Annotated in this window: 58 protein-coding genes and 1 tRNA gene (1 of these 59 running past the window's edge); 20 read left to right on the top strand and 39 right to left on the bottom strand. The window is 37.8% G+C overall.

The features are described 5' to 3' along the window. The 3 genes in view from ACLCDL_RS11860 to ACLCDL_RS11850 are tightly spaced (at most 50 nt apart) and all read left to right on the top strand, a layout consistent with a single transcriptional unit that may run on beyond the window. Window positions 1-360 carry the end of a family 43 glycosylhydrolase gene (locus ACLCDL_RS11860; protein WP_423148517.1) on the top strand. Its footprint begins 1,440 nt before the window's first position, so only the last 360 of its 1,800 coding nucleotides appear in the window; its start codon lies off the left edge, out of view; the stop codon is at window positions 358-360. Window positions 361-363: 3 nt separating this feature from the next. Beyond that, complete coding sequence (locus ACLCDL_RS11855) at window positions 364-1,035, top strand: GDSL-type esterase/lipase family protein (RefSeq protein ID WP_423148516.1); 672 nt, start codon at window positions 364-366, stop codon at window positions 1,033-1,035. Between the two features lie 50 nt (window positions 1,036-1,085). Further along, a complete protein-coding gene (locus tag ACLCDL_RS11850; protein WP_423148515.1) occupies window positions 1,086-1,868 on the top strand; it encodes a carboxylesterase family protein in 783 nt (260 codons plus the stop codon). Between the two features lies 1 nt (window position 1,869). Here ACLCDL_RS11850 and ACLCDL_RS11845 read toward each other — a convergent pair whose 3' ends face one another. The 8 genes from ACLCDL_RS11845 to ACLCDL_RS11810 all read right to left on the bottom strand — a co-directional run bounded on the left by ACLCDL_RS11845 (window position 1,870) and on the right by ACLCDL_RS11810 (window position 10,808). After that, entirely contained in the window at window positions 1,870-2,832 is a 963-nt protein-coding gene (locus ACLCDL_RS11845; RefSeq protein WP_423148514.1) for a hypothetical protein, read from the bottom strand. Continuing rightward, window positions 2,832-3,065, bottom strand: a complete 234-nt coding sequence (locus ACLCDL_RS11840) for a DUF2442 domain-containing protein (protein ID WP_423148513.1) — start codon at window positions 3,063-3,065, stop codon at window positions 2,832-2,834. The genes ACLCDL_RS11845 and ACLCDL_RS11840 overlap by 1 nt, the downstream gene beginning before the upstream one ends. Next, window positions 3,046-3,282 (bottom strand): DUF4160 domain-containing protein, encoded by a 237-nt coding sequence (locus tag ACLCDL_RS11835; RefSeq protein ID WP_423148512.1) that lies wholly within the window; start codon window positions 3,280-3,282, stop codon window positions 3,046-3,048. Before ACLCDL_RS11835 ends, ACLCDL_RS11840 begins: the two co-directional genes overlap by 20 nt. Window positions 3,283-3,326: 44 nt before the next feature. Then, window positions 3,327-4,049, bottom strand: a complete 723-nt coding sequence (locus tag ACLCDL_RS11830) for a YebC/PmpR family DNA-binding transcriptional regulator (protein WP_423148511.1) — start codon at window positions 4,047-4,049, stop codon at window positions 3,327-3,329. Between the two features lie 308 nt (window positions 4,050-4,357). Beyond that, the gene (locus tag ACLCDL_RS11825; RefSeq protein ID WP_423148510.1) at window positions 4,358-4,756 is read right to left on the bottom strand and encodes a helix-turn-helix domain-containing protein; all 399 of its coding nucleotides are present in this window, start codon (window positions 4,754-4,756) and stop codon (window positions 4,358-4,360) included. Between the two features lie 35 nt (window positions 4,757-4,791). Further along, on the bottom strand, window positions 4,792-5,085 hold the full coding sequence (locus ACLCDL_RS11820) for a type II toxin-antitoxin system HigB family toxin (RefSeq protein WP_423148509.1): 294 nt from the start codon (window positions 5,083-5,085) through the stop codon (window positions 4,792-4,794). A 119-nt stretch (window positions 5,086-5,204) separates the two neighbouring features. Further along, window positions 5,205-5,723, bottom strand: coding sequence for a GNAT family N-acetyltransferase (locus tag ACLCDL_RS11815; RefSeq protein WP_423148508.1), 519 nt, complete (start codon window positions 5,721-5,723; stop codon window positions 5,205-5,207). 63 nt (window positions 5,724-5,786) lie between these two features. Beyond that, a complete protein-coding gene (locus ACLCDL_RS11810) occupies window positions 5,787-10,808 on the bottom strand; it encodes a lamin tail domain-containing protein (protein WP_423148507.1) in 5,022 nt (1,673 codons plus the stop codon). A gap of 65 nt (window positions 10,809-10,873) precedes the next feature. Here ACLCDL_RS11810 and ACLCDL_RS11805 point away from each other — a divergent pair, with 65 nt between their 5' ends. The 5 genes from ACLCDL_RS11805 to ACLCDL_RS11785 all read left to right on the top strand — a co-directional run bounded on the left by ACLCDL_RS11805 (window position 10,874) and on the right by ACLCDL_RS11785 (window position 17,416). After that, the gene (locus tag ACLCDL_RS11805) at window positions 10,874-11,887 is read left to right on the top strand and encodes an aspartate-semialdehyde dehydrogenase (protein ID WP_423148506.1); all 1,014 of its coding nucleotides are present in this window, start codon (window positions 10,874-10,876) and stop codon (window positions 11,885-11,887) included. Between the two features lie 107 nt (window positions 11,888-11,994). Then, window positions 11,995-12,891, top strand: coding sequence for a LysR substrate-binding domain-containing protein (locus ACLCDL_RS11800; protein ID WP_423148505.1), 897 nt, complete (start codon window positions 11,995-11,997; stop codon window positions 12,889-12,891). 142 nt (window positions 12,892-13,033) lie between these two features. Next, window positions 13,034-14,452: a D-alanyl-D-alanine carboxypeptidase/D-alanyl-D-alanine endopeptidase gene (gene dacB, locus ACLCDL_RS11795; protein ID WP_423148504.1), complete on the top strand. Its 1,419-nt coding sequence runs from the start codon at window positions 13,034-13,036 to the stop codon at window positions 14,450-14,452. Window positions 14,453-14,536: 84 nt separating this feature from the next. Beyond that, on the top strand, window positions 14,537-15,280 hold the full coding sequence (fabG, locus tag ACLCDL_RS11790; RefSeq protein ID WP_423148503.1) for a 3-oxoacyl-[acyl-carrier-protein] reductase: 744 nt from the start codon (window positions 14,537-14,539) through the stop codon (window positions 15,278-15,280). Window positions 15,281-15,316: 36 nt separating this feature from the next. Continuing rightward, a complete protein-coding gene (locus ACLCDL_RS11785) occupies window positions 15,317-17,416 on the top strand; it encodes a hypothetical protein (RefSeq protein WP_423148502.1) in 2,100 nt (699 codons plus the stop codon). Window positions 17,417-17,421: 5 nt separating this feature from the next. Here the strand turns inward: ACLCDL_RS11785 and ACLCDL_RS11780 are convergent, their stop codons facing one another. The 5 genes from ACLCDL_RS11780 to carA all read right to left on the bottom strand — a co-directional run bounded on the left by ACLCDL_RS11780 (window position 17,422) and on the right by carA (window position 22,341). Then, window positions 17,422-17,724, bottom strand: a complete 303-nt coding sequence (locus tag ACLCDL_RS11780; protein ID WP_423148501.1) for an FtsB family cell division protein — start codon at window positions 17,722-17,724, stop codon at window positions 17,422-17,424. Window positions 17,725-17,862: 138 nt separating this feature from the next. Next, window positions 17,863-19,158, bottom strand: a complete 1,296-nt coding sequence (gene eno / locus ACLCDL_RS11775) for a phosphopyruvate hydratase (RefSeq protein WP_423148500.1) — start codon at window positions 19,156-19,158, stop codon at window positions 17,863-17,865. 120 nt (window positions 19,159-19,278) lie between these two features. Beyond that, window positions 19,279-20,382 (bottom strand): ABC transporter permease, encoded by a 1,104-nt coding sequence (locus ACLCDL_RS11770; RefSeq protein WP_423148499.1) that lies wholly within the window; start codon window positions 20,380-20,382, stop codon window positions 19,279-19,281. A gap of 1 nt (window position 20,383) precedes the next feature. Next, window positions 20,384-21,145 (bottom strand): ABC transporter ATP-binding protein, encoded by a 762-nt coding sequence (locus tag ACLCDL_RS11765; RefSeq protein WP_423148498.1) that lies wholly within the window; start codon window positions 21,143-21,145, stop codon window positions 20,384-20,386. A gap of 86 nt (window positions 21,146-21,231) precedes the next feature. Then, complete coding sequence (carA, locus tag ACLCDL_RS11760; protein ID WP_423148497.1) at window positions 21,232-22,341, bottom strand: glutamine-hydrolyzing carbamoyl-phosphate synthase small subunit; 1,110 nt, start codon at window positions 22,339-22,341, stop codon at window positions 21,232-21,234. Window positions 22,342-22,717: 376 nt separating this feature from the next. Between carA and panB the strand changes: the two genes are divergently transcribed. After that, window positions 22,718-23,533, top strand: a complete 816-nt coding sequence (gene panB / locus ACLCDL_RS11755) for a 3-methyl-2-oxobutanoate hydroxymethyltransferase (protein WP_423148496.1) — start codon at window positions 22,718-22,720, stop codon at window positions 23,531-23,533. Between the two features lie 82 nt (window positions 23,534-23,615). Further along, window positions 23,616-24,332, top strand: coding sequence for an RluA family pseudouridine synthase (locus ACLCDL_RS11750; protein ID WP_423148495.1), 717 nt, complete (start codon window positions 23,616-23,618; stop codon window positions 24,330-24,332). Here the strand turns inward: ACLCDL_RS11750 and ACLCDL_RS11745 are convergent. The 9 genes from ACLCDL_RS11745 to ACLCDL_RS11705 form a co-directional block, all read right to left on the bottom strand. Next, window positions 24,276-24,497: a hypothetical protein gene (locus tag ACLCDL_RS11745; RefSeq protein ID WP_423148638.1), complete on the bottom strand. Its 222-nt coding sequence runs from the start codon at window positions 24,495-24,497 to the stop codon at window positions 24,276-24,278. The genes ACLCDL_RS11750 and ACLCDL_RS11745 overlap by 57 nt on opposite strands. A gap of 26 nt (window positions 24,498-24,523) precedes the next feature. After that, window positions 24,524-24,694, bottom strand: coding sequence for a hypothetical protein (locus ACLCDL_RS11740; RefSeq protein WP_423148494.1), 171 nt, complete (start codon window positions 24,692-24,694; stop codon window positions 24,524-24,526). A 114-nt stretch (window positions 24,695-24,808) separates the two neighbouring features. Next, window positions 24,809-26,275, bottom strand: a complete 1,467-nt coding sequence (locus ACLCDL_RS11735; protein ID WP_423148493.1) for a glycoside hydrolase family 30 protein — start codon at window positions 26,273-26,275, stop codon at window positions 24,809-24,811. 84 nt (window positions 26,276-26,359) lie between these two features. Continuing rightward, the gene (locus ACLCDL_RS11730; RefSeq protein WP_423148492.1) at window positions 26,360-27,187 is read right to left on the bottom strand and encodes a PKD domain-containing protein; all 828 of its coding nucleotides are present in this window, start codon (window positions 27,185-27,187) and stop codon (window positions 26,360-26,362) included. 114 nt (window positions 27,188-27,301) lie between these two features. Beyond that, complete coding sequence (locus ACLCDL_RS11725) at window positions 27,302-28,786, bottom strand: RagB/SusD family nutrient uptake outer membrane protein (RefSeq protein WP_423148491.1); 1,485 nt, start codon at window positions 28,784-28,786, stop codon at window positions 27,302-27,304. Between the two features lie 30 nt (window positions 28,787-28,816). Continuing rightward, the gene (locus ACLCDL_RS11720; protein ID WP_423148490.1) at window positions 28,817-31,750 is read right to left on the bottom strand and encodes a SusC/RagA family TonB-linked outer membrane protein; all 2,934 of its coding nucleotides are present in this window, start codon (window positions 31,748-31,750) and stop codon (window positions 28,817-28,819) included. A 281-nt stretch (window positions 31,751-32,031) separates the two neighbouring features. Then, window positions 32,032-33,912, bottom strand: a complete 1,881-nt coding sequence (locus tag ACLCDL_RS11715; protein ID WP_423148489.1) for a 7TM diverse intracellular signaling domain-containing protein — start codon at window positions 33,910-33,912, stop codon at window positions 32,032-32,034. A gap of 120 nt (window positions 33,913-34,032) precedes the next feature. Next, window positions 34,033-34,869: an oxidoreductase gene (locus ACLCDL_RS11710; RefSeq protein ID WP_423148488.1), complete on the bottom strand. Its 837-nt coding sequence runs from the start codon at window positions 34,867-34,869 to the stop codon at window positions 34,033-34,035. 83 nt (window positions 34,870-34,952) lie between these two features. Continuing rightward, window positions 34,953-36,188 (bottom strand): NADP-dependent isocitrate dehydrogenase, encoded by a 1,236-nt coding sequence (locus tag ACLCDL_RS11705; protein ID WP_423148487.1) that lies wholly within the window; start codon window positions 36,186-36,188, stop codon window positions 34,953-34,955. 139 nt (window positions 36,189-36,327) lie between these two features. Between ACLCDL_RS11705 and ACLCDL_RS11700 the strand changes: the two genes are divergently transcribed. Next, window positions 36,328-36,762 carry a hypothetical protein gene (locus ACLCDL_RS11700; RefSeq protein ID WP_423148486.1) on the top strand — a complete coding sequence of 145 codons (435 nt, stop codon included), beginning with the start codon at window positions 36,328-36,330 and terminating at the stop codon, window positions 36,760-36,762. A gap of 38 nt (window positions 36,763-36,800) precedes the next feature. Here ACLCDL_RS11700 and ACLCDL_RS11695 read toward each other — a convergent pair whose 3' ends face one another. After that, the gene (locus ACLCDL_RS11695) at window positions 36,801-38,606 is read right to left on the bottom strand and encodes a DNA polymerase III subunit gamma/tau (RefSeq protein ID WP_423148485.1); all 1,806 of its coding nucleotides are present in this window, start codon (window positions 38,604-38,606) and stop codon (window positions 36,801-36,803) included. 96 nt (window positions 38,607-38,702) lie between these two features. Between ACLCDL_RS11695 and ACLCDL_RS11690 the strand changes: the two genes are divergently transcribed. The 5 genes from ACLCDL_RS11690 to mtgA all read left to right on the top strand — a co-directional run bounded on the left by ACLCDL_RS11690 (window position 38,703) and on the right by mtgA (window position 41,424). Further along, window positions 38,703-39,290 (top strand): Uma2 family endonuclease, encoded by a 588-nt coding sequence (locus tag ACLCDL_RS11690; RefSeq protein WP_423148484.1) that lies wholly within the window; start codon window positions 38,703-38,705, stop codon window positions 39,288-39,290. A gap of 281 nt (window positions 39,291-39,571) precedes the next feature. Beyond that, window positions 39,572-39,937, top strand: coding sequence for a 30S ribosomal protein S6 (gene rpsF, locus ACLCDL_RS11685; protein WP_423148483.1), 366 nt, complete (start codon window positions 39,572-39,574; stop codon window positions 39,935-39,937). Continuing rightward, complete coding sequence (gene rpsR / locus ACLCDL_RS11680) at window positions 39,937-40,200, top strand: 30S ribosomal protein S18 (RefSeq protein WP_423148482.1); 264 nt, start codon at window positions 39,937-39,939, stop codon at window positions 40,198-40,200. The genes rpsF and rpsR overlap by 1 nt, the downstream gene beginning before the upstream one ends. A 12-nt stretch (window positions 40,201-40,212) precedes the next feature. After that, complete coding sequence (gene rplI, locus ACLCDL_RS11675; RefSeq protein ID WP_423148481.1) at window positions 40,213-40,656, top strand: 50S ribosomal protein L9; 444 nt, start codon at window positions 40,213-40,215, stop codon at window positions 40,654-40,656. 57 nt (window positions 40,657-40,713) lie between these two features. Further along, window positions 40,714-41,424 (top strand): monofunctional biosynthetic peptidoglycan transglycosylase, encoded by a 711-nt coding sequence (gene mtgA, locus ACLCDL_RS11670; RefSeq protein WP_423148480.1) that lies wholly within the window; start codon window positions 40,714-40,716, stop codon window positions 41,422-41,424. A 53-nt stretch (window positions 41,425-41,477) separates the two neighbouring features. On the opposite strand, the gene ACLCDL_RS11665 is transcribed toward mtgA, so the two are convergent. Continuing rightward, window positions 41,478-41,963 (bottom strand): ABC transporter ATPase, encoded by a 486-nt coding sequence (locus ACLCDL_RS11665; RefSeq protein ID WP_423148479.1) that lies wholly within the window; start codon window positions 41,961-41,963, stop codon window positions 41,478-41,480. Between the two features lie 75 nt (window positions 41,964-42,038). On the opposite strand from ACLCDL_RS11665, the gene ACLCDL_RS11660 reads away from it, so the two are divergent. Then, window positions 42,039-42,485 (top strand): hypothetical protein, encoded by a 447-nt coding sequence (locus ACLCDL_RS11660; protein WP_423148478.1) that lies wholly within the window; start codon window positions 42,039-42,041, stop codon window positions 42,483-42,485. 2 nt (window positions 42,486-42,487) lie between these two features. Here ACLCDL_RS11660 and ACLCDL_RS11655 read toward each other — a convergent pair whose 3' ends face one another. Both ACLCDL_RS11655 and ACLCDL_RS11650 read right to left on the bottom strand, forming a co-directional pair. Next, complete coding sequence (locus tag ACLCDL_RS11655; RefSeq protein WP_423148477.1) at window positions 42,488-43,285, bottom strand: (Fe-S)-binding protein; 798 nt, start codon at window positions 43,283-43,285, stop codon at window positions 42,488-42,490. A 34-nt stretch (window positions 43,286-43,319) separates the two neighbouring features. Then, window positions 43,320-44,612, bottom strand: coding sequence for a 4Fe-4S dicluster domain-containing protein (locus ACLCDL_RS11650; RefSeq protein WP_423148476.1), 1,293 nt, complete (start codon window positions 44,610-44,612; stop codon window positions 43,320-43,322). Between the two features lie 155 nt (window positions 44,613-44,767). Between ACLCDL_RS11650 and ACLCDL_RS11645 the strand changes: the two genes are divergently transcribed. Further along, window positions 44,768-44,840 (top strand) — tRNA-Phe (locus tag ACLCDL_RS11645). 187 nt (window positions 44,841-45,027) lie between these two features. On the opposite strand, the gene ACLCDL_RS11640 is transcribed toward ACLCDL_RS11645, so the two are convergent. The 13 genes from ACLCDL_RS11640 to ACLCDL_RS11580 all read right to left on the bottom strand — a co-directional run bounded on the left by ACLCDL_RS11640 (window position 45,028) and on the right by ACLCDL_RS11580 (window position 55,027). Beyond that, complete coding sequence (locus ACLCDL_RS11640) at window positions 45,028-45,483, bottom strand: JAB domain-containing protein (RefSeq protein WP_423148475.1); 456 nt, start codon at window positions 45,481-45,483, stop codon at window positions 45,028-45,030. A gap of 145 nt (window positions 45,484-45,628) precedes the next feature. Then, a complete protein-coding gene (locus ACLCDL_RS11635) occupies window positions 45,629-46,561 on the bottom strand; it encodes a hypothetical protein (protein ID WP_423148474.1) in 933 nt (310 codons plus the stop codon). A gap of 87 nt (window positions 46,562-46,648) precedes the next feature. Continuing rightward, complete coding sequence (locus tag ACLCDL_RS11630; RefSeq protein WP_423148473.1) at window positions 46,649-47,314, bottom strand: hypothetical protein; 666 nt, start codon at window positions 47,312-47,314, stop codon at window positions 46,649-46,651. Further along, window positions 47,311-48,039: a hypothetical protein gene (locus ACLCDL_RS11625; RefSeq protein ID WP_423148472.1), complete on the bottom strand. Its 729-nt coding sequence runs from the start codon at window positions 48,037-48,039 to the stop codon at window positions 47,311-47,313. The genes ACLCDL_RS11630 and ACLCDL_RS11625 overlap by 4 nt, the downstream gene beginning before the upstream one ends. 23 nt (window positions 48,040-48,062) lie before the next feature. After that, complete coding sequence (locus ACLCDL_RS11620; RefSeq protein WP_423148471.1) at window positions 48,063-48,782, bottom strand: hypothetical protein; 720 nt, start codon at window positions 48,780-48,782, stop codon at window positions 48,063-48,065. Between the two features lie 2 nt (window positions 48,783-48,784). Then, window positions 48,785-48,997 (bottom strand): hypothetical protein, encoded by a 213-nt coding sequence (locus ACLCDL_RS11615; RefSeq protein ID WP_423148470.1) that lies wholly within the window; start codon window positions 48,995-48,997, stop codon window positions 48,785-48,787. Window positions 48,998-50,117: 1,120 nt separating this feature from the next. Continuing rightward, a complete protein-coding gene (locus ACLCDL_RS11610) occupies window positions 50,118-50,717 on the bottom strand; it encodes a coiled-coil domain-containing protein (RefSeq protein ID WP_423148469.1) in 600 nt (199 codons plus the stop codon). A 294-nt stretch (window positions 50,718-51,011) separates the two neighbouring features. Beyond that, window positions 51,012-51,686, bottom strand: a complete 675-nt coding sequence (locus ACLCDL_RS11605) for an FISUMP domain-containing protein (protein WP_423148468.1) — start codon at window positions 51,684-51,686, stop codon at window positions 51,012-51,014. Window positions 51,687-51,725: 39 nt separating this feature from the next. After that, window positions 51,726-52,214, bottom strand: a complete 489-nt coding sequence (locus tag ACLCDL_RS11600; RefSeq protein ID WP_423148467.1) for a hypothetical protein — start codon at window positions 52,212-52,214, stop codon at window positions 51,726-51,728. A gap of 296 nt (window positions 52,215-52,510) precedes the next feature. Next, the gene (locus ACLCDL_RS11595) at window positions 52,511-52,945 is read right to left on the bottom strand and encodes a hypothetical protein (RefSeq protein ID WP_423148466.1); all 435 of its coding nucleotides are present in this window, start codon (window positions 52,943-52,945) and stop codon (window positions 52,511-52,513) included. Between the two features lie 50 nt (window positions 52,946-52,995). After that, window positions 52,996-53,307, bottom strand: coding sequence for a hypothetical protein (locus ACLCDL_RS11590; protein WP_423148465.1), 312 nt, complete (start codon window positions 53,305-53,307; stop codon window positions 52,996-52,998). A gap of 2 nt (window positions 53,308-53,309) precedes the next feature. Then, entirely contained in the window at window positions 53,310-53,795 is a 486-nt protein-coding gene (locus ACLCDL_RS11585; RefSeq protein WP_423148464.1) for a hypothetical protein, read from the bottom strand. A gap of 401 nt (window positions 53,796-54,196) precedes the next feature. Beyond that, window positions 54,197-55,027, bottom strand: coding sequence for an AbiJ-NTD4 domain-containing protein (locus ACLCDL_RS11580; protein WP_423148463.1), 831 nt, complete (start codon window positions 55,025-55,027; stop codon window positions 54,197-54,199). Between the two features lie 482 nt (window positions 55,028-55,509). On the opposite strand from ACLCDL_RS11580, the gene ACLCDL_RS11575 reads away from it, so the two are divergent. Next, window positions 55,510-55,842, top strand: a complete 333-nt coding sequence (locus tag ACLCDL_RS11575) for a hypothetical protein (protein ID WP_423148462.1) — start codon at window positions 55,510-55,512, stop codon at window positions 55,840-55,842. A 9-nt stretch (window positions 55,843-55,851) separates the two neighbouring features. After that, entirely contained in the window at window positions 55,852-57,186 is a 1,335-nt protein-coding gene (locus ACLCDL_RS11570; RefSeq protein ID WP_423148461.1) for a hypothetical protein, read from the top strand. The last annotated feature ends 485 nt before the right edge of the window (window positions 57,187-57,671 follow it).

Raw genomic sequence — 57,671 nt, 5'->3', positions numbered from 1 at the left:
ACCGGGAAGTTTGCGATCAGCGGTTTGCGGGTTTTTGGAAACGGTAAGGGAAGCAAACCCGATACCGTAAAGAATTTTATTGTATTACGCACCGAAAAAGATCCACGAAGTGCATGGATCAAATGGTCTCCGGTAACTAACGCCTATGCTTATAATATTTATATCGGAGTTGCGCCCGATAAGTTATACAATACCATTATGGTGCACAGTAGCAATGAATATTATTTTAAAGGGATGGATAATCAATTACCTTATTACTTTTGTATTGAAGCTATCAACGAAAATGGCGTTTCCCGGAAAACTGAAGTAATTAAAGTGGTAAACGCTCCGTTAAAACCAGAAACCAATAAAAAGGATTAAATAATGAATAAAAAGTCTCCGTTAATAATAGTCTTTGGACTGCTGTTTTTCTTTATTTCAGAAAATGTTTTTGCGCAGAAAGTTCCTTTCTGGAATGATATTCAAGCGTTTAAGAAACAGGACTCCCTTCGTTTTCCGCCAAAGGATGCAATTCTCTTTATCGGCAGTTCTTCTTTTACTAAATGGAAGGATGTCCAATCCTATTTTCCTGAGTATAAAATTATTAATAGAGGCTTTGGCGGATCTACACTAAAAGATCTGATACGTTATGCAGATGATATTATTACTCCCTATCATGCTAAACAAATAGTTATTTATTGCGGTGATAATGATCTTGCTGAATCAGATACGGTAACTCCTCAGCTTGTTTTTTCCCGGTTTAAGAAACTCTTTAACATGATTCGCGATAAGCAGGATAATGTTAATGTTACTTATGTCTCTATAAAACCGAGCCCCAGCAGAAAGCATTTGATGCCTAAAATGGCCGAAACTAACAAACTGATTAAAGATTATTTAAAATCTCAAAAAGCGACAGCATTTGTGGATGTATATAGTAAAATGCTGAATGAAAAAGGAAACCCCACGGGTGAAATTTTTCTGGGAGATAGCTTGCACATGAATTCAAAGGGATATAAAATCTGGAAGAAAGAAATCGGCCCGTATTTGATCAGGTAATTTAACCGCATTTCAATTTTCTTTTCCGAAGAAATTATACTTTAGCTTGTATGAAAATAAAATTTGTTATTCTTACTGTATTCGCCCTGTTTTCTGTAAGTGTAAATGCACAGGATTTAAATAAGTATGAAAAAAGTACTTATATTGAAGGAAAGGATAGTTTACCATATCGTATCCTTTTTCCGAAGAATTTCGATCCGATGAAAAAATACCCCTTGATACTTGTACTTCACGGTGCAGGCGAACGGGGTAACGACAATGAAGCGCAATTGGTTCATGGCGGCAACTTGTTTTTAAGTTCCAAAGCCCGAGATACGTATCCAGCGATCGTGGTTTTCCCTCAATGTCCTAAAGATAGTTACTGGAGCAATGTGAAGTTTAAAACTGACAGCGGTAAACGTGAATTTATATTTCAGAAAGGCGGCAAACCAACAATGGCAATGAAAGCCTTGCTTGGGCTTGCTGAACGCTTAATTGATAAACCATACATAAATAAAGAACAATTGTATGTAGGAGGCCTTTCTATGGGAGGAATGGGAACTTTTGAATTACTCAGAAGAATGCCCAAAACCTTTGCCGCAGCTTTCCCAATTTGCGGCGGCGATAATCCCCAAAACGTTAAGAAATATAAGAAGACTCCATTATGGATCTTTCATGGCGCAGATGATGATGTGGTACCTGTTTCTCATTCTGAAATAGTTGCGAAGGCATTGCAGGAAAAAGGTGCTCAGGATATAAAACTTACTATTTATCCGGGAGTTAAACATAACAGTTGGGATAATGCGTTTGCAGAGCCGCAATTGCTGCCCTGGTTGTTCGCACATAAAAAATAATTTACTCTTCCGTTTTCGGCTTGATGTTTTTCATATTGAAACGGGGCTTGTATGCAGGCTTCGTTTCTTCTTTTTGTTCCGGAGCATTCTCTTTGATTTCTTCAGGAGTATCTTCCGGCGTTGTAGTTTTAACAGGAATATTCTTCATGTTAAAACGAGGTTTGTAAGCCGGTTTTGCTTCTTCTGCAAGTGTTTCATCCTTCGCAGCAGGCTCTTCATTCTTTTCTTCAGCCGTTTGTGTAGGTTCAGTTTTAGAAACAACATTCTTCATCTGAAACCGGGGTTTGTAAGCGGGTTTTACTTCAGATTCCTTTTTCTCGGGTGTTTCTTCTGATGCAATATTGTTGATTTCTTCAGAAGCAGGATCAGGCAGATCTTTATTTGAAGCAATATTTTTCATGTTGAACCTCGGCTTAAAAGCAGGCTTGGGTTGTTCAGCCTGTTCAGAGCTGTTTTCCGGCTGCAGTTCTTCTTTTGGCTTAATGTTTTTCGCATTGAACCGAGGTTTAAATGCAACAGGTTTCGTTGCTTCTTCTTTGTTTACTTCTTCTGTAGTACCTTCTCCTTCTGCCGGAGCTTTTGGTTTTGCAGTGATATTGCGTGGAGTGAATTTAGGTTTGATGCTTGCTTTTACACCTTCTGTTTGCTTCCTCGATTCTTCAGAAAGTGTAGCTGGAGTTACAACCGGAGTTTCTGATGGTTTCTGATCAATTGTGGGAGAAGAAAGAGGTTCTGCCTGAGAGGCAATTTTTGTTTTAACAATAACTTCCTTTTCAGGTTTGGGCGCTTCTTTTAAATGATAGGTACGACGGAGTTTATTGAACCAGAATTTTTTGGTATGGTCAAAACTTTTCTCACCCATTTTTTCAAAATGAGTTTTGAACTCGGAATACAGGGCCGGTTCAGCTTTTCTCAGCTCTGCCAGATCAATTTTCTTTTTTATAAAAAAATCTTCAAAAGTCATTACAGTAATCCGGCTATTGAAAGGTCTTCATCAAGATCGGGCCAGTGAATGCCTATTCCTTGCCCTATTAAACGCCAGTTTTTACGTTCTTTTTCTGATGCATGAAATAAGGTTGGAAACCATGCAAGCGGAGTTCCTATTTCCCTTCCATCGGCGAGTAAAACATATAGCAAGCTATCTGTGAACCACACATCTATAGCTTTTTCTTCTTTCTTAGCGATTAAAGTACTCATTCCACTTTGTTAAAAATAGGTTTCTGTTTTCCATTACTAATTTACTAAGTTTATTTAGATCAACTGCTCTAAATCCAAAGTTTGAAGCTAATGAAACGTCAGTCAGCCAAAACTTACAGACAAAGTTTTCTTTCTCAATATGAATATGATGAGGTTCATAACCTTCATTGCTAAAGAAGAAAAATCTGAAACCTTCAATATAACAAATAGTAGGCATAATGTTGTTTAATTCATCTCTGAGTAGATAGAGATATAATACACTTACGCCATGTTATGGTAAACAGCCTGTACGTCATCGTCTTCTTCCAGCTTATCAATCAATTTTAAAACATCGGCAGCCTGTTCTTCACTAACTTCCGTAGTTGATAAAGATATTCGTTCCAGTTTAGCGCTTTTTACTTCAATCCCCTTTTCTTCAAGCGCTTTTTGCATTTTACCGAAATCCTCAAAAGAAGTTTGAATTACACCAATATCATTTCCTTCTTCGTCGGTTTCTACATATAACTCTTCAAGCCCGGCATCTATTAATTCAAGTTCGAGTTCTTCCAGATCCATATTGCCCGGTTCAAAACGGAAAACGGATTTCCTGTTAAATATAAAATCCAGCGATCCCGTTTTTCCCAGCGTTCCTCCAACTTTTGTAAAGTAGCTGCGCACGTTAGCAACCGTACGATTGGTATTGTCTGTAGCAGTTTCAATCAGCACTGCTACTCCGTGTGGGGCATAGCCTTCGTAAACTATTTCTTCATAATCTTTTTCATCCTTGCTTGAAGCTCTTTTTATAGCGGCATCAACACGATCTTTGGGCATGTTAACCGCCTTTGCATTTTGTATTGCAGTACGCAGTCGTGAATTTGAATCAGGATTAGGGCCTCCCGCTTTTACGGCCATGGCAATTTCCTTTCCCAGGCGGGTAAACTGAACAGCCATTTTTGCCCAGCGTTTAAATTTTCTTTCTTTGCGGAATTCAAATGCTCTTCCCATATATTTTTATACTTCTGTTAAATCTAAAATGGAGTGGATGCTATCATTTTCTGATGATGCAGATTGCAAATCTAAGAAAATACAGCAGGTGTTGAAAAGGGAGGGGACAAAAAAAGAACATCTCCAGACGGGGAGAATGGAGATGTTCAACTAACCAATTATAAACCTGCTGCAAAGGTAGTGTACTTTGTACACTATTGCAACTATTTTTTAAAAATTTCTTTAGGGAATAGCTGATAAATAAACTTAAGTACCTTTACTAAGCGTAGTTTTGTAATTTATTTTTGAAGCAGATTTAGAATCGTTATTTAAACTGCATGAGTACGGTTTCCTCTAAGTTCGTATTCTTTAATTAATGCCTCTGCTGGAATGCGAAGCAGTTCGCTGAACTTGCGTATCATTGTCAGAGAAAGGGCTTGCTTATAATTTAACACTTTACTCACAGTTCCTTTATCTCCATACTCTTTAGCCAGGTCGGCAGATTTATAACCAAAATCTTCCATCCTGATTTTGATTAACTCGACAGGATCTGCCTCCGGTAAATCCCATTTGCTGTTTTCATAGTCCGAAATAAGGTGCACTAATAAAAGTTTTTCCTTGTGTTCTTCAGAGCCTTTTGGTGAACGTTTGATTTCTTCGTATCGGGCAATCGCTTTTTCATAATCTTGCTCTGATTCTATTAAAAACCATTGTGGCTTTGTTGTCATATTTGTTTTCTCGTTGACTTTAAACTAAAATTTGATCAGATAGTTGCAGCGTCAATTTTATCATATTCAGTATGGGTACCAATAAATCTTATTTCTACTGTTTCATCATCATAATCAACCTCGACAATTAGGCGATATTTATTTCCTACAATTTTAAATCTGGCTCGGTCGCTTTTTATAATTTTGGCTGTAGGGAAACTTTCTAGTATGTCTGCCCCTTTTTTCCATTTAGCTTTCTCTGTTACAGTTTTCCAAACAGTCAAGCTTTTTCCTGAATCAGCATGTTTACGGGAGTAGCTCAGAATTTTGGTTAAATAAATTATTTTCATATGAAAATATCTTTTTGCTGAACAGTCCCATAGTTCAATTTTTTTAAAATTTAAAAATTAGTAATCAAGCAAATATAGTTTATATGTTGGCATTTTTCCAACTTTTTCTGAATATTCTTTTAACGTTTTTTTATAGGCAAATAGAGCAGCTTTTCCATTACATAATCTTCCATTAAAAAGCCGTTTCCTATCGGGATATTTTCTTCAGCCACTATTTTAAATCCATATTTCCGGTAAAAGTCTATTGCAGCATTTTGCCTGTTTACATTTAATGAAAGTGCAGAATTACTGTTTTTTAATGCAATTTCACTTACTTTATCCAGCAAGCTTTTGCCAATACCTTTTCCCTGTTGTCCCGGTAGAATATATATTTTGTGAATTTTCGTTGCCTTACTCCCTTTGTAATTTAATTCGTAAGAGGTAAAGCCTTTAAACTCATTACTATTCATTGCAAGAAGAAAAACATGTTGTTTGTCCTGTACCTGTGTTGTAAGCGAATTTGTACTATACATCATTTCGAGCATGTATTCTATTTGTTCGTCTGATAAAATATTTTTAAAAGTTACAGGCCACGTTTGGTATGCGATAGTTTGAATTTGGTGCAGGTCAGAAAGTTCTGCCCGGATAATTTGCAGCATAAAACAATTGTTAATAATGCAAAAATCAGTATTTCCGCTTTGGCAAAAAAAATGAAAAAGAAACTAATTTAATTTACCTGCCAACACAAAATTTTTTCTGTACCTTTTAACATTGCCATTTAAATCAAAAACTTCCATAAAAAGTACATAAACTCCAATTTGCGCTTTTTGATTCCATTCATTCAGCCCGTCCCATATCAGGCTTCCTTCCGCAGCAAGTGAAAGGTTTTTGTAAAGCCGCCTTACAAGGCTTCCCTTGTCGGTATAGATCGTAACATTCGCAATTCTTCCCTGTCCTGGAAAATGATAATTAATGGTTAAGATATCTTCAAATCCGTCATTATCAGGTGAAAAAGTTTTTGATTGAAGCGCAACATCGCTTTTGCTTTCAGATAGCTGATTAAATTGTGAGTTTTTATAGCCGGGTGTAGCAAAACCTACTGTAGCCGCAGCCGAACGGAAGTTACCAGGCTCGTTTGTCGGTGTTTTATAACTTGACCTTTCAAGCGAAACACCTTCCGGATCTTTGATGAGTGCAAAGTGCATTTTTTCTGAATAGATTAACAGGTCAATCCTTTCATTTTCGCTTAACAAAACTACCGTTCCCGCATCATCGTTAAACCCCGGCATTTTTTCCATTTTTAGAAATGCATCCGGTCTTTCCGTATAATATTCTTTTTTAATATTTTCAGGATCAATGGATAAAGCCAAAATGTCGTGAGGGTTAAAAAGAGTGGGTTTATTACTTATCTGAGCAGTTGAAATTGATCCGTCTTTTTCTTTTATCGACCCTATAGAAAGCTGCTGTAAGTCCAGAACTTTATCAGAGGCATTGTAAATCTCGACAAAGTCAGCCCCATCGGGTTTTGGATTGAACAGGATTTCATTTATTAAAATATCGCCTTTGATTATCTTGTCCGGATATAAAAACTCTTTAGAGCCAGCATTCTCAGAAATAACGGAGCCAGAACAATCAGTGACATTACTCAAGATAATCCGATAGATTTTTCCTCTTGCCAGGGCGCTTTGGAACGTTAATTTAACAGTTTTAAAATCAGGGCCAATAGGAAAAGTTTTTAACGGATTTCCTATGCCATTATTTACAGTAAAGTTGTTTGGGGAGCTTAAGGAAATACTGTCGGCGAGGCTGTTGAAACTTACCAGTAAAGTGGTATCGTTTAGCAGTTCGCAGCTAGTTATCCTCAATGGATCGTTCGACTTTGAATTGTCGTAAACGGAATTTTCCATCCCCGGAGTTCCGCCGATTGAGGCATTACTGGCTGCCCAGTTTTGAATTCCTGAACATATTGCTTCCGGATTTATTAGTTCGAGTGAATAGCCGCCCGCTTGTTTTTCTTTGTTTTTATACCAACTCGCAGAATAACTTACGCGTTGGATTTCTTTTCCTTTATTGTTTTTAAGGAGTATAATATCTCCGTCATTGTTCAAACTGGCCCAGGGCGCTAATCCCTGTACTTTTCCATATGAAGTAAAATTTAATGTGTCTTTAAGCGGACAAAGGATTAAAAACTCTCCCGCTTTAAGTTCACCTCCCTGAAATGTGTAACCTGTTCCTTTTATATCCTCATATCGGAGTCCACTTAACACAATTTTTTCTTTTGTGGGATTAAAGAGTTCAACATATTCAGCTTCAGGTAGTCCGATTACAGGAGAAGTATCGGCAAAAATTTCATTAATAACTAACGGATAAGTTCTTTCGGGAATTACAGGAATGGAGAAATGTATCCTATTATCGGGCCTTTCAATTTGTAAACCTGAACAAGTTGCAAGTGAGTCTATAGTTAAATTATATGTTTCCCCTTCAATAAATTTTGTTGTAAATTTTAAGTTAATTTTTCTGTAATCGGTTTCGGTAAAAAATGAAGCTTTTGACGGTTCTTTTCCAGTATCGAGAGTAAAGAACCTGGGATTTATGCTAAGTGTATCCGGGATAATATTGAATGTAAGTGTAAGTGTTGAATCTGAAGTGACCAGTATGTCGTCAATCTTTAATTTATCAATTTCCTGATTTATACTGTTGATTTTACCCGGAGTTCCTCCTGATTTGTTTACAGAGGCAGACCAATTGTAAAAGCCCGAGCAGGTGCTATAAGTATTTATTCGTTCCAAAGTCCATCCTCCCTGCTTTTTCAGATTGTCTTTATACCAGGAATCAGCATAAGCAACGGAATCAACAGATCTTCCGGTGAGGCTGCGCAGCACAATCTGATCAGCGACATTATTTAAAGAAGGCCAGGGAGAAAGTCCGATTGCTTTACCAGAGTCTTTGTAATAAACAGTATCCGCAGCAGGGCATAGAATCAGGTACTGGTCAGGAAGGATTTTTACACTTTTTAATGTTGCTTTGGTTGAAGGATCGTTCAGTGTCCATTTATCAAGATCAACGGTATCCTTTCCGGGATTATAAATTTCAACAAATTCAGTTAAAGGCAAACCAATTTCAGGAGAAGGATCAGCGAAAATTTCTGTGATATAAATCTGGGCAGTATCAGGAATTACGGGAGGCCCTGCAGGTACAGCCGGAGTTGTAAAATGTAGAGTAGTTGAAAGTGTATTTCCGGCACAATCAGAAACGCCTGAAATGTCAAGGTTGTAAGCTGTCGCGGGAGCAAACTTTTGACTAAAGTTTAAAACAGCCTGCTTCAACGACGAGCTAAAAGAAATGTTGTTTATACTGCCGGAAGTCGGACTTAAACTGGACTTATTACTATTTACAAAGGCAGTGTCAACAGGTTTATTGAAGAAAAGCGTAATGGAGTTGGAGGCTGACTGTAGACTATCTACAACTAATAAAAGTTTATCAAAATTTACAACGGCAATAGAATTAGTTCTTCCCGGAGTACCACCGGTTGAATCCTGAGAAGAATTCCAGTTGAAAGGACCAGAGCATAAGGATAAAGGATCAATTCGTTCCAAAGTCCATCCTCCATGCTTTTTCTGGGTGTCTTTATACCAGGAATCAGCATAAGCAACGGAATCCACAGTTCTTCCGGTAAGGCTTCTCAGCACAATCTGATCAGCGGCATTATTTAAAGAAGGCCAGGGGGAAAGCCCGATTGCTTTGCCGAAATCTTTGTAATAAACAGTATCAGCAGCAGGGCAGAGGATCAGGTACTGATCAGGAAGAATTTTTACACTTTTTAATGTTGTTTTGGTTGAAGGATCATTCAGTGTCCATTTATCAAGATTAACGGTATCTTTTCCGGGATTATAAATTTCAACAAATTCAGCTAAAGGCAAACCAATTTCAGGAGAAGGGTCAGCGAAGATTTCTGTAATATAAATTTTGGCAGTATCAGGGATTACGGGAGGCGCTGCAGGTACAGCGAGAGTTGTAAAATGTAAAGTAGTTGATAAGATGTTCCCGGCACAATCAGAAACATCGGAAATGCCAAGGTTGTAAGTGGTATTTACTGCTAATTTATCAGCCAAAGTAATTTCCACCTGGTCTGCATAATTGTTAACGTGCAGGTTGTTAATAGCAGCTAAGGGATTAAATGAAAATTTATCTGGTGATACAGTTGCTATATCCAGATGTTTGTTGAAAAAGATGGATATTACAGAATCAGAAGAAATTGTAACAGAATCAGCTTTTAGTCCGATCAAATCATAATCTTCGATATAACTCGAATTTTGTTTTCCAGGAGTACCTCCTGTAACATCCATGGAAGCTTTCCAGTTAAATAAGCCCTGGCATTTTGATTCCGGATCAATTCGTTCCAGGCTCCAGCCGCCGGATTTTTTAGTATTATCTCCATACCATGCCTCGGAGTAATTGACTCCGTCAATAACTTCGCCCTGCGGACTTGTTAGTTTTATTCTGTCTCCCGAATTATTTAAAGAAGGCCAGGGCGAAAGTCCGATAACTTTTCCGTAAGTTTTGAAATTACTGGTATCTGCTTTCGCACATAAAATAATATATTCTCCCGGATTAATGCTATCGTCAGAAAATACCGTGTTGACAGATTCGTCGCTGTATTTCCATTTGTCAAGTTTTATGGTTTCTGAAGCTTGATTGAATATTTCAATAAACTCTACGCTGGGTAAATCAATTTGTGGGACAGGATCGGCAAAAATCTCCGTTATTATCAAATCGCCTTTTTTCGCAATAAACGGTCGTTTATAATTGAAATTTATTGTGTTGACTGTATTTGTATTTCCGCTTAGATCCTTAAGCCCAGAAACAGATAGTACATAATTTCCGGTGGGGAGGTTTTGGGGATATTTAAGAAGATAAGTTTTCGGGTTTGTGGTAGTAAAGACCTGGGAAGGGGAGCTGTAACCGTTGCTTAAGGAATAGTTTGAACTTGCTTTAGCAGAAATGGTGTCGAGTGCTTCGCTGAAAGCAGCTTCAATTGTAAGCGAGTCCAGAATTGTGGCAGAAATAAGTTCAGGCGGTTCGGTATCCGCAGGAGCGGTAGACTCAATTATGAAATCATCAAAAATAAATTTTCCGGAATTGGTTGTAGTGTATTTGCAATAAATTCCAAAATAGGCAGATGTACTAAATGTGTTATCTGTTACTGTTCCCTCGGTACTAAAATCAGCAGAATCATCAATGGCTGTTTTTAATTCCCATAATCCGTTTCCATCTCGTAAAATAATAATCTTTGCCTTAAGTACATTGTTTACTGACCTGGTTTTTGCCGTTCCGTCAATTATTTTTGAAACGGTGTTGCCAGATTGTTTATACAAATCATAAGAGTCGGTACTGCCTGATTCTCCGATCTGGATAAAATAGCCATTTAAACTTCCTTTCAGATCTGCATTGTCTGCAGTTAGATAAATTCTTACCTGGTTTTGAGTTGATGGGTCAAAGTTAAGCTGAATGGAAAATTCCCATTTTGTATTTAATGCAAGTGTGTTTGCTGCGCTTAACGATACGGTTGATGCTGCGGCATTCGGTACTGTTTGCAGTTGCTTAGAGACGTTAACTGTATATGCTGTGAGGTCGCCTCGCCAGGCAGGAGAGTCACTGATATCCCCGTCCTCAAAGCTGTCATTTAATTGTGAAAAGGCGGAATTAAAACATAAAAGCAAGGAAAAGAGCAATATAATTCTCATATTTGCAGACAGATAAAAGAATTAAATTAAAAAAAAATTAATCGAAAAGAAAATTTTTAATTAAAATGAAAGTTGCAGTTGTAGGCGCTACAGGCCTTGTAGGCTCCGTGATGTTAAAAGTTTTAGCAGAGCGCAATTTCCCGGTTACAGAATTAATTCCCGTTGCTTCAGCAAAAAGTGCTGGTAAGGAAATTGAATTCAAGGGAAAGAAGTATAAGGTTGTAACCGTAGACGAAGCAATTGCACAAAAACCTGATGTAGCTCTTTTTTCAGCTGGTGGGGGCACTTCTTTGGAACAGGCTCCGCGTTTTGCAGAGGCAGGAACAACTGTTATTGATAATTCTTCTGCATGGAGAATGGATCCTTCAAAAAAACTGGTAGTTCCGGAAGTGAATGCACAGGCAATAACTGCTGATGATAAAATTATTGCAAATCCCAATTGCTCAACTATACAAATGGTAGTTGTTTTAAAACCGCTTCACGAGAAATACAGAATTAAACGTGTGGTAGTTTCAACGTATCAGTCAGTTACAGGAACCGGTGTAAAAGCGGTAGATCAGTTAATGAATGAGCGTAATGGAATTGAAGGTCCTATGGCATATGCTTACCCTATTGATTTGAATGTTATCCCTCAAATTGATGTATTTCAGGATAACGGGTACACAAAAGAGGAGATGAAAATGATTTTGGAGACGAAAAAGATTATGGGTGACGATTCAATCAGGGTAACAGCCACAACTGTTCGTATTCCGGTAATGGGAGGACATTCAGAATCTGTGAATATAGAATTTGAAAATGATTTTGATTTGGATGAAGTACGGTCTTTGTTAGAGCAACAGGAAGGTGTTATCGTAGTAGATGACCCTCAAAATTTAAAATATCCTATGCCGAAAGACGCACATGAAAAAGACGAAGTTTTGGTTGGGCGTATCCGCCGGGATGAATCGCAGCCCAATACATTAAATCTTTGGGTTGTAGCTGATAATCTTCGTAAAGGAGCTGCTACTAATGCCGTTCAGATTGCAGAGTATCTTCTTGAAAAAGGTTTGCTGAAGTCACAGGTGAGCGTTGAAGCTTAAAATAAGGTAATAATTAATGATAGAAGCGGAAGAAATTCCGCTTTTGTTATTTATAAATAAATCGTAAATAGTATTGATTAGTTATTGGTGCAAAATCATAATAAATAGTGTTATCTGTAAGTCACGAGGTTTTTTTTGAAGTCGCTTCTCACTTAAGCTTTTCTAAAGCAGCCCAGGTTTTATATATCAGTCAGCCTGCTATCAGCAAGCATATAAAGATGCTGGAAAGCATGTATAAATCATCTTTGTTTGAGCGTAAGGGAAACAGTATTCAGTTAACTCCAACAGGCGAAATTTTATTTAAACATTTGAAAGAAGCAAAACAGATTCAAAGGAATCTTGAATTCGATATAAGCACATTTCAAAAGGAAGCCAATGCAGTAGGAGCTTTACATCTTGGCTCGAGTACAATTATTACATTGTATATTCTGCCACAGATTTTGTCTGGATTTCATAAACAGTACCCCAATATTGATATTCAGGTTGTAAACCGGAATTCAGAAAGTATTCTGGATGCTTTGCTGGATCATCAGATCGACCTTGGAATAGTGGAGGTTGAAAAAAAACTTACATCCGTTACTTATCAGCATTTTACTTCTGATGAAATAATTCCTGTCTGCTCTGTAAATAGCCCTATTGCCAGGAAACCGGTTATTACGCTGGATGAACTTCTACGTTTACCTGTGGCTTTACGCGAACGCGGTTCTGGAACATTATCAGCATTAGCACGCGAACTGCAGAAAGAGAATATCCGTTTGTCGGACCTGAATGCCAAGGTAAAACTGCACGGAACAGAGGCTTTGAAAAACTTTGTCTTGGTTGATACCTGTATAGGTTTTTTATCTAAAAGATCTGTATTAAAGCAACTCGAATTAAAAGAACTGGTAGAATTAACTGTAGAAGGCCTGAATATTAAGCGTGAATTTTTCTTTATACGAAGGCATGGAACCGAAGATTTTGGATTGACAAAGCAATTCATCCGCTATGCGCTTAGCTCATTATAACTGTTGGTTATAGTTTATTTAAAAAAGTGATGACAAGGTTATACTGATTTCTATATATTTGTTAAACTCAAACTAAACCAATTATGACCTACAAAAGCGACATCAGAAATGTCGCTTTTTTTGTTTTAATACCTGAGTGTTTATGAAACGTACTATCTTCTTAATTCTTATTTTTTTTTATACTTCTTCAGTTTTTGCTCAATCTCTTAAAAACGATCTTCAGAAAACATGGCAGCAGTTTGAGGCCGATTCACAACTGCAGTATGCTTCGGCTTCTTTAACTGTTCTGGATGCTGAAAACGGTAATGTTATCTTTTCAAAAAATGAGAATACAGGTTTAGCTCCGGCTTCTACTCTTAAAACTGTCACAGCTGCAACGGCTTATTATCTTTTAGGTAAAGAGTATAAATGGGAAACTGTTTTGGGTTACAATGGAACGGTAAATGCCATAGGAGAATTAAAAGGCGACCTTATTCTCAAAGGTACAGGCGACCCCACCTTGGGGAGTCACCGATTTGAAAGAGCAACCAAGGAAACTCTGTTGAAAAGGTGGGTACAGGCAGTAAAGAAAGCAGGAATAAAAACAATTTCAGGTCGTGTGATTGCGGATGACGCCTTATTTGGTAGTCAGTCACTTCCGCAAGGATGGATATGGCAGGATATCGGAAATTATTATGGAGCTGGAAGTACTGCAGTAACCTGGGGCGAGAACCAGTTTGACTTAGTATTCAAACCCGGAAAGAAAGCAGGTGAACCGGTAACATTAGTCAGAACCGAACCTCAAATGCCTGATCTCGAAATTATTAATGAAGTATTAACTGGGGAAGCAGGAACTGGCGACCAAGTTTATGCTTTTTCAGCACCTTTTTCAACTGTTGTTTATTTAAGGGGAACATATGCAATTGATTTAAAAAAAGAGGTATCAGCTTCAGTACCTGATCCTGCAAAAGAAACTGCGTTGAGACTTGCAACCGCTTTAAAAAGCGCCGGGATTGACACCGATCCTGCCGATGCTGTTACCAATCGGATACTAAAAGCAAATGATAAGTCGCCAGCCAGGATATCAAAGTCAATTGATGTTTATACTTCCCCATCGTTTGATTCAGTTATTTACTGGCTGAATAAAAAGAGCATCAACCTGTATGCTGAAAATATTTTAAAAACACTTGCTGTTAAAGCAGGGGAAGATGGCACAACAATTAAAGGGACTGAGGTGGTAAAAGATTTCTGGAATAAAAAACTTGGAATTGATAAAAATTCAATGAACATTTTAGATGGAAGCGGCTTGTCGCCTGAAAACAGGATTACTACTTTAACAATGGCTAAAATTCTGCAATCCATTCAAAGCGAGGATTGGTTTGAGGGTTTTTATGAAAGCTTACCGCTTTATAATAATATGAAAATGAAGAGCGGAACCATTCACAACGGATTGGCTTATTGCGGGTATCAAACTTCTTCGTCAGGTAAGCGACTGGTGTTTTCCCTTATCGTAAATAATTACAACGGAAAAACAGCTCTTATGCGCCAAAAAATGTTCCGCTTGCTTGACGAACTGAAATAAGCTTCTGCGCTAAGGGATATTTTTTTAATTTTTCCTGCTGAAAGTCCTATTTTCACATTTTTATTTGAAAACTTTCAATCCATTATGAAATTACTTGAAGGAAAAACCGCACTGATTACGGGTGCATCAAAGGGTATAGGCAGAAAGATTGCTGAGAAATTTGTTGAGCATGGCGCTAACGTTGCTTTTACATATCTTTCTTCGGTAGAAAAAGGGCAGGCTTTGGAGCAGGAGTTGCAACAGGCCGGAACTAAAGTGAAAGGTTATCGTTCAGATGCATCAAAATTTGATGAGGCTGAGCAACTAATCGCTAATATAATTGCAGATTTTGGAAACCTGGATATTGTAGTAAATAATGCCGGAATTACCAAAGATGGTTTATTGATGCGAATGACAGAGGAACAATGGGACGAAGTGCTTGACGTGAATTTAAAATCAATTTTTAATGTTACAAAAGCAGCTTCAAAAATCATGATGAAAAATCGTAAAGGTGTTTTTGTTAACATGAGTTCTGTTGTTGGGGTTCAGGGAAACGCCGGACAGGGTAACTATGCAGCTTCAAAAGCCGGGATAATTGGTTTTTCCAAATCCATAGCGAAAGAATTAGGTTCACGTAACATTCGTACAAATGTTGTTGCTCCGGGATTTATTAAGACAGAGATGACCGAGGTGCTCGATCCGAAAGTTGTTGAGGGATGGGCCCAAAACATTCCTCTAAAAAGAGCCGGCGAAACAGAAGATGTAGCTAACGCCTGTGTTTTTCTTGCCTCTGATATGAGTGCTTATATAAACGGCCAGGTACTGCCCGTTTGCGGCGGAATGTTATAAGATCTGAGTACAGCTATTAGCTGTATTAAATAAAAAATGGCATATTTACGTTCTGTAGATATGCCGTTTTTGTTGAGTATTCTTTTATCAGTTAATACCATTTTTTGGATTCTTGCATGTTTGGCTTTTGGTGCAGGATTCGCCTGGTTATTATATCCCGGTCAGAAGAAAAAACGGTTATTACTTTTTATTTTACGTACCCTGCTTGTCGCTTCTGTTGCATTTCTGCTTGTAGGGCCGCTGTTTAGAATTACAAGCCGAAACCTGGAAAAACCTTTGATTATTCTTGCCCAGGATAACTCTTCATCGATAGGAACTTCTAAAAGCAGTAATTTTAATAATCAGCGATACGAAAGAGAATTCCGGGCCCTTGAGCAAGAGTTACTCAATAAGTATGAGGTAAAATCCTATAGTTTTAGTACGAATGTAAAAACAGGCTTAAATTTTAACTATAGCGGGAAGGCCACGAACATCTCTGAGTTTTTAAAGCATGTGTACGACCAGTATTCGGGAAGGAATATTGGAGCAGTGATTTTAGCTTCCGACGGCATTTACAACAAGGGCGGAAATCCGGAGGCGGAAGCTGCAAAAATTAAGTCGCCGATTTTTACAATTGCTCTGGGAGACACAGTTCCTAAAAAAGATGTTTTTATCAGCAATGTTAATTATAATAACATCGTTTACCAGGGCAATCAGTTTCAAATTGAAGTGAATGCAGAAGCTTACCAATGTAAAGGATTAAGCAGTACTTTAACTGTATCAGAAGAAGGGAAAACGGTTTCATCAAAGCAGGTAGAGATTACTTCCAATGATTTTCAGGTACGGGTTCCGGTAGTTTTAGCCGCTGGAAAAAAAGGAATAAGAAAATATACTGTCAGGCTTTCGCCGGTATCCAATGAGCTTTCAAAGCTGAACAACGAACAGCATTTTTTTATTGAAGTAATTGATGGAAAATTAAAAGTGCTTATAGCCGCAGCATCTCCTAATCCAGATATTACTGCAATTAAGCAAGCCATAGAAAACAATAAGAATTATGAGGTTAGAACTGTTTTACAACAGGAAATAAAGCCTGCTGATATTGCCGCTGCAGAAATATTAATCCTGCACCAGGTTCCTTCGGTTTTTTCTTCTTCATCTTTAGTTACGCAATCTATTGCAGCTAAACCAGTCTTTTTTATTTTAGGAACTCAAAGTGATCTGGCTGCCTTTTCTTCTGCTCAGAATGTTCTTAAAGTAAATCCGACAGGCGCTTTTACGGAAGTTCTTCCGGCCATAAAAACAGGATTTAATGCTTTTACTTTGTCTGCGAAAGCTGAAAATGTAATTCACGGCTTCCCTCCGTTATTGTCCCCTGTTGCTAATTACCAGCTTACGGCGCCTGCCCAGGTGTTACTAACTCAACGGGCAGGAAAATCATCTTCTGAAAAACCATTATTGCTGTTATCTGAAGATGTAAAAAAACGGATTGCTGTATTAGCAGGAGAAGGGTTCTGGCGCTGGCGGTTGGATGAGTTTGAGAAGAACCAGAATCACGAAGTTACAGACGAGATATTAAGTAAAATACTTCAGTACCTGGGTTCAAAAAATAATAAGCAAAAGTTTCGGGTGTATCCGGCAAAAACAACTTTTGATGAAAATGAGTCTGTGTTTTTTAACGCGGAACTGTATAATGATGCGTTTGAATTAATCAATTCTCCCGATGTGTCTTTAAATATAAAGAGTGAGAAAAATAAAAATTATACATTTCTCTTTTCCAAAACTGATAAAAGTTACGAACTGGATGCCGGATTTTTACCTGCAGGCGAATATACTTATACCGGTAATACTGCGCTTGGTAGTAAAAAATATACAGCTACAGGCAAATTTATTGTAATGCAGCAAACTTCCGAACTTCAGCAAACAACGGCAAATCATCAATTGCTATACTCGCTTGCACATGCTACTAACGGTAAAATGATTTATCCGGAGGATTTAAGTAAGCTTCCGGAGTTAATTAAAGAAAATGAATTGATAAAGACGATCTCGGTTGAAGAAAAAACTTATAAGGAACTTATTGAGCTGAAATTCCTGTTTTTTATTCTGATTGCTCTTTTAAGTCTTGAATGGTTTAGCAGGAAGAGGAACGGAGAAATATAATTAATTTAATCTTCCTCGGCTTTTTTAGGGATAATCACAAAAATATCTTCATTGTCTTTCTTCATGAGATATTTCTCTCGGGCAAATTTTTCTAACCTTTCCCTGTTGGTAGTCAGCTCTTCAAGATCTTTTTTTACCCGATCTGTTTCTTTGGTATAAAACTCTTTTTCTTCTTCAAGTTTGCTCACCTGAGATTTATATTCATACTGCGACATCAGATCATTTCTGTCAAAAAACAGCATCCAGACAACGAAGAAAGACGTTACCAGAAAATATTTATTGCTTAGTAAACTGAAGAAGCGGTTCATGCTGCAAACTTAAGTAAAATTCCTTCGTTAAAATTCTACAAAAAGATAGGAATTTTATTTGAGATAAAAATAAAATAAAAAACATCCAAAGTTACTAGCTTCGGATGTTTCATTTATAGCTTTCTACTCTCGGCTTTCTTACTTTTTAAGAAATTTAAAGCTTTTGCCGATGAACCGTGCAGAATCTCCTAACTCTTCTTCTATACGGATAAGCTGATTGTATTTTGCAATCCTGTCTGAGCGGGAAGCAGAGCCGGTTTTAATCTGTCCGCAATTTAATGCAACTGCTAAATCGGCAATGGTAGTATCTTCAGTTTCGCCAGAACGGTGAGACATTACGGAAGTATAGCCATTGGTTTGCGCTAACGATACGGCATTGATGGTTTCGGTTAAAGAACCAATCTGGTTTACTTTTACAAGAATAGAGTTACCGGTATTAGTATCAATACCTTGTTGCAGGCGTTTAACATTTGTAACAAACAGGTCATCACCAACCAACTGAACTTTAGACCCGATTTTCTCGGTTAATAATTTCCAGCCCTCCCAGTCGTCTTCTGCCATACCATCTTCAATCGAAATAACCGGATATTTTTGAGTTAACTGTGCAAGGTATTCTGCCTGCTCTGCACTTGTTCTTACAGCGCCTTTATCACCTTCGAATTTCGTATAGTCGTATTTTCCGTCTTTATAGAATTCAGAAGAAGCACAGTCAAATGCTAAATAGATATCTTCGCCTGGTTTGTATCCTGCTTTCTCAATAGCCTGTAAAATGGTTTCAACTGCGTCTTCTGTACCGGCAAATGTTGGAGCAAAACCTCCTTCATCACCAACTGCAGTAGAAAGGCCTCTGTCGTGTAAAATCTTTTTAAGATTATGGAACACTTCTGTACCCCAGCGTAAAGCTTCAGAGAAGGAAGGAGCGCCTGCTGGCATAATCATAAATTCCTGGAAAGCAATAGGAGCATCTGAGTGAGATCCACCGTTAACGATGTTCATCATCGGGATAGGAAGTGTATTTGCGTTAACACCGCCGATGTAACGGTAAAGAGGTTGACGGCTCTCCTGAGCTGCAGCTTTTGCAACCGCTAACGAAACACCTAAAATAGCGTTAGCCCCTAATTTTCCTTTGTTTTCCGTGCCATCCAGCTTAATCATTAAAGCATCAATTGTATTTTGTTCAAATACATCCAATCCTTTCAGTTCTTTAGCTATGATTTCATTTACATTTTTAACAGCATTTAAAACACCTTTTCCAAGGTAGGTAGCCTTGTCATTATCGCGTAGTTCAACAGCTTCGTGTACTCCGGTTGAGGCACCAGAAGGTACTGCTGCACGACCTAATATGCCGTTTTCTGTAATTACATCTACTTCAATTGTAGGATTGCCACGGGAATCAAGAATCTGGCGGGCATGTACATCTAAAATTAAGCTCATTTTATTATATTCTATTGTTCAAGGTTGTCTTAGTGTATTTATAACACTATGAGTGCTAACTCGTCAAAAATAAGGTTTTTAAACAGAAAGAAAAACTATTATCCCTTAATTTTTAGCATTTTACTCCTCCCATTTAAAAACTTTTACTGCCAAAGCGTAAATAGCAAAGCCCCACAGCAGCATAATGAATACTTGCTGTTTTACATCGATCAGGCTTGCCCCTTCAAAAGCTACCTTTCGCATGGCATCGTTCAGGTAAGTGAGCGGCAACGCTTTACTTACAGGCTGCAACCATGAGGGAAATGCTTCTATTGAGAAAAAGGTTCCTGATAAAAGAAACTGTGGCAGGGTAATAATATTGGCAATTGGAGGTATCGAACTTTCGTTTTTAGCAATTCCTGAAACAGTGAAACCAAATCCCATAAAAACAATTAAGCCGATAGCTGAAAGCACCAGCATGTCCATAACGGTGCGAATACCGTTTACCAGCGTAAATCCGAAAAGGAAGTGCCCTATAAGAATAATAATGAACGCTCCTATCAGTGAAAAGGCCAGGCGGCTTATTGCCTCACCTAAAACTATGCTCGAACGTTTAACCGGTGTAGCAAAAAAACGCTTAATTACCAGTGTTATTCGCAAGCTGAGAAAAACGAAGGCTGTTCCAAAAACACCGGAGCTTAATAAGGAGAATCCCAACTGGCCGGGGAGAATAAAATCAATCGTTTTATATTCCCTGCCATGTGTAGTTGTTTCTTTTAGTTCGGCAACAGGTGGCGGTCCTTGCCTGTAACGATCGTTAACCGAACTTAATATGTTAGTTAAAATAGATTTAAGAATATTGCCTTTATCTTTAGATGCCTCGCTGTATTGAACATTCACATAGTAGGCCGGAATTTTCTCAGGATTCTTATGGATATTAATGATCGCATCAATACGGCCTTTTACAAGATCTGCCGTCATTTCCTTCTGCGATTCGTGTACCAGATTAATTATCTGAATGTTTTTCAAGGCCTGATAAACAGCATTTGCAGAATCGTTTTGCGGAGCAACACCTACACTTAGTTTTATTCCCCCACCTCCGATAAAGCCGAAAACAACGATGAAGATCAGTGGAAATGCGAGGCTGAAAACAACAGCCGAAGGACTGCGAAGAATGGAGCGGAAACTGGCTTTTGCCATTGCCAGCGTTGCCCGGAAGTTGCTGTATGATTGGTTATTCTTCATCTTATTCTCTCCACTCTTTGCCTGTCAGGTTTATAAAAACGTCTTCCAGGTTTGCCTTTTTTACTTCCTTTTTGCGTTCAAAGCCCGAAGCTACCAGGGTATCTATAAACCTGTCTGGTGTATCTATTCCAACTATTCGTCCGCTATCAACAAATGCCACCCGGTCGCAAAGGACTTCTGCTTCGTCCATGTAATGAGTGGTAATCACTATGGTAGTTCCTGCCTGCCGGATTTGCTGGATCAAATCCCATAAATTTCTTCTTGCCTGCGGATCAAGGCCGGTAGTAGGCTCATCCAAAAAAATAATCTTTGGCTTATTGATAAGCGTGGTCGCGATAGAAAACCGTTGTTTTTGCCCTCCCGAAAGCGCCTTGTACCTCGCTTTTGCCTTATCAACCAATGCTACCTTTTCAAGTAACTCTAAAGGTTTAACATCAATTCCATATAGGCCCGAAAATAGTTCAATCAGTTCAGAAAGATTCAGGTTTGGGTAATATCCTGCAGCTTGTAACTGAACGCCAATTATCCTTTTTATCTGATTGGGATCTTTATCAATAGATAATCCATCAACTTCAATTTCACCCGAAGTTTTTTCACGCAAGGTTTCAATAATTTCGAGTGTTGTAGTTTTTCCTGCACCGTTCGGGCCCAGCAGGCCAAATATCTCTCCTTCAAAAACTTCAAAGCTGATATTGTTTACAGCTGTAAAATTGCCGTATTTTTTTACCAGGTTTTTTACTTTGATAATCGGTGCTTGAATCATAAGGTAAAAATCTGACTATTAATTTAAAAAGAGCAAATTTTTAGACAAAGGATTGATTTTATGGATGAATAAAAAAACCGGTAGAGTTAATCTCTGCCGGTTTTTATTAAATCAACAAACTGGTCGAAAAGATATCTGGAATCGTGTGGGCCGGGAGAAGACTCCGGATGGTATTGCACCGAGAATGCTTTTTTTCCTTTTACCCTGATCCCTTCAATAGAATCATCATTTAAATTAATATGTGTTATTTCTACTTTGTCTGAATTTCTTACGTCATCAGGCACAACACCAAAACCGTGGTTTTGAGAAGTAACCTCACAATGGTCGTTTATAATGTTCTTTACAGGATGATTTAAGCCGCGGTGCCCGTTGAACATTTTCATGGTGCGTATGTCGTTTGCCAGGGCAAGTAACTGGTGGCCAAGACAGATACCAAACATGGGTTTATCCGCGTTTAAAACTTTTTTTACAGTTTCTATGGCATATGGCATAGCGGCAGGATCGCCAGGGCCGTTGGAGATAAAATATCCATCAGGAGCCCATTGCTCCATTTCTTCAAATGTAGTGGTGGCCGGAAATACTTTAGCATACACATCCCGGTTGTCAAAGTTCCTTAAAATATTCTTCTTTACGCCTAAGTCCAGAACCGCTACCCGGTTTTTACTTGACTCGTCTCCGTAAAAATAAGGTTCCTTGGTAGAAACTTGTGATGAAAGCTCAAGGCCATCCATAGAAGGGACAAGTGCCAGTTTTTCTTTAAGTTCATCTATGTCCAGAATTTCAGAAGAAATAATAGCATTCATTGCTCCTTTATCCCGAATATGACGTACAAGTGAACGAGTATCCACGTCAGAAATTCCTACAATATTCTCTTCCTGGAAATAATCCTGAATTGATTTTTCGGATAATTTTCTACTGTAAGCAATGTTGAAATTCTTGCATACCAAACCGGCAATTTTAATATCTCCCGATTCAATTTCCTCATCATGTATCCCGTAATTACCGATGTGTGCATTGGTAGTCACCATGATTTGTCCGAAATAAGAAGGGTCTGTAAAAATTTCCTGATAGCCGGTCATTCCGGTATTGAAACAGATTTCGCCGGTTGTTGTACCAATTTTTCCTGCAGCTTTACCATGATAAACAGTTCCATCTTCAAGAAGCAATACAGCGGGTAATTTGGTGTAATTAGTCATTCCTCGAATTTATTTTGTTGTTGATTAAATATTCTAAAGATATTTTTTCCATGTATTCACTTACAAAAAGGCGAGCAGAAGACAGTTCTTTTTGCGCCTCTATAAATAGGTTTCTGCCTGCAAGAAATCTAGATAAGCTGAAAGGGAAAACAGGGAAAAAATCTGGGTAACCGGAAGAAAATCCGGGGGTTAAACATCTTTTACTGAAGCCAGTCACTTCAATTTTCACAGGGCACAAAAGTAAAGATTTTAATTCAGAAATCAGAAGTAAAAATTAAAAAGCATGCCAGAATATTGTTAGTGCTAAATACCATAGCGATAATATCGGGAGTAATCACAAATTTAACTCTACCTTTGTAACTCCAAAATTGCTTACATGTCTGTTAATAAAGAGATCAAACGTGTCACCACAAATACGCTTCAGTCTATGAAACAAAACGGTGAGAAAATAGCCATGCTTACTTCCTATGATTTTTCTACTGCAACCATTGTTGACGAAAGTGGCATTGATGTTATTTTGGTTGGAGATTCGGCTTCCAATGTAATGGCCGGCCACGAAACCACCTTGCCTATAACATTGGATCAAATGATCTATCATGCTTCGTCTGTAGTTAGGGCAGCAAAAAGGGCATTGGTTGTTGTTGATTTACCCTTCGGATCTTACCAGGGAAACTCAAAAGAGGCTTTAAATTCTGCAATCAGAATAATGAAAGAATCGGGTGCACACGCTGTAAAGCTGGAAGGCGGACTGGAAATAAAAGAATCAGTTGAAAGGATAGTAACCGCCGGAATTCCGGTAATGGGACATTTAGGGCTGACTCCGCAGTCAATCTATAAGTTTGGAACCTATACTGTAAGGGCAAAGGAAGAATCGGAAGCACAGAAATTAAAGGAAGATGTTTTAGTGCTTGAGGAAGCGGGATGTTTTTCTATAGTACTGGAAAAAATTCCCGCGATGCTGGCGCAGGATGTAACCGAAAGTTTGAAGATACCTACCATTGGAATTGGTGCCGGGAATGCGTGTGATGGGCAGGTTTTGGTAATTAATGATATGCTTGGCCTCACCAAAGGGTTTAAACCTCGTTTTTTACGGCAATATGTAGATTTATACGCCCAGATAAACCAGGCTGTAAAAGCATATATAAGTGATGTGAAAAGTTCCGATTTTCCTAATGAGAAGGAACAATATTAAATAAATAGAAGATTGATAATGTGCAGCGTACATCTTCAGGAGATTTACTCTGTTTAAGTTCGTTTGAAAATTTTAATCTTTAATGAATAAGCCGAAAGCGTATAATTCCATTGATATTTCTGATAAAGACGTTTTGTTTGAGGATAATCACCTGATTGCTGTTAATAAAAGAGCGGGCGATATTGTGCAGGTAGACGACACAGGTGATGAATCGCTGGATGAGAAAGTAAAAAAATATCTTGCAAAAAAATATAACAAACCCAATGGCGCTTTTCTGGGAGTTGTGCACCGCTTAGACAGGCCTGTAAGCGGAGTAATACTTTTCGCAAAGACGAGTAAAGCCTTGGATCGGGTAAACCTGATGTTTAAGAACCGCCAGATGAAGAAAACGTATTGGGCAGTGGTTCGGAAAAGGCCGGTTCCCGAGAGCGGTAACCTTGTTCACTGGCTGGTTAAAAATCCTCAAAAGAATGTTACCAAAGCTTATGATCAGGAAGTGACCGGCGGACTGCGATCTGAATTAAACTACCGGCTTTTAGGCGAACTTAACGGGTATTATCTGATAGAAGTGGATCCGATAACCGGACGACCACATCAAATCCGTGTTCAGCTTTCTACTTTAGGCTGCCCTATTGTGGGTGACAATAAATATGGATACCCGAGAGGAAGTTTGAAGAAAAGCATTTGCCTGCACGCCCGAAAGTTGAGGTTTATTCATCCGGTAAAGAAAGAGCCTGTAGAACTATTTGCACCGCTGCCTAAGGATGGATTTTGGGAAAAGTTTGAGGTTTTTGATTAGAAGATAGTTCTCGTATATTAATATTGTTTTTTCTTTTACTATTCGTCCTGCACGTGGCATTGTTTTTAAAAGTGCTGTTTTTCTAAATAGTTTTAATACAATTGAAGAAGCATAAGCATTTGAATAGCTGCTGCTATATTCTGCTATACTGGTTAAATCATCTATTGCTCGTTCCGCCTATATTATTTTAACTATTTTTCAAGTTTCTTTTCCGCTTCTTCGTCTGTATAAAATTGTCCAGACTGTACTTGCTGCTGTGCTTCTTCTATTTTTTGTAAAACCATTAATCTTTCAATTAAATCTTCTACAGAAAATTCTTCGGGCATATCCTTAATAGTCTCTATTAATTGAACCTTTCTCATGTTAATCTTTTTACAATATACCAATTTTAGTGTCGGTTTTGATATGTAACAAAAAAGTCCCGCCGTTTTCCGGCGAGACTTTGTGAGAAAGTATTTTGGTATTAATTTATTTTATTACCAGGTAAAAGTACCTACTGCTCCGGCTGGTAGAGAGGCCGAAACTATTTTGCCACCAAACTTAATGTTAAAGCTTTGAGATGCTGTTCCATTATTTACAGCAATCAATACTTTTTTTCCTTCCGGTGTTTTAAAAGCCACATTTTTCAGACTTCCTGCTTCGTTTGAATTGATACGAACAGAGCCGGGCTGTACAAACTTCGATGCGTGTGCAATGATGTAGTAAGCAGGATTACGTGTTATTCCCTGGCCTATTGTTAATGCTCCCAGGCAAGTGGTACATCCGCCTTTGTCGGTATGAGGCTGATAAGATGGATCAGCAGCCAGATTCCACTCCAATACATTGCGGCTCCAGTTACGGGTAGCACCAATAATTAATGTGCCCACGTGCCATTTCAGGTCTTCAGCAAAATTTCCGGGACCACCAATCCACTGCTCTGTAAAGTACACGTTTTTATCCGGGTGGGCATAATGTACCTGTGATAAAGCGCTGATATCTCCGGCATATAAATGAAAGGCAGAGCCATCCACATACTGTTTAGCTTCAGGATCATTTAAAATAGTGAGCGGATAATCAGGCCTGTCGGCATTATGATCGTACACAATAATTTTTGTGTTGATATTAGCGGCTTTAAAAGCAGGCCCCAGATTGTTTTTTATAAACGTTGCCTGGTCTGCTGCTTCCATGTACATACTCGGATTATTTCCCGGGTGCAAAGGCTCGTTCTGAATAGTGATGGCATCAATGGTAATGCCTTCAGCTTTCATTGCCTGGATATATTTCACAAAATATTGCGCATACACAGGGAAATATTCAGGTTTTAAACTGCCTCCTATAAAACTGTTGTTTGTTTTCATCCAGGTAGGGGCAGACCACGGAGAACCGAGAATCTTGATCTTTGGATTAATGGCAACAATTTTCTTTAATACCGGAATCAGATCTTCTTTTTCTCTTTCTATACTGAATTGAGCCAGTTTTGCATCGGATTGTCCGGCTGGCATATCGTCATAAGTGAAAGTCCCGGCACTTAAATCAGAAGCACCGATGCTAATTCTAAGATAGCTTACACCAATGGCTGCGCTGTCTGTAGAAAAAAGTTCTTTTAAAAGTGCATCTTTTTCTGCAGAAGCAAGACCGTTTATTAATGTTGCACTTCCGCCAGTCAAGGTATAGCCAAATCCATCAATGGTTTGAAAGCTTTGGGTTGTATCAACTTCAATAGTCGGATTGTTATTAGTTCCTGCCTTAAATACCAGGTTTATATTCTGTTTTTGAAGGAGGGCTGATTTATCTCCTTTGGTAAGCCAGAAAGTAACATCTGATTTAACAGGAGTAGTTGGAGGAGTAACCGGAACAGGATTGTACGTAACGCTGTCGTTTTTCTTTTTGCATCCTATTGCATTTAAGCTGAATAAAATAAGCAAGAGCGTGGTTGTTATTTTGTTTTTATGAACTGTCTTCATATTGCGAGTAAGATTATTATTGAAGAGTTACTTGACAATTTACATAAAGCGACCGGAATACCGGCCGCTATTTCTTGCTAACTATTATTCTACTTTTGAAAGCGTAACATTGTCTATGGCTATTCCGCCTGTGCCTAAATTTGCACCACCCGTTTTGATAACCAGGTAAACCGTGCCACTTTGTGAAAAGGTAATTTCACCGTTCTTGTCTTTATTGGACCCGGCACATCCTAATGTTGCAATGTTTCCGCTAAATGTAGAATTGCCGCAGCCAGCCCAGGTATTAAGGCCAAATACGGTTCCTCCATCAGAATAATCATTACCTTCAACAGGTGCAAAAGAACCAAAGTAAACCTCGAACCAGGTATCTGTTGCCCCGCTACCAGATACCAGCATAGAAAACTGGTATTTAGTATTTGCTTCAACCTGGATAGCCTGATAAATTCCTGCATGGCCGCCATTCCCTCCGCTTGCAATCATTTTGCCATCGTTTCTGGCCCAGGTAATGTTATTGTTTAAATTGATAGCAAACTTAGTCCACTTAGCTTCGTCTTCTGCAGTTTCAAATTTGCCACCTTGGATATAATTTACAGGCGCCGTAACTGTAATCTCCTGCGATTTTGCAAGTGTGGAACCGTCTCTTCCTGTTACAGTTAATGTAACAGTATAGTTTCCGCCATCGTCGTAAAAATGAGAGGGTGATTTTTCGGTAGAAACCGGACTTCCGTCTCCAAAGTCCCAGGAATAATAACGGACATTTTTTACATCAGGAGTAAAAGTTACGGCCAGTTTAGCTGCCTGCACAGTGAAATCTGCCATTGGGGGAGGAACCTTTTCATCCTTATCGCAACCTGTTATGACGATTGCTGCAACAGCAAGCACCATCAGTAGTGTTGAATATAACCTTTTCATGTTTTTATATTGAAATAACATCGTTGATGATTTATAAAATTATTTAACCAGGAACAGTTGGTGTCCAAGAAACTGCTGGCTATAGCTCGCTTAAGTTTTTCGGACACCTTTATTTTAATTATATCCCGGATTTTGAGTTAAATTTTTATTTCTGTTTAGCTCTTGTTGTGGCAATGGGAATAAAAGATCGGTTGCTGTTGCGTTGTAATCGGTTTTAGTATTTGTTCTTAAATCGATTTCGTTCAGATTATTCATTACCTGTACTGCTACGCCATAACGTTTAAGGTCTTCCCAACGATGCGCTTCCTGTGCAAGCTCAAGGCGGCGCTCATTTAGTATGGCGGCCCGCATTTGAGTTTTATCAGCGGCTGTAGTTCCCGGTAAACCTGCTCTGCTTCTTATTTCATCTAATACAGGTTTTACTTCTGAGATTGGCTTGTCTAACTCATTAAGAGCTTCAGCTTTTAATAAAATAATATCAGCCAGTCTGATTAAATACTGACGGTTGGAACTTCCTGCCCAGCTTGGAGCTGATCTCCATTTATAAGCAAAAGGAATTACAGAACCTACTTTATTTCCCCAATATTCATCAACCCATGGTGCGCTTTCAAACAAAAATGTAGCGTCTTTTCGTTCTACATCGCCTGCAGCATCAAATGCGTTAATTAAGTCGTGTGATGGTACCACAAATTTTCTCCAGGTATGACCTACTTTTGAAGGAGGCAGAAGAAGAGATGGGCCGAAGTTACCTTCAGTAACTCCGTCAAATTGTACTTCCATAATAGACTCAGCATTATTGTAATGAGTACCGTCCCATAACTGGTCAAAGTTCTGCAAAAGCTCATAGCCAGCAGGACTTGAAATAACTGCATTGCAATACTCTAACACTTTGTTATAATCCTTAGCTGGTCTTTGAGCGAATGCTTTGGCTAACATGGCATTTGCAGCACCTTTTGTTGCTCTTGCCTTAGATTCGGCAGAGCCACCGGGATAAGTATCAGGTAATCGATCACGTGCAAATAAAAGATCGGTTACAATCTGATTATAAACTTCTTCTTCAGTAGAGCGGGGGATATTAGTTGCACTTGGCTCTGTTGATGAAACCGGTGCAGTGATTAATGGAACTCCTCCAAATAAATTTACCAGCTGATAGTAATGGTAAGCACGTAAAAATGCTGCTTCGCCCAGAATCTGTTCTCTTCTTGCGTCCAGATTAGGATCTTTTATTGCAGGAACTTTCTCTAATACCAGATTTGCTTTTGCTATTGCATTATAAAGCTGTGTCCAGTTAGCAAATAACCTTCCATTAGTAGGACTGATATCCAATTTATCAATAGCAATGATATCTGCATTATCACCACCGGCATAATAGTTATCCGAAATTACATCGCTGGCAATAACATTGTCCCAGATATAATACTCCTGTGAAAAAGAATCATAAACCCCTACTAATGCAGCCTCTGCATCTGATGCTGTATTATAGGCATTACTTGCTGTTGTTGTTGAAATTGGGGTCAACTCTACAAAGTCTTTACAAGCCGGCATGCTTAACAGTAAAGTAGCGGCCAATGTATATGGTGTTATATATTTTAGTTTCATAATTATAATATTGAATATGCGTGCAAGAAATTAAAATGACACGTTTAAACCAAAAATCAGGTTACGGGTTTGAGGATAGGTTCCAAAATCAACACCCTGAACTGTGTTTGAACCACCAAAAGAATTCACTTCCGGGTCAAATCCTTTGTAATCTGTAAAAGTTAACAGGTTTTCTCCAGTTACATACAGTCTTGCACTTCCAATTTTAGCTTTGTTTAACAGGCTTTTAGGAACATCAAAACTTAGTGTTGCTGATTTTACCCGCAAATAAGAACCATTTTCAATAAACCGGGTAGAGATGCGTGAGTTATCAGTTACTCCAAATTCAGCTCTTGGGATATCTGTTACCTGGCCAGGTGTTGTCCAGCGCCTTAACACATCTGCGCTTTGGTTTTTCGGATCAACCATGCCTTCAGTATCGATACGTGTTGCATTCAGAATATCATTACCCTGTGATCCTTGCAGGAAAATATTCAGACCAAAGTTTTTATAGGTAAATGTATTTGTAAATCCGTAAATAAAATCAGGATTAGGATTTCCTATAAATCTTCTGTCTGATGCGGCTGGATTAGCGGTGCTGTTGCCATTTGCATCCAGGTAAAGCAGGTCGCCTGTTTGAGGATCTACAATGTCAGCTACATATCCGTAGAACATTCCAAGAGGATATCCTTCTTTAATCAGCACAGCATCGCCTCTTGAAGCTACTCCGCCCTGAGCTATTTCCTGGCCTACAACACTTAATACTTTGTTTCTGTTAAAAGAGATATTAAAATCAGTTTCCCACTGAAAATTCTTTTTAACGAAATTTCTGGAGTTTATCTGAAATTCTAAACCTCTGTTTTCAACTGAACCAACGTTTTGTAGCCCGTTATCAAAACCAGTAGATCTTGGCAATGGAAGATTCAGCAGCAGGTCGTTTGTCTTCTTCAAATATGCTTCCGCACTGAAATTAATTCTCGAATTAAGAAGAGCAACGTCAAGACCTACGTTTGTTTGGGTTGTTTCTTCCCATTTTAAGTCTGAATTTCCAATAGTGGAAGGATATGTTCCGGGAAGAATCGCCGGGCCGATCAGATAATTAGCACCGGGGCTAACAAGAGCAAAGTGCGCATAGTTCCCAATCTGATCATTTCCTACAATTCCCCATGAAGCCTTTAATTTCAAATCATTGATGACGTTAATATTGTCAAAGAAAGGCTCTTCTGATATTCTCCATCCTGCAGAGAAAGACGGGAAATATCCCCATTTATTGCCAGGACCGAAAGCAGACGATGCATCTGCACGGAAATTCGCCTGAAATAAATATTTGTTGGCAAAATCATAAGTTAACCTGCTAATGAAAGATTGATTTGCTTTTTCAGCTTTATCTGCATTAGCAGTGTTAATAATTGAACCTCCGTTTGGAGTTGTTACAGCAATACCCGAGAAATTACGTCTTTCAATAGAGCTGTTTTCCCATCTGTATTTCTGGAAAACCATACCGGCTAATGCGCTGAAGTTATGTTTTCCGATAAGCTTGCTGTAGGTTAATGTATTGTCAGTAATCCAAAAATTACTCAGGTTAGTTCCATAGCTTGCAATACCACCATTGGCTCTTCCCCAACCGCTTCTGATAGGGTCTAAGAAAGAGTCGTTCGCAGCATTACTATAGTCAATTCCTATGTTACTTTTAAATTTCAATCCTGGGAAGAAGGTAATTTCTCCATAAGCATTTCCTAATAACCGTTGGTTTTTATATCCTCTGTCTGTACCATCGGTGCTTGAAATCGGATTTTCCCAATCCTGAAAGGGATTTCGGGTGAACGTTCCGTCAGGGTTGTAAATGCCAATTACAGGAGGAGTTGAAATAACACCCAAAATAACACCACCGGAGTTAATTGGAGCATTATCGTTTACGTTAACGTCGTGGTACCGGGTATAAGCTAAGTTTGTACCAACGTTTAACCAATTGTTCACTTTCTGATCTAAGTTAACTTTGAAGTTATAACGATCCATCTCAGAGCTGCGAACCGCTCCTTTTTGCTGAACCCAGCCACCTGAAATATAATAAGAGGTTTTTTCATTTTTACCAGAGATGGCTAACTGATAATTTTGCGAAGCTCCATTTTGGAAAACTTCGTCCTGCCAGTTGGTATTGGCTGTGTACAAGCTCCAGTCTGTGTTTTGTCCCATTTCTGTCATTAAGTCCTGGTATTGTGCGCCATTTAGCACATCAAGTTTTCTCCAAACTTTAGAAAAACCGGTATAGGCAGTAAAATCAAATTTAGTATTGGCTGTTTTACCTTTTTTAGTAGTAATTAAAACTACGCCGTTTGCTCCCTGAGCACCGTAAATTGCTGCTGAAGCGGCATCTTTCAATACAGAAATACTTTCAATATCTGCTGGATTTAAAGAGCGGGTATCACCGGTTGGAACCCCATCAACTACGTACAAAGGTTCGCTTGAGCTGTTAATAGAACTGGTACCCCTGATCCGCATACTTAATCCTGCAGAAGGTTTTCCGGATGAGGATAATACCTGAACACCGGAAGTTTTACCTTCAAGCATGTTCGACATCTGGGTATTAGGTCTGTTTTCAAAAGCTTCAGCCGATACAACACCTACAGAACCGGTTATATCACCTTTCTTTTGAGATCCGTAACCTACTACAACCACTTCATTTAACTGCGTGTTTGCTTCTGCCAGTGTAATATTAACCGTTGTTTGATTGTTAATTGCAACTTCTTTGGTTTCAAAACCGATGTAGGTAAAAAGCAGTGTTCCGTTTTGCGGAGCGTTTAAAGCATAGTTTCCGTCAAGGCTGGTTGTAGTCCCCTGGGTTGTACCTTTTACCAGGACAGATACTCCCGGTAGCGGTTCGCCACGGTTGTCTTTTACAGTACCTTTTACTGCGATGTTTTGTGCAAATGACCACAAACATCCTAACAGTACAAAGGCAATAGAGAGTAACGATTTTCTTCTCATGATTACATTAATTTAATAAGCTTTTTTATTAGCGGTGTTAGATTAGTTTGCTCAAAATTATTGAGCTTTAGTATATAAAAGCAAATATTTGCGATAAAAAATTTGTCATAATTTGCTGATAGTTAGATAGTTATACTGATAATGATACGCTTTAGAACCATAATAGTTGAACACGATAAAAGGCTGTAAATCAAATCAGAATAGCCTTTGTCAACAGTGCCAGCAGAATGGAATTGATACGCTTAATTACCGGGCAGTTTTTCTAAGAAATAGCAGCTTTTTTAGTCTAAGACAAGTTTGCTCCAGCCCTGATTTCCGGCATTTTTAAGATCTTTTTTACGCTCGTCCATTATTTTTTTAACTTTTGAGCTGTAAGTCCAGCAGGTGCTTTGCCGGATATCCAGAATTTCGCCAAGCTTGTGCGATGATATTTTTCCTTTTGTGGAGTAGATCAGGAATATCATGTAAAATGCTTTGTTAATAGGAATTCGTGTATTCTGGAAAATGGTATTGGCTGTAACAGACTCTTCATAGCCGCATTTGCTGCATCTTTTGCTATGAGGTAGATGCCCGTTATAATGATGTGAATTGCCACATTTCCGGCAGGTGTAACCTCTCTTCCACTTTAAATCGGCCAGAAACTCAAAACAGGCCTCCTGATCGGGATAAATTTTGCTGAATTCTGTAAAATCCACATCAGCAGACATGATACGGGCACGCGTAACATTTTCAATATTGCTTTGAAGTTCGATGTTATCCTGTTCCAGTAAAACATTCATTCTTGAAATCTCTTCTGCCTGTTGTTGCAGGAGTTTATTCACCTCCTTCAATTCTTCATTCTGCTGCTCAATAATTGTTGATTTTTCAATAACTTCTTTTGTTCGCTCTGAAACCTGGCTTTCCAGCTCTTTGTTCAGAATATCTTTAAGCCGCGAATTTTCTTTCATTTCGCGGATGGTTCTTTGCTGGGCTTTATCTTTTTGTACCTTCAGTATCCGAACTTTATCGCCTATAGCGAAAGAGAGTAATACCATTTCGAGAATAAAGCAAAAACTTAAACTGTAATAGCTTATTACCCCAAAGTTCAGCCAGCCATTGGTAAGTACAATTAAAAGCTTGATAGTAAATCCTAAAAACAGCAAACCGTATCCGAGCACAAAAAAACGAGCGGGCCGGTAGCCTTTTCTGAATATGTAAATGCCAGTAATAAAAGAAGCTAAAAGTGGAACAAATTCAAGAAACTTATAATTTAACCACTCTTTGTACAGCAAGCTGAACAGGAATATAATGGTTCTTAATCCAATAAGGCCGTTTATCAGCTTATAAAGAGCGGGTGCTTTTGCTTTAACATGCAAAAGATCACGGGTAAACAGCAGTGAAAAGATGCTTACAAAATACAATGCAATTCCATAAGCATATTGATTCCATTCCGGATCATTCGGCCACAAGTACTGGTAGGCAATGCCATCTGCTGACATTTGATACAGGCCTACCGCTAAAACATACAATACAAAGTCCAGATACTGGCGCTGGCGTATTGCAAAAAACATCAGTAGATTGTAAAAGCTGAACACGAGGATCATCCCATAAAAAATTCCAAAGGAGAAATACTCATCAAGGGCATAATGGACGAACCAATCAACCGAACGAAGTACTATAATAATATCTGCTATCTGGCGTGATTTAACCTTGAAATAATATACATGGTCTTTATTGCGGGTTTTATCCAGCGTTAGTTCAAAGTTTTTATGATGCAGCTGTCGCTGATTAAACCTGTAATTATCTCCCAATGCCTTTACAGTATACTTGCCATTTCCTTGAGGCAAATAGGCGGTAAGTTCATCAATCGTTTGGTCAAAAAATTCAAGAATATATTCTTTCTTCAGGTTTTTGCCGCCTCTTATTTTTATGCGGTACCAGTAGGTGGAGTTAAAGTTCTTTGCCTGGGGAGTACTTGACCTGCTTGGCCTGAAATGCTGCTCGAATCTTTTACTGCTGATTTGGCTAAAAGGGATTTTGCTGGTAGAATCCTCAAAAATCTGAATCTCTCCATAAGAAAAGATGTGCTGGTCTAGCGAGTCATTTATAACAACGGTTTGCTGTGCAAACGCATCAGACAGAAACCCGAAACAGGCAATAAGAGCAATAAAATAACACCTCACGAACGCTTACAAAAAACAATTTTACTGAAAGGGTTCGAATTTATTCAAAATTGAGCTTTTATACAGAATGATACTTTTAATATTACTCAATATTGACGCGGAATTTTTGCAATTCTGTATTTAAAAATCAGTGTTTAGGGATTGCTCTTCCCATTGTTTGCAATCCTGTTCAACCATGTTAAGCTTTTCTTTAACAGCGCCCAGGGCAGTTTTTCCCAAAGGCAATCGCAAAGGCGGATTTTCGCTGTTAACAGCAGCAATGATCACTTTTGCTGCTTTTGCCGGGTCGCCGGGTTGATTGCCGCTATAACCTTGTACAGTTTCTATTCTTGTTCCTGCAGTATCGGCATAATCTTCTATAACTTTTTCTGCCCTCGCAGAAGAAGTTCCTGCCCAGTCGGTAAAGAAAGGCCCCGGCTCCACTATTGTTACTTTTATATTGAGAGGAGCTCCTTCATAAAAAAGAGCTTCGCTAAATCCTTCCATGGCAAATTTGCTTGCATTGTATAAACCCATGCCTGGATTGGATTTTATTCCGGCCATTGATGAAATTTGTACGATATGCCCGCCTTTTTGTTGCCGCATTACAGGAAGAGCAGCTTGCGTTAATGCCAGTGCACTAAAGAAATTTGTTTCCATTTGCTTCCTGGCTTCTTCCATACTTACTTCCTCAATAGCCCCAAATAAGCCGTAGCCTGCATTATTTACCAGAATATCAATTCGACCAAATTTTGCAGTTATTGTTTCTATGGTATCAGGAATTTGGTTGTGATGGTTAACATCCAATTGAATGGCGAATGTTTTGCCTGGAACGAGGTTTTCAAATTGTTCTGCCTGGTCAGGTTTCCGAAGAGTTCCTATTACAATATCTCCTGCTTCTGCTGCTTCTTTAGCAAGAGCCCTTCCCAGTCCGCCGGATACACCGGTTATAAGCCAAACTTTTGAAGAAGAATTCATAAATAATTAAATCAGAATAAGCTCAAAATGTTTCCGGGCTTTTATAAATAAAAAAACCTGCTTGGGGCAGGTTTTTTATTTAATTATTTAGCAAGTTTTGCTTGTAGTGCCTGATCAATGGCATCCAGAAATTCTTCTGTATACAAATAGTCTGTACCGTGCTCTACTTTTGGTTTTATAGAAATGGCAAGGTCTTTAGTCATTTTTCCGCTTTCAACCACTTCAATACAAACTTGTTCAAGTGTATGGCAGAAATTGATCAGTTCCTGGTTGTTGTCTAATTTTCCACGGAATTCCAAGCCTCTTGTCCAGGCAAAAATAGATGCAATAGGATTTGTTGAAGTTGGATTTCCTTTCTGATGTTCGCGGTAGTGACGGGTTACAGTACCGTGAGCCGCTTCAGCCTCCATTGTTTTTCCATCAGGAGTAACCAGTGTTGAAGTCATCAACCCTAAAGATCCGAAACCTTGTGCAACTGTATCCGATTGAACATCTCCGTCGTAGTTTTTACATGCCCAAACAAAATTTCCATTCCATTTTAAAGCTGAAGCAACCATATCATCAATTAAACGGTGCTCATAAGTTAAACCGTTCTTTTCGAACTCGGCTTTATATTCCTGTTCGTAAATTTCCTGGAAAATGTCTTTAAAACGGCCATCGTATTTTTTGAGGATCGTGTTTTTTGTAGATAAATATAAAGGCCACTTTTTCATCAAAGCCTGGTTAAAACAAGCATGAGCAAAGCCCCGGATAGATTCATCTGTATTGTACATTGCAAGAGCAACTCCATCGCCTTTGAAATTATATACTTCGTATGATTGTGTTTCACCTCCATCTTCGGGGGTAAAAGTAATAGTCAGTTTACCTTTTCCTTTAGTTACAAAATCTGTTGCCCGATACTGATCGCCAAATGCATGACGGCCAATACAGATCGGCGCAGTCCAGTTTGGAACCAGGCGGGGAACATTGCTCATTACAATCGGTTCGCGGAAAACAGTGCCGTCCAGAATATTCCGGATAGTTCCGTTTGGCGATTTCCACATTTGTTTCAGCTTAAATTCTTCTACACGTGCCTCATCGGGAGTAATAGTGGCGCATTTAATACCTACACCGTATTGTTTAATAGCGTTTGCCGCATCTATAGTAACCTGATCGTTGGTTTCATCTCTATACTCAATACCCAAGTCAAAATATTTAATATCCAAATCCAGGTATGGAATTATCAATTTATCCTTAATAAACTTCCAGATGATACGGGTCATTTCGTCACCATCCAGCTCTACTACCGGATTGGCTACTTTGATTTTTTGTACTGACATATGTGGTTTTTATTATTTAATTACCTTTGGCGCCAAAGATATAAATTTTGTAACGACCAATTATGTTTAAAGAAATATGAAAAGCTTTTGAAAACATTTATCAGTCTATTTATCTTTTATAAGAAGAAAATTGAGTTTTATGGATCCAAAAAATAAGTTCTATCCCGGATTTAATGACGAAAATCTGGACAGAGATAAAGTACTGAAAGATGAGCTTGGTGCGGAAATAGATAAAGATGACCTTTCTTTTAATGAAGAGGAAAATAGTTATGAATTGGATGTAGAGAGCAAGGACGGTGATTATTTTCATCCAGATCCGTATGATACCGCGGCAAAAAACGGAGAAGATTATAATTCTACATACGACGAGGCAAACGCTGCAGCATTGGATGAATACAGTAAAGATGCATCGTTAGAAACCGATCTGGACGATTTAGGAATGCATATTGACGATGGCTCAATTGTAGAGGTTGACCCAATTGATGAAAGTTTAGCTCAAACTCCTGAAGACGAGCGGGACGACCTGGACGAAGAAGGGTATCCGAAAAATGACGCTGACCAGCCAATGAAATAGAAGCTGAATAAGCTACTTTTTACAATTCAGTTTACGGTCTACATTTCCAGTTCCAGGTTAAACTTTCGTCTGAACTCTTCCAGTTTGGGGTTTTTTTCAACCATATGCTGGTATTTCTCGGTTGAGGTGTATAGTAGTTTTTTTGCTGTTTGTTCGGCCTGTGTGGGGACAAGATCAATGGAAAAGTTTTTTAACTCCACCCGTATGTAGTTTAAAAGATCAATCTTTTCAATACTAAGCAGGTTTTCCTGTATTTTATTTTCTATCGCAACACCTATCTGAAAGTCTTCCAAAATTCGTGGGGGATTAGAAGTCATAAGTGTAAACAAGTTGAGTTTTCCGGCTTGTTTAGCTTTTGCAGCAAAATCGTTCCAGGTTTTTATAAATTCTTCGGGTGTAAACGGCTCCTTGCTTTCACCTTTAATAAAATCCGGTTTATCTTCTTCCCGATTCTCCTTCGGTTTTTCCAGATCGTTCAGGTTAGGAATAAGTGATGAAGAACTGTTTAACCCGGTCTTTAGCTGAACTTTTGGTTTCTCGACAGATTTCACAGCCGGTTCTGAAAGTGCGGGAATAACAATCGGTTCTTTAATATATTCTGTAACTTTTTCCCGAGCTACGGGCTCCGGTGTTTCCGGTTTTTTTGCAGACGGTACGGGTTGTTTTTCTGCTGTCTTTATAGAAGGAATTACTGTATCAGCTTTTTTTTTTACTTCTCCGTTTGCCAATGCAGAATCGGATAAGTTAAATGCGGAAGCAATATGGCACATTTTCATCAGAGCCAGCTCTACCTGTAATCGCTGGTTTTTGCTGTTCTTGTAATTTAAATCGCACTGATTTGCGATATTTAAAGCGGACAATAAAAAGGATACCGACGAAGTCTGGGCCTGCTGTAAGTACTTTTCTCTTATTCCTTCGCTTACCTCAAGTAATTTTAAAGTAGCAGAATCTTTACCAACCAATAAATTACGCAAATGAGAAGCTAAACCGGTAATAAAATGGTTTCCGTCAAAGCCATTTGCAAGGATATCATCAAAAATAACTAAGGCCTCAGAAGTATTCTCCTGCAATAAAGCATCTGTAATCCGAAAATAATAGTCATAATCCAGAATGTTAAGATTGTCAATTACGGCTTTATAAGTTACATTACGGTTCGAAAAGCTGACAATCTGATCAAACATCGACAAGGCATCACGTAGTCCACCATCCGCTTTTTGAGCTATCAAGTGTAAACCGTCATTGTCATACGCAACGTTTTCTTTGTTAGCAATAGATGCCAGATGACCTGCCATATCCTCTACACGAATACGATTGAAATCAAATATCTGGCAGCGGGAAAGAATAGTGGGTAGTATTTTATGCTTTTCGGTTGTTGCAAGAATGAAGATGGCATACGAAGGCGGTTCTTCCAGTGTCTTTAAGAAAGCGTTGAAAGCCGCCTGCGAAAGCATGTGCACCTCATCAATAATATATACTTTATATTTTCCTGTTTGAGGAGGAATGCGAACCTGTTCAATTAAACTGCGGATATCATCAACAGAATTGTTGGATGCGGCATCTAATTCATGAAAGTTAAATGAATTGCCGTTTTGAAAAGAACGGCATGAATCGCAAGTTCCGCAGGCTTCAATTTCTGGTGTGAGATTTTGGCAGTTAATGGTTTTTGCCAGAATCCGGGCACAGGTAGTTTTACCAACGCCACGCGGCCCGCAGAATAAAAATGCCTGTGCAAGCTGATTGTTTTTTATTGCATTTTTCAGCGTTCCTGTAATATGACGCTGCCCTACAACACTTTCAAACGTAACTGGTCTGTACTTTCTTGCTGAAACAATGAAATTATCCACGGGGTTAAAAATAAAAAGAAGATATGAGATTTGATAACGGAGATTGGAGTTTATATTAAATCAGCATAAATAACTATTTTTGAGAAAAGACTTAAAATGCAATTATCTGATCTGGACATAAACAAAACGTATTCGTATGCCGATTATTTAAAATGGCATTTTGATGAGCGGATTGAGCTTATAAAAGGTAAAATATTTAAAATGAGCCCGGCCCCCGGGTCTTATCACCAACGTATTTCCGTATACTTGGTAAACAAGATATTTAATTACCTAAATGGAAAACGGTGCGAAGTCTTTTCAGCTCCTTTTGATGTTCGTTTACCCCGAAAATCAGAGAACGATAAGGAAATTTGCACGGTAGTTCAACCTGATATCTGTGTAATATGCGATCCGGAAAAAATAGATGAACGTGGCTGCTTAGGCGCTCCGGATATTGTAGTTGAAATTCTTTCCCGTGGAAATAATAAAAAGGAACTTAAAAATAAATATGAGGCTTACGAGGAAGCGTTGGTTAAGGAATACTGGATTATTCATCCTGAAGAAAAAACTTTTATGAAGTATACACTTAATGCGGAAGGTAAATTTATACCCTCACGTTTGCTCACAATAGGAGATCAGGTAACTACGCCTGTATTGCCCGGCTTCGTATTAATTTTGGATGAAGTTTTTAAGGAAAGAAATTAAAAAGCTTCAATTTAAAACGCAAGTTATTTCCTGGCTTCATTTTTCTCTGCATAGACTTTCATAAATAAACCCGATTGCAGCGGATACCTGCCTTGTGCTTAAGGCCTGAGCAGTATGAGCGTAAAGCGGGACTATCAGGTTTTTGAAAATTGGATGCACGTTTTCTAATAATATCTATAACTTATAACATTCAACTCGCAACTTTCATTCATCAACCATTTGACAATTAAAGTATTTCACCTATCTTTGCAGTCCCAAAATTTGGGATAAAAGAAATAACAATGCAACAGTACGAAACTACAATCATTCTTACCCCGTTGTTATCAGACGAAGCTGCGAAAGAGGTTATTGCCAAATTCACAAAAATTATTCGTGATAACGGAGCCGAGATTATCCAGGAGGATAATTGGGGTTTGAAGAAATTAGCGTATCCTATTGAGAAGAAAACTACAGGATACTATCACCTAACTGAATTTAAGGCTCCGGGTGAATTAATTAACAAACTGGAGGTTGAATACAGACGTGATGAGCGTGTAATGCGTTTCTTAACTGTATCTCTTGACAAGCATGCAGTTGCTTACAACGAGAAAAAACGCAGCGGTGCTTTCAACCAGAAAAAACAACAAACTGAGGAGGTAGCTGGATAATGGCAAAAGATCAGATTCAATACGTTACTGCTCCAAAGGTGGAGGATAACCGTAAAAAATATTGCCGTTTCAAAAAGAACGGTATCAAATACATCGATTATAAAGATGCTAACTTTTTGTTGAAGTTTATCAACGATCAGGGTAAAGTATTACCACGCCGTTTAACTGGTACTTCATTAAAGTTTCAGCGTAAAGTAGCTCAGGCTGTTAAACGTGCCCGCCACATCGGTTTATTACCTTACGTAGCAGATTCATTAAAATAGGAGGTAAGCGTTATGGAAATTATTTTAAAACAAGACATTAAGAATCTTGGCGAAAAAGACGATATCGTAAATGTAAAGCCCGGATACGGTCGTAATTACCTTATCCCTAAAGGATTTGCAACTTTAGCAACCGAGTCTGCAAGAAAGGTATTGGCTGAAAATCTTAAACAAGCTCAGTTTAAACAAGAGAAAATTAAGAAAGACGCTGAAGCAATTGCTACCCGACTTGAAGGTGTTAAACTTACAATAGGAGCAAAAGCAGGTGAAAGCGGAAAGATCTTTGGTTCTGTAAACACAATTCAGGTTGCAGACGCTTTAAAGAAACAAGGCTTTGAGGTAGATCGTCGTCGTATTACTTTTGAAACTGAACCTAAATTTGTTGGCGAATATGTTGCAAATTTGAACTTACATAAAGAGGTAAAAGTTCAGGTTCCGTTTGAAGTGGTAGCTGAATAAACGTAAAATATAAATAAAAAGAAGGCGCTCGTTTGGGCGCCTTTTTTATTTTTGTCGATGCTTAAAAAGAAGCCTTCCAAAAAGAAAAAACGAAGCGGAATAGTAAGGACTATATTAAAAGTTATTTATGGATTTTTAGCTTTTACTGTTTTTTGGGTGTTTGTTTACAGATTCGTTAATCCGCCTGTTACCTGGCTCATGATTGAACGAGGCTTTGAAAGGAAGTTTGCCGGAAAAGATTGGAAACTGGAAAAGGAATGGAAGGATTTTGATGAGCTATCCTCTAATTTGAAATTAGCGGCAGTAGCCGGTGAAGATGCTAATTTTTTACACCACTGGGGTTTCGATTTAAAAGCAATTAAAACAGCCTACAAAAAAAATAAACAAGGTACCCGAAAACGAGGCGGCAGCACCATAAGCCAGCAGGTGGCAAAAAATGTGTTTCTGTGGCCAGGCCGCTCCTGGTTGAGAAAAGGTTTCGAAGCTTACTTTACTGCTTTAATAGAAATTTTCTGGAGTAAAGAACGAATTCTGGAAGTCTATTTAAACGTAGCTGAAATGGGCGACGGAATTTACGGTGCAGAAGCCGCAAGCCGTTTTTATTATCATAAAAGTTCATCGGCATTAACTAAAAGGCAGGCGTCTCTTTTGATAGCCATTCTGCCAAGTCCGTTACGATGGTCGCCGGTAAAACCAAGCCCTTTTGTTTCAAGAAAGGCCTATCTTATCAGAAGAAATATGAAGAGCGTTGGGAAATTGAAGTTTTAATCTATAAAAGCTTTTTCAAATCCGGATGATATTGCGATGCTGAAAATTCATACTTATGAAGGCAGCAACTTTCCAAATAAGGATGCATGCCAGCTATCCTTAAAAGGAATTTCCCATTTGCTGTTTAAATCTGCAAAGGTTTGTACAAGGTTATTAAATACAATGGTGTTTTCCGTTACAATACCGCTACTGATTAAGGTTTCAAATTCCTCTCGAGGGCATGATTTTACTGCACCTTCTGTTTTGTAAGCAATATTGAAACGATCAAAGAGGTTAAGGTTAAATTCCTTTTCAATTTTCTTTATCAATTTTACTGAAGAGTCTATTGAGCAGCCGCTCGCTCCTGCATTGTTCTCATCTACTATTAATATAATAAATCGGTGATATCTTATTTCAAATGTCGCTGCCAGTTGTTGTCCGTGCGCCTGCCATTCATCGGTAAAGCTTGTTAAAATCTGTGCTATTTTTTCTTCTTCTAAAGCGGTTAATGCTCTGTCTGATTGATAAATCCAAACACGGGAATTTTCAGAAATATTCATATTCAAATTTAGGATTTTATTAATTTGCTTGTAAATTTCTACAGCGATATCATGTTGCCCTTTTGTAAAAAAAAGTTGTTATCAGGCCTAACTCTTGCAGTTGTTTTTAGTGTGTATGATTCTTCTGTTTCGGCTTTTATAACAGATTCGGGTAAAGATGCAGAACAGTACCTGGTGAAGTGCTTTAATCCGGCGCAGGGTAAGATCCAACTTAGAAAATGGGACCTGAAAATTGAAAACGGATTTTTCAGGTTAAAGAAATATTTTCCTAACGGGAAACAGGAATATTTCTCTTTTCGTTTTGACAAGTTTGAAGATCTTAATTACTCGGGAACTGAGGAAAGTGGTGAACTTGCTATCCGTACAACGGGTGATGATATCATCATTCAAACATACAACGATCCGCAAGGAAACGTGGATTCAATGAGTAGCTGCATTAAAGTCGCATTGAAAAATATTCAAGTTGAACAGCTTAATTTGTTGCAGAAGGATTTTTTAGAGATCAGGACACAACTGAAATAATATTAAATTCCGTTTGCTTTAACAGTAATTTCTGCAATATCTAAAACACGTATATCGGTTTCTTGCTCCTGGTGTTTTACTCCATCACTAAGCATTGTCATGCAAAAAGGGCAGGCAGATGCAACTATCTCGGCTTTAATCTCTTTTGCATCTTCAATCCGTTCGGTGTTTATATCTTTATTGCCAGGTTCCGGCTCTTTAAACATCTGCGCTCCACCGGCACCACAGCATAAGCCGTTCGCTTTGCAACGTTTCATTTCAACCAGATCTGCATCCAGAATTTCCAGTGCCCGTCTTGGCGCTTCATACACTTTATTGCCACGGCCTAAATAACATGGATCGTGGAACGTAATTTTCTTTCCTTTAAAGCTTTCTCCCCGCTCTGCTTTTAATTTTCCTTCGTCAATCAGATTCTGAATTAATTGAGAGTGATGAATTACTTCATAGTTTCCTCCTAAAGAGGGGTATTCGTTTTTTAATGTATTGAAACAATGCGGGCAGCCTGTTACTATTTTTTTAATATTATAGGTGTCCAGTACCTGGATATTGGATATTGCCTGCATCTGGAATAAAAATTCATTGCCTGCACGTTTTGCAGGATCGCCCGTGCAGCTTTCTTCTGTACCCAGCACTGCAAATTTTATCCCAACGTAATTCAAGATTTTACAAATATCCCTGGTAATCCTCTGAGCCCGTTCGTCAAAACTACCGGCACAGCCAACCCAGAATAAAATTTCGGGTTTTTCTCCGTTGGCAGTCATTTCAGCCATTGTTGGGATTTTTAAATTTATATCGGCCATTTAAATTTAAGCTCTTATTGTTATTTGAATACTTTTATGCGTTATTAGCCCAGTTGAATCTCTCCATTGGAGAATATTTCCAGGGTGCTCCATTGTTTTCTATGTTTCCGAACATGTTGTTTAAACTGCCTGGCCCTTTCGATTCTTCCATAATGATATATCTTCTTAATTCTATAATGATTGAAAGTGGATCAATGTTAACCGGACAGGCTTTTAAACAAGCCATGCAGGAAGTACAGGCCCATATTTCTTCTCTTAAAATATAATCATCGAGTAAACTCTTTCCGTCAGAAAATTCTTTTCCGTGTTTATCAATGTTTTTTCCAACTTCATTTAATCTGTCACGGGTATCCATCATTATTTTGCGGGGAGAGAGCAGCTTTCCTGTTATGTTTGCCGGACATTCGGAGGTACATCTGCCGCATTCTGTACAGGTATAAGCTTCCATTAAGTTTTTCCAGGTAAGATCAGTAACATCTTTGGCGCCAAATTTTTGAAAAGTTGCAGGTTCGGGTATAAAAGAAGGATCAAGCATTGCTTTAACTTCATTGGTAACCGATGGCATATTATTAAATTCTGCCTTGGGCTGCAGTTTTGAATAGTAGGTGTTAGGGAAGGCTATCAAAATATGGAAATGTTTTGAGTATGGAAGATAGTTTAAAAATGCTAAAATGCCGATTATATGGAACCACCAGCAAAAACGCTCCATCAAGATCAGGGTATTTGGATTATCAGGAAGAAATATGCTCATAAAGGCGCTTACCGGAAATGTGCCTGCTTTTATATAATAGGCAGATTGCTGCAGCTTATAATCAGCTGCATTCATGGTAAGAAATGCAGCCATTAACAGAATTTCGGTTATAAGAATGATGTTTGCGTCACTGCGGGGCCAATTAGTGATTTCACGGGCATAAAAGCGTTTTAATTTCAGAATATTTCTTCTTGCTAAAAATACAATACAGGCAGCTAGTACCGCTATAGCCAGCCATTCAAATGCTGCGATCAGGAAGTTGTAAAATTGCCTCAAAGGGTGAGCAAATATCCGGTGGCTTCCTGATAGGCCGTCAATAATAATTTCAAGGACTTCAATATTTATTATAATAAAACCGGCATAAATTAAAAAGTGCATAATAGCCGGAATTGGTCTTGCCATCATCTTAGTTTGACCGAAAGCAACCTTTAGCATAATTAACCATCGTTCTGCAGGCCGGTCAGAACGGTTAGTCGGGAGCCCGAGGTTTATATTCCGGATAATTTTTCGGACATTATAAGTGAAGAAGACAATTGCAGCAATCAGAATTATAAGGAAGAGTATTTGTGCAAGCATATTTATTATCAACAGATTAGCAGGAATACAGGCGAATGTAAGTTATTTGCAACGATTACAATCTTAAAGAGAAGAGAAATTTTTTGTAAAAATGTTTTCATAAATGAAAAAAGAAGCTACATTTGCAGACCCAATTCCGATACCAATCGGAAGGCGGTACCATAGCTCAGTTGGTAGAGCAAAGGACTGAAAATCCTTGTGTCGCTGGTTCGATTCCAGCTGGTACCACCGCAAAGCTTCAGAGAAATCTGGAGCTTTTTTGTTTTATAGGTGCTCAATAGCCTTTTTTTATCTTAAAACCGACTGTGCTGGTTTAACAATATGTTTTAGTTACTAATTTAGTAAAGTATTAGGGCTTAGCAAAAATTAAGTTTATTTGAGGCAACTGCTGACGCATTTAGTGACGCACTTTTTCTTACAACAATCCCTCATCAGCAAAACTATAATAGCTTTCAGAAGTAATTATCAAGTGATCCAGTACCGATATATCTAATAGTTCTCCTCCAGCCTTCAACTTCCTTGTCAATTGTCTGTCTGCTTCACTTGGCTTTAGATTTCCAGATGGATGATTATGTACTAAGATAATTCCAGATGCAGCAGCTTTGATAGCTGAACAAAAGATGATTTTTGGATCTGCTATTGTCCCACTCATGCCTCCTGTACTAATTTCAATAAGTCCTAAAACTGCATTAGCTCGGTTCAGGAGCATTACTTTAAACTGTTCTACTAAGTCTAACGTTCCTAAATTCCAGTGCTCCTTAACCACTAAAAATGCGTCTTTTGATCCTGTGATTTTAGGTCTTTCAGAAGCTTTAACTTTTGATTTGTAAACTAGTTGCACTTCAGCAACTTCAATTTGATTTTGTACCATAATAGTTTGAATTAATATGGTACTCTCCCAGGCTAAGAGCAATCAAGTCCAAAAGGAAACGGAATAAATGGACATGTGAGGGTCAGATTGCGGAGTTTATGCCGTAGTCTTTTTGACGCTTCAGCAGCTCTTAGCCTACCTTTGTTTAATGATTAATGATAACTCCTCTCATTCTATTTTTGCTATCTTTAAAAATATCTACTATCGTAAGCAAGTATGCTGCTTTATCTCTGTTACTTCCTGCTAGCTTATAGAAATTAAACTGATCAAAGTTAAGGCCTGAGCCATATAAGTGAGCATACCAGATATCATACATCATTTGCTCACTTGATGATAAACATTCTCTCTTGCTCAATGTCTCATTACGTTCAATAACAATATCTTTTTCAAGATCAATTATCCACTCGTTTTCAAAAACCATCACTGGTGATGTAAAGATGAAGCTCCACAGATTTTTTAGAGCATTTATATATGTATAGGTTTTATATTTATCAATCAAACTGTTCTTTATTTCTTCAAGGGTTTCACGAAGGTTTAGGATTGAATAGAACAAGTAGTGCTGATCAATATACAACCGTCTAAAACAATCTTGCTCTCTTTGTAGTGGGCCAGCTGTCTCCTCATACACTCTATTAACAATCAAATTATTGTGAATTAGAAGGTTTCGGGTAGCTTTAATCTCTTGTAAATGTTCAAAATGCTTGAAGATATTTTGGTTTTGAATTGAGGTAATCTTAACAAAGTAATCGATAATCTCCTTAAGCCCTTTGTAAGAAACTTGCTGTAACCTGATTTCAATTGCTCTGTCCAGAGCATTACCTTCTATTAAGTCCTCTTTAGAGATTGATTCAGCCTTTGTATCAAGTTTTTGAGGTACATGACTTAGGAGAAATTTCAACGTATCTATTAAAGCAATTTCAAATGTTGAGACTGCAAGAACGAACAAGCCTTCAAGCAAAATCTTTTCCTCTATCTCAGACTTATGTTGACGAATCTCCTCTAATCTTGCCAAGGCTTGTTCAATTGGTGCTACGAGGTTATAAACCGTTAATAATACTGGCCGACGTTCAGATTTCATAATTATAAATTGCTATAAAGGTATTTAAAGGAGTTATTGATAAGAGGAAGCTTTAGACTTAAAGCTCAGAATAACCTTAATAATCATTTATTGTTCTTCCTTTTTCTGCTTAAGTACATTGGTTAAATTATTAATAGATTCTTGAATTTCCCCTAGAGCTTTTGTCAGTCCAGCATTTCTTAGATAATACTCCTGCTCATCACTGTACGGTCTCGCCTTGTTTCTATATGGCTCCAAACTAATTTCGAAATAAGATGTCCTATGTGATTTAGAACGTTTACCGATCTTATATTTTACTTTACCTGTGAAGATTAACTCTTGATTTAAGCTTTTGGCCTCTTCGAATGTCTTAACAGAACCTGCAACAATAACTCGATATGTTTCTCCTTTTAAAAAGGTATGAATAAGATTGAAGTTTATAATTTTATTATTAAAACCGATTAAAGGTTTAATCCATTCGATGGATACATCATACGCATTTCCACCACCTTTATTCATGATTAACAATTGAATAAGGCCACTTCTACTATCTAAGTCAAAGCCGACAATTAAGTCAGGTTCTAGTTCATCCTCTTGTTTCCAAATAATCTTTTGAGAACTCCATGTCGAAATTACAGCGGTGATAACAGCAAGCGAAGCTGCCATTGTACTACTGTCCTTATTAATATTTGCATTTACTAGGATATAAACTGATAATGCTAGTGCGATAACTGAAATAGTGTTTATCGCAAGTCGTCTAAACTTTGAGTTCATATTACTATCCAAGGATGAATTTTAGATGTTTCACTCTTAATATGCTCCCTGTCTTCTAGGTTTTTTAACTGAACGATTCCTTCAATCAAATACTCATATTGCGGTTCATTATCTGACGGTGCCCCTAGCCAGTAGCTTAAAATCAACTGCTCACTAGGACTCTGTTCATAATGTGCGATCCATTTTGAATCTGCTTTGTGTATTCTATGAATATACTTGACTTCTATTGGAGCTATTAAGAAGCTTGTAAAGGAATTAAACATATTTTGCAGCATTAATCTACCATCAAGATTATCCGCAGCTAAAAAGATCGCTGACAATCTACTTGCAGCATTGGGAGCGATTAACCGTCGTATTCGCTCAAACTCTACTTCCAATTGTGCAATCTTATGGTAACGATTTACTACATTATCAGGCAACCATTTTACAGGCACTTCCTCGCCTTGAGCAAGTTTATAACCGTTATTAGCAACTTTAGAATATTTTAATATAGCTAATCTAGGACTAGCGAAACCAATTGGTTCATATTCTAAATCTGTTACTAACTTCTTTAAATCGCTATTATATAGCGGGTATTCTTCCTTATAAGTAATCATATGATATAAAGAAGGGCTTACTAAGCCATTGGTTCGGATAAAGTTAACACATACCAGATGGTCTGATAAGTTAATAAAGTATGTTAAACCTTCTTTTGGAAGCAAGTCTTTGTCATTAGAGTACGTCACTAGAATTTTTCATTATATGGAAGTCAATCAACTGGTATATAAAAGTCTTTTAGTTCGGTATAGAGATGCTTGTCTATAATTGAGGGTTTAACCTCTCGAAAATGAAAGTCAAAATGCTTACTTTCAATTGTTAACAATGGCTCGTTCTTGCCTGTTATAAAAGGATATAACTTTATGCCTGCGTTAAGAATAAGAGGAATAGCATTTATAAATATGTGGGTATGTTCGTATCCTAACCGTTTAGCCTCTTTAATTATATCTTCATTGTTAAGATAATCATTAATTATACCTATAGTCTCAGTCTTCAGCCAAGATTCTTTTTTATGCATTCCAAGCATTAAATAAAGATCACCCCAGCTGACGAAATATTCTATCGTATCTGCACCTTCTTCACCTGCAACAAAGTCAATCAATAAGTAGGAATCTTTAATATCAACCGCATTGTGAGCTCTAAAGTGATAATTGTATATTCCTCTTATACCGTTTGCTATATTATGATGCCTCGCATTTCTTAAAGTGGCAATCAAAGCCAATTCAGGTATTATATCATAATTAAAAGCTTTATCTTCTTTCCTGATCGCGTCAAAAAGATGATGGAAAGAGTTTAATATAGAATTAAAACTAGTTTCAATGTTCCCTATAGCTTCACCGGGATCATCTCTTAGATAATTCAGCTTATAAGTACTTTCTATTTGAATTCTAAAAGCTTGACAAAGAAGTTCAAAAGAATTAGAAATCATCATTGTTAATCAAAAGAAGAATACGTACTGGATTTGTCAGGAATTACTAATATCGGGAAGCCTTGATAAAAAATCATAAATATTGCTTTGTTAGTAGGTTCATTACCAAAGTCAATGAATGTATATTGAAATACCAAAGGATTACTTCCCTTTAATTTTAATTTATCCAAGTCTCCCCTTAACTCTTTAAAAATTAAACCAAGATGGTCATCTTCCATGTTCTCAGTTTTAAGTTGGTCTGTAGTTACTGCTAATAGCTTGTTCCATTTAATATTGAATTCATAATAGAATAGGGCATATGCGATTTTACGTATTGTCCGGTCAAATCTGGGTCTATCAATTTGAATTGCAGAAGAGATCGTGTTTTTATAATTTACATTCTTCAAACTGTTTATAATTTTAGAGGATTCTCTTTTGTTCCTCTTTATGGATTTTAACGTCTTTTGAAGAAGTGATCTATAGCAGTTTGATTGTTTGTAATCAACATAGTGATAATATTCCTAGTATATTCATCATCAGAAGAACTGTCTTCATTATGCAATTGACAAGCAGGTACCGTAATGAGTTGATCTCTTAGTCCATTTGGGAAAAATCCTTTTGGTGGTGCATGATCGACAGAGGTTTTTTCCTGATCACACATGTAACAAGTAGCCATAAGTAATTATTGGTTTTTAAAGATAATACTTCTCTCCGACTTTCAACAAAAGTACATTCGCTCGTCGTCCCTGCGAGTGGAGAACAAGGTCTAAGCAGGGAAAGCACTGAAAGTGCGACTGCTTAGTATGCTTCACTAGGAACTGGCGGAACTATTGAAGCTAAAGGAAGTGTGATTGGTTAATCAATAGTTGTGACAGTTGTGAAGCCTTGTTCGACCAGCAGGCGAGCAAAATTGTGGAAAGCGGTTGGCTTATAAAGGAATGATACGAATGTGAATTTATTTATAAGACAAAGAGAGCTTTCATGGAGAAACGACTTTGCTAATGCAAAAAGGATGACAGATTGCAGAAGCGAGAGGTTAAGCCTGGACATTTTCTTGTGTGGTTGCTTAAGAGCATAGCCTTTTAAAGAAATATGTCCAAGCTGAGAGCGTCAGAGCAAGTGGAGTTTAATGTGTCTGAAAGACTCTTTAAACGAAACGCTATCTGGCAACCTTTATGCTGAGCATTCTAGTTTCGGAATTCCGCTCTTCCTGATGGGTTGTGCGGTTGGGATAGATTGCGGCACTAATTGAGGTAGAAAGCAGAAATTGACCTAAGCCTCAAAAGAGAAGACCAAACCGAGGCTTATCGCTCTCTAAGCCGCAATCAGAGCGGAAGGCGCGCGTTTGGGATGAATAAATTATTGTTTTGGCTTTCTCTTGTTAACTAAGCGTTTAATGCTACTGATAATCGTTTTTAACTCCTTATTTTCCTTTTCAAGCAATTCATACTTAATCCTCAGACTATCCAATTCTTCTTGAACAGAAACTGCAGAGGTATCAACCGGTGTAGAAACAGAATCGGAAGGTAAATTCATAGATTCAAATTCTATTTGAGAAAGTCTTTTAAGTCCGTCTACGATAGAGCTTATTTTTCCTATTCTAGAAAAAGAGGATTGCTGACCATTATGAGATGAAACAATAAATTTAATTTGATTCCAATTTATTCCTGAACTATCGCTAAAAGTTTTATAGGTTACATTAAGGTACTCTTTGAATTTTGATCCGTTAATATCGTTACGACTTGAGTCATAAATGATAAATTTCAAGTACTCGCTTCGAGAGTTTGGATCCTGAATAGGTTTATAATATCCAATTTTAACTACATAAGCAGGTGAACGTTTCCATACAAACTGTTCATCAACTGGACTGCTTTTGAATGTAAAGTCAGAAAAAATAGGGTAAAGCTCTGTTCTCTGTTTTTTTAATTGCTTTCGAGCAAATGTTATAAAGTCTTCCATTATTAATACCCTACAAAGAAAATAAACTTTCAGAAATTAGGATAGCCTTTAATCTACCATCTTTCATGTGTTAAATAGTCATGGCACTCCTATCAGTACCCTTACTAATGGTTAGCTTTTTAATAACTTGTTAAAGGAGGGACTGTGAGATCACGAAATTATATTTCCAATACAACTTTATTTCCTGAAATCCAGAACAGGGGAAACTTTATTGTATTTCAAATACAACAATTAAAGAACATAAAAGTAAAGGCACTAGTGAAAGTGCCCTTACCAATGTTAGCTTTTAAATAATTAGTTATCCTTTACAAATCGAATTGAACCTCTATCTCCTTGCTCTACAACGTAATCTGAAAAGTCTGCACCTGTTACGTATTCATCAGTACGAGTATCTTCCTGATCTGAATAAATGACAAAGCTTGCAGGTATTCCGGAATAATTTGGTTCTTGAAGATCATCAAAAGTTGAAGAGGTTAAGAATACTGCTGCTGTTCCTTTAGAAGAGTACTCACCTTGATAATTACCCGCTGGAAATGCATTAAAACCAAGAGCATCTGAGCCAATGTTATTGTCCCAACCTGATTTCGACATTAGCTTTTTAGCAATTGCTTCTGAACCATTATAAACTCCATGAGAGTTTCCACTGTTAGCTCCAGAAGCTTCTAAAAGCTTGTTGTAATCTTCCCATGTTGGCAATCTCCAACCCGCTGGAAGTACAATTGCTTTTGCTTCAGCAAGAGTGTAAAGCTTACCGTACTTACTGTCATTTGCACCTTCATCGTAATTCTTTCCACCTGCTCCATTGTAATTTACACTAGTCCAGGTTTGAGTTCCGATTTTAACAGTTGAGTAGGAAGATCCTCCGATTTCTACCGAGGTTGATTCATTTGGTTTTGCATCATCATTCGATTTTGAACATGCACCTAACAGCAGACTTGCTGATAGCAATACTAAGAAAACTTGTTTCATAATTGTAATTGAAATTGTTAATTGATATGTGAAATTGGATTAATTGGGTAGCTTACTTAAGTGACATTCTACTGCTCCCCACATTTCTGTACGTACTGGTTCATCAATGGCAGCAGTCGTATCCATCGTTGTATAAGTGGTTAAAACAACCCTAAGCTGTACATCATCCTCTAACTCAGATAAGGTTAGATGGAACTTCTCTTGTGAAGGCTTTTCAAATGAGGCAGAATAGTAATCAGAGCTTGTATTACTGTCTGAACTTTCTTCTTTAGCTAAAACATAAGTCTCTGTATCTTCAACATCTTTTGCTGTTGCAAACTTATCCGTGAAGGTTAATTGAAACTTCTTACCCTGAAGTTTAGATTGCAAGAACTTACTGATCTTATCGTTGTACTTTTCACCACCCATGTTGCCAGGAGAATCAGTTTCAACTTTGTAAATAAGGTAAGTGCCATCTTTACTGACGGTTGAGCAACCTGTAACGAGAAACAGGAGTAAAAGGGGAATCGAGATTAAATTCTTTTTCATTGAGCGTTAACGCCCTTGCAATCCCTCAAAGGCAGGTTAATAAACACAATAAGCGTGGAACTGAAACTTATCTGCGTCTTAGAGGCTCGGGAAAGCCCACACAACAACAAACAAGCCAGCCCACGCTTACTGCGTAGGCGTTTGACTCATCTGCCCTTGTTGTGTTTGAAATTTCCCGATTTCTAAGACAAGGCTCGATAGCTAACGCTTATATCTTAATATGTAATTCTAATTTACTTTCTAACTCTATTCGTCTGTTTGATTAAAGATGCAAATTAAAGCATTTCCTGTATCTCTCATATAGAATCCGGCTTAAGAATAGAAATTAATTTAGCAGATTGACACTTCATTACCCGATTGTAGTATTCCCGATAGTTATCGAACTTTCGTTCTTTAATCTTGTCCGATAAGCAGAGTCTATCAAACTTCTCAAGAATTTGGCTTTTAAATGGACTGTTGTAAAAGGCATAGTGAATCTGGTATTTGTCCAGATAGTCACATTCCAAGTGCCAGTAGAAAGAAGGAGAAACAAAGTCGTGCATACTGATCTGTGCAGTTGGGTCATCTTTCTTCCTGTTAAACTCAAAGACTGTCCTCGCTGCTTCATCCGGTAATGTTGCGATCATCTTCTTTACCGACTTTAGTAAAGCATGATAAAAGTTCTCGATAGTTTCATTTGTTTGATGGTAGTACTTCGCGTACTTTGCTGCATGAATGTGGTTTTTCATCATTTCTTTATAAGCTAAAACTGTTAAGTAAATAGGTAGATATAGGGTGAAGACTAGCCTTTAAGAGAGCATTGAATGAGGTCTGCTACTAACCAATCTGCTTTCCACCAGAAGCCAAGGAAGCTGTAAACTGCAAAGTCATCGGAGTAGTTCGCTTCTTTATCGTAGTGTAAACCTTGCTCTTTAACAAATTGGAGGAATTCATCCATTTCAAGGATATGTAAGAATCGGACAGAGGCTAATTGTTCATCTTCTTTATAAGAATCATTCGGTAAGTCTTCTTTGAACTGCTCAATACCTCCCGGATACTTAAAAGCCAATACCATCTTAGGTATTATAAAGCTGTAGAATTCAAATAGGATCATAGCTAATTGTCTAATTTCTCCTGGACATCAATTGAAATGAAGTCATTCATTCCGTTAGCAAGACGATTGATAAAGAAGCTTTGAATGTTGGTAGGGTTGTTAATTCGGACGCAGTCTTCAATATTGTACTTGGTTGCATCAAAGGAGGTGTGTTTGAACAAATGTCGAAGTGCTCTATTGTACAATCTCGCTCCAAATCGGGTTAACGCTTCCTCGTCATAGGAGAAGTACAACATTCGATAACCCGCTCGATTTGTTGTTAAAATGATGTTCCAAAAGAAGCAAATGAACTCCTCGACCAGATTCGTGTTTCTGTCACTTTTTGCATGTTGAATCTTGATGTAGGTTCTGTATTTCATGCTTTCAAAAGGAGATAATAGGGTCTTGATTGATTGAGTAATAAGTCTGTAGGCTTTGTCAACCTCAGCGTTACGAACTTTTAAATCTTGCGCCAGTTGCAGGTCTTGATCTTGTGTTTTTACAGTCATTGCATTAAGTTTTAATGTGATTTGAATTGGAGAGAGATACTGAAAGAGACTTCTTACAGCAGTTGGCTTGTAAAGAATGTGGTTGAAATGGCAGCTTTTCTTTTTAAAAGCAAATGAGTTTTAGGAATTCAGGCATTAATCATAGAGAGATTATGTCAGGAATTATGGGTTGTGATATAAGGAGGTTTTTGAGGTGGGTAGCCGTCTCTTTAAGGTAAAGTCTCAGGTAATAATCTGTTTCCAATCGAGACGATGGCCGGGGTTGATTTCGTACTTACTTAGTCGGTTAAAGCTTAGAAGTGATTCTATACATACTTTGCTTGCTTATTCAGTATAAGGGAGGGATGGGTTCAGAGAGAGGGAGTAGAATTTTTATATATTTCAATACAGTGACAAGCTTTCTATTGTAACTCTATTTTTGCTTTTAAATAATTTATAAATGCGGTACAAGACACAAGCATAAATTTTGCATCTTCGAAAGTTATTTCTATATCATCTTCTAACATTGAATGACGAATTCCACCTGTGTCACTTGCATAACCATATATAGCATTGAACGCAGTTTTAAGAGATCCGTGAATATTATACTTTTTTTCAATTACAGCCAGTGCCTTTCCTAGCGTTGCTTTATCGTCACCTGTTACAATCTTACATAATGATTCAACCGCTGATATTGATTCTTTGATAGAGTTGCGATAATCAGGACTATCGCGATCTGAAAGAAACTCTAAAGAACAACTTAAGTGTGTAGACACAGATTTGTATCTGTCGGAATTTGTGATAGCTTCTTCAATTGAATCTAGCTCTTCTTGTTCAGTAATAGGAACAATAATATGGTCAAGTATTCTATAACCAGAAAGTTCTCTTTTTAAAGCAGAGTTGCACTCTTTATCAAAGTCAAGGTTATAAGATGATCCTAAATAAGAAAGAAATTCAATGAAATCGTACTTCTCAAACCATTCAGAATTATTAAAGTACCAATACATTAGATTTTCTAAAAAATCTTTAGATCCAGCAAAGTGGTCAGTTCGTTTATTAAAATACTCAATCCAAATAAACTTGCATACTTCATAATGTTCTGAAGTTGTCGAATTATAAGTCGATTTGCTAAACTGAGAAAAAAAGTTGTTGAGAATAACGTTCCATAACCTAATTTCCAATTGTTGATCAATCGATTCAATTTGTATTACTGATTTTATAGCTTTTTTTCCTATTCTTTCTGAGAAACGCATGTTTAAAAGTAGATTTTTACTTTTAAATAAGCAAAAGAGGTGCTTTTACCCAAAATGAGACAAAAAGGTGGATTAGCAGTAAAAGGAGTAAAACGGGTGTTTTAGTTAAATTGATTCAGCAACTTCTATCGATTCCATTTAAAAGCTGATGCTTTTAAAGAATAGATACCAACAGAACGCAAAAATCCCTTACCGCACCAGGTAAGGGATTACTCAAGTTATATGATAGACCTTCTAATGAAGTGATTGTTTTCACCCTTCTTTTGCAAGTTGTGTGCCAACAACATTAGCTTAAAGGTCTGTACTGAATGTATATGTGTGGAGGGGATATTATCCTGTTAAAATAAATGCACTTCAAATACTCTTAATTTTAATATTTTTATAGGATGAATTGGGATGCAATTAGCGGTTCTTGCGCTTTGATTGGTATCGGTTACTACCTATATCAGTTCCACTTCATACCTAGAGTTGAATTGAGAGAAATGAAAGTAAATTTACTTGCACACTTTAAATTGTCACAACGCTTAATTAATAACCTTATTGATCAGCTCGAGAATTATACATTTTCAAACCAATCTGTCGTATATTACTCTGCAGGAGTGACATTTGAATCGTATATTGCATATTTAAAGGATCTGAGGTCCAGAGAGCTTACCGATGATTTGTACAATAAGCTATTATCAATGAATCAGCTTTCAAAAGAAAATATCTCTTCTATGCTAACAGCTTTAGACAACCAAATTCTAAGCTTCAACCAATCGATAGCCTATTTTAATACTACATTCAACTACATTCCTAACCTAGAGAGGGAATAAAATTCCTCAATGGATGAATTCTTCAATACTAGAGAAATTGCCATCATTGTATGGTCTCTAATTGCTTTCGTTGCAACACTCTTTTCTAAATCAATGCGTAAATCGTATAGCGGATTGATAAACACTTTCTTTTCGACTCAGATAATCGTTGTATATGCGCTAATGCTGATGTATATAGGTGCAGTTATAATGTTCCTGATGTATATCAATTTTTGGAATAACAGCCTTTTAAAGGATACAATTAAGTGGGTGTTATTTGCAGCTTCTGTCACTCTCTTCCAGATAAACAAAAACTCTAAGAATAGGAACTTCTACACCCAAACGGTAAAACAAATATTCAAACTAACATTAATCGTCGAGTTCCTTACAGACCTGTATACTTTTAGTTTGATTAATGAACTATTGCTAGTACCAACAATTGTTCTGACAGGTGGAATAATGGCGTTTTCAGAAAAGAAAGAAGAACATAAACAAGTTTATTCACTGATTAGAAAAGCTTCGATAGCTTTTGGTACTTTAATCTTTAGTCGTACTATTTATATGACGTTTTCTCATTATGATATATTACTAACTACTTCAACCTTGCAAAGCTTCCTGCTCTCACCTATACTGACGTTAAGTCTATTACCCTTTATATATCTTCTTTCTATATACATGGCGTTTGAGGTGAACTTTACAACGATGAAGTATACATCGTTAGATAAAGATTTTGTAAATTATGCTAAAAGGCAAGCAATAAGACACTGGCTATTTGATAAAGAAGGTTTAGAACGATGGCAAAGACAATTGCGAATAATCACACCAGAGACCAAAAAGGCAATAGTTGAAAGTATATATGAGGTTAAAAAACGGCAGAAGAAAGAACGTAATCCTCCTGTTGTATCAATTGACGATGGGTGGTCACCCCATGCTGCGAATAAATTTTTAAATCCACCCTTACAAACCGGATTCTACGAGCCTGCGTTTTTTGACGATACCTGGAATGCGTTCTCCCACCTATTTTATGTAGGAGATAAATGGTTGTCAAATACAGTAGATTATCAAATATCAGGAAGCAGTACTACGGCCTATTCATTAGTACTGAAATTAACAGTCTTCACTCCAGAGTATGAACAATCCTTGTGCTTATACTATATAGAATTGGTTACACAATTGTTCAATGCTGCTTTAAACACCTCTGTTCCTCCTAATTTGTTAACAGCCGTGATTGAAGGTAAGAAATTTAAAAGCACGTTCCAAGGGCACAGGGTTTCATTCAAAAAAAACTATTGGGGAAATAGCTACAATAGCTATAACCTAATACTGTGCATTGAACATAAGGCAAAACCCCATTCCTGTTTTTAAGTACTAAAAACACTTGTCCTTCTCTGGTCAAGCCTTCTCAGTTACCTTATACGCGTAGAAACAGCATAGTAAGTACTTGCAGAAGTATGTGCAATTGACAAGAAAGTCTTATGAGTTGATATTTGTTATAGTAAGATGATTACAGGAAAGACTTCAATTCAATGCAAGTAAGTTGGAGTGATAGTTCGGCGTCGTTTAGGCGAAGCATTAATTGTCGTTTTATTCAATTTTACAAAATCAGACATTAGATCCAAAGGGAATTCCGATGCAAAATTTGCATTGTTTTAACCCCGATCTTTATAGTGAGATGATAGTAAAAGAAACAATAGGAATACAATTACAAGCATGCAGAACAAAGTAAGCTTTAAAGAAATAGACAAATTAGGTGAAGTAGTCACGACTTAATCTGACAGTTACGATAAAACGAGTAACTTCAAATCAGATTAAACAATGACAACACAAGAAAAAATCATCAAGAACAAGCT

It is taken from the genome of Rubrilithobacter danxiaensis (assembly GCF_047272945.1).
Classification (GTDB): Bacteria; Bacteroidota; Bacteroidia; order Sphingobacteriales; family Sphingobacteriaceae; genus Rubrolithibacter; species Rubrolithibacter danxiaensis.
The sequence above is the reverse complement of the archived record's forward strand: the minus strand, read 5'-3'. Positions and strand labels throughout refer to the sequence as shown.

Bases quoted from the DNA above. Each gene is read 5' to 3' on its own strand.
- ACLCDL_RS11855 (WP_423148516.1), top strand. From the start codon at position 364: ATGAATAAAAAGTCTCCGTTAATAATAGTCTTTGGACTGCTGTTTTTC.
- ACLCDL_RS11850 (WP_423148515.1), top strand. From the start codon at position 1,086: ATGAAAATAAAATTTGTTATTCTTACTGTATTCGCCCTGTTTTCTGTA.
- ACLCDL_RS11845 (WP_423148514.1), bottom strand. From the start codon at position 2,832: ATGACTTTTGAAGATTTTTTTATAAAAAAGAAAATTGATCTGGCAGAG.
- ACLCDL_RS11840 (WP_423148513.1), bottom strand. From the start codon at position 3,065: ATGAGTACTTTAATCGCTAAGAAAGAAGAAAAAGCTATAGATGTGTGG.
- ACLCDL_RS11835 (WP_423148512.1), bottom strand. From the start codon at position 3,282: ATGCCTACTATTTGTTATATTGAAGGTTTCAGATTTTTCTTCTTTAGC.
- ACLCDL_RS11830 (WP_423148511.1), bottom strand. From the start codon at position 4,049: ATGGGAAGAGCATTTGAATTCCGCAAAGAAAGAAAATTTAAACGCTGG.
- ACLCDL_RS11825 (WP_423148510.1), bottom strand. From the start codon at position 4,756: ATGACAACAAAGCCACAATGGTTTTTAATAGAATCAGAGCAAGATTAT.
- ACLCDL_RS11820 (WP_423148509.1), bottom strand. From the start codon at position 5,085: ATGAAAATAATTTATTTAACCAAAATTCTGAGCTACTCCCGTAAACAT.
- ACLCDL_RS11815 (WP_423148508.1), bottom strand. From the start codon at position 5,723: ATGCTGCAAATTATCCGGGCAGAACTTTCTGACCTGCACCAAATTCAA.
- ACLCDL_RS11810 (WP_423148507.1), bottom strand. From the start codon at position 10,808: ATGAGAATTATATTGCTCTTTTCCTTGCTTTTATGTTTTAATTCCGCC.
- ACLCDL_RS11805 (WP_423148506.1), top strand. From the start codon at position 10,874: ATGAAAGTTGCAGTTGTAGGCGCTACAGGCCTTGTAGGCTCCGTGATG.
- dacB (WP_423148504.1), top strand. From the start codon at position 13,034: ATGAAACGTACTATCTTCTTAATTCTTATTTTTTTTTATACTTCTTCA.
- fabG (WP_423148503.1), top strand. From the start codon at position 14,537: ATGAAATTACTTGAAGGAAAAACCGCACTGATTACGGGTGCATCAAAG.
- ACLCDL_RS11785 (WP_423148502.1), top strand. From the start codon at position 15,317: ATGGCATATTTACGTTCTGTAGATATGCCGTTTTTGTTGAGTATTCTT.
- ACLCDL_RS11780 (WP_423148501.1), bottom strand. From the start codon at position 17,724: ATGAACCGCTTCTTCAGTTTACTAAGCAATAAATATTTTCTGGTAACG.
- eno (WP_423148500.1), bottom strand. From the start codon at position 19,158: ATGAGCTTAATTTTAGATGTACATGCCCGCCAGATTCTTGATTCCCGT.
- ACLCDL_RS11770 (WP_423148499.1), bottom strand. From the start codon at position 20,382: ATGAAGAATAACCAATCATACAGCAACTTCCGGGCAACGCTGGCAATG.
- ACLCDL_RS11765 (WP_423148498.1), bottom strand. From the start codon at position 21,145: ATGATTCAAGCACCGATTATCAAAGTAAAAAACCTGGTAAAAAAATAC.
- carA (WP_423148497.1), bottom strand. From the start codon at position 22,341: ATGACTAATTACACCAAATTACCCGCTGTATTGCTTCTTGAAGATGGA.
- panB (WP_423148496.1), top strand. From the start codon at position 22,718: ATGTCTGTTAATAAAGAGATCAAACGTGTCACCACAAATACGCTTCAG.
- ACLCDL_RS11750 (WP_423148495.1), top strand. From the start codon at position 23,616: ATGAATAAGCCGAAAGCGTATAATTCCATTGATATTTCTGATAAAGAC.
- ACLCDL_RS11740 (WP_423148494.1), bottom strand. From the start codon at position 24,694: ATGAGAAAGGTTCAATTAATAGAGACTATTAAGGATATGCCCGAAGAA.
- ACLCDL_RS11735 (WP_423148493.1), bottom strand. From the start codon at position 26,275: ATGAAGACAGTTCATAAAAACAAAATAACAACCACGCTCTTGCTTATT.
- ACLCDL_RS11730 (WP_423148492.1), bottom strand. From the start codon at position 27,187: ATGAAAAGGTTATATTCAACACTACTGATGGTGCTTGCTGTTGCAGCA.
- ACLCDL_RS11725 (WP_423148491.1), bottom strand. From the start codon at position 28,786: ATGAAACTAAAATATATAACACCATATACATTGGCCGCTACTTTACTG.
- ACLCDL_RS11720 (WP_423148490.1), bottom strand. From the start codon at position 31,750: ATGAGAAGAAAATCGTTACTCTCTATTGCCTTTGTACTGTTAGGATGT.
- ACLCDL_RS11710 (WP_423148488.1), bottom strand. From the start codon at position 34,869: ATGAATTCTTCTTCAAAAGTTTGGCTTATAACCGGTGTATCCGGCGGA.
- ACLCDL_RS11705 (WP_423148487.1), bottom strand. From the start codon at position 36,188: ATGTCAGTACAAAAAATCAAAGTAGCCAATCCGGTAGTAGAGCTGGAT.
- ACLCDL_RS11700 (WP_423148486.1), top strand. From the start codon at position 36,328: ATGGATCCAAAAAATAAGTTCTATCCCGGATTTAATGACGAAAATCTG.
- ACLCDL_RS11690 (WP_423148484.1), top strand. From the start codon at position 38,703: ATGCAATTATCTGATCTGGACATAAACAAAACGTATTCGTATGCCGAT.
- rpsF (WP_423148483.1), top strand. From the start codon at position 39,572: ATGCAACAGTACGAAACTACAATCATTCTTACCCCGTTGTTATCAGAC.
- rpsR (WP_423148482.1), top strand. From the start codon at position 39,937: ATGGCAAAAGATCAGATTCAATACGTTACTGCTCCAAAGGTGGAGGAT.
- rplI (WP_423148481.1), top strand. From the start codon at position 40,213: ATGGAAATTATTTTAAAACAAGACATTAAGAATCTTGGCGAAAAAGAC.
- mtgA (WP_423148480.1), top strand. From the start codon at position 40,714: ATGCTTAAAAAGAAGCCTTCCAAAAAGAAAAAACGAAGCGGAATAGTA.
- ACLCDL_RS11665 (WP_423148479.1), bottom strand. From the start codon at position 41,963: ATGAATATTTCTGAAAATTCCCGTGTTTGGATTTATCAATCAGACAGA.
- ACLCDL_RS11655 (WP_423148477.1), bottom strand. From the start codon at position 43,285: ATGGCCGATATAAATTTAAAAATCCCAACAATGGCTGAAATGACTGCC.
- ACLCDL_RS11650 (WP_423148476.1), bottom strand. From the start codon at position 44,612: ATGCTTGCACAAATACTCTTCCTTATAATTCTGATTGCTGCAATTGTC.
- ACLCDL_RS11640 (WP_423148475.1), bottom strand. From the start codon at position 45,483: ATGGTACAAAATCAAATTGAAGTTGCTGAAGTGCAACTAGTTTACAAA.
- ACLCDL_RS11635 (WP_423148474.1), bottom strand. From the start codon at position 46,561: ATGAAATCTGAACGTCGGCCAGTATTATTAACGGTTTATAACCTCGTA.
- ACLCDL_RS11630 (WP_423148473.1), bottom strand. From the start codon at position 47,314: ATGAACTCAAAGTTTAGACGACTTGCGATAAACACTATTTCAGTTATC.
- ACLCDL_RS11620 (WP_423148471.1), bottom strand. From the start codon at position 48,782: ATGATGATTTCTAATTCTTTTGAACTTCTTTGTCAAGCTTTTAGAATT.
- ACLCDL_RS11615 (WP_423148470.1), bottom strand. From the start codon at position 48,997: ATGGAAGATGACCATCTTGGTTTAATTTTTAAAGAGTTAAGGGGAGAC.
- ACLCDL_RS11610 (WP_423148469.1), bottom strand. From the start codon at position 50,717: ATGGAAGACTTTATAACATTTGCTCGAAAGCAATTAAAAAAACAGAGA.
- ACLCDL_RS11605 (WP_423148468.1), bottom strand. From the start codon at position 51,686: ATGAAACAAGTTTTCTTAGTATTGCTATCAGCAAGTCTGCTGTTAGGT.
- ACLCDL_RS11600 (WP_423148467.1), bottom strand. From the start codon at position 52,214: ATGAAAAAGAATTTAATCTCGATTCCCCTTTTACTCCTGTTTCTCGTT.
- ACLCDL_RS11595 (WP_423148466.1), bottom strand. From the start codon at position 52,945: ATGATGAAAAACCACATTCATGCAGCAAAGTACGCGAAGTACTACCAT.
- ACLCDL_RS11590 (WP_423148465.1), bottom strand. From the start codon at position 53,307: ATGATCCTATTTGAATTCTACAGCTTTATAATACCTAAGATGGTATTG.
- ACLCDL_RS11585 (WP_423148464.1), bottom strand. From the start codon at position 53,795: ATGACTGTAAAAACACAAGATCAAGACCTGCAACTGGCGCAAGATTTA.
- ACLCDL_RS11580 (WP_423148463.1), bottom strand. From the start codon at position 55,027: ATGCGTTTCTCAGAAAGAATAGGAAAAAAAGCTATAAAATCAGTAATA.
- ACLCDL_RS11575 (WP_423148462.1), top strand. From the start codon at position 55,510: ATGAAAGTAAATTTACTTGCACACTTTAAATTGTCACAACGCTTAATT.
- ACLCDL_RS11570 (WP_423148461.1), top strand. From the start codon at position 55,852: ATGGATGAATTCTTCAATACTAGAGAAATTGCCATCATTGTATGGTCT.